This window comes from Pseudomonas sp. ArH3a, assembly GCF_022648765.1.
Lineage (GTDB): Bacteria > Pseudomonadota > Gammaproteobacteria > Pseudomonadales > Pseudomonadaceae > Aquipseudomonas.
Genome location: NZ_CP080330.1, coordinates 5,208,061 through 5,265,731, shown reverse-complemented (window position 1 = coordinate 5,265,731; position 57,671 = coordinate 5,208,061). Strand labels below are relative to the sequence as shown.

Sequence of the window (57,671 nt, the reverse complement as noted above, 5' to 3'; positions counted from 1 at the left end):
ACAGAAAGCCAGGCCAGTGTCGACAGTCCACCCTGTGAACCTACCGTGACCGAGTCCTGACGATGAACACTGAATTTCGCAAATCGCTCCCCGGCAGCCGCCTGGATTTCTTCGACGCCCGTGCGGCTGTCGATGCAATCACCCCTGGCGCCTACGCCACCTTGCCTTACACCTCACGCGTACTCGCGGAGAACCTGGTGCGCCGCTGCGACCCGGCCACGCTCAATGCGTCCCTGAGCCAACTGATCGACCGCAAGCGCGACCTCGACTTCCCATGGTTTCCGGCGCGCGTGGTGTGCCACGACATCCTCGGCCAGACCGCATTGGTCGACCTCGCCGGCCTGCGTGATGCCATCGCCCTGCAAGGCGGTGACCCGGCCCAGGTCAACCCGGTGGTGCCGACCCAACTGATCGTCGACCACTCCCTGGCCGTCGAAGCCGGTGGTTTTGACCCCGACGCGTTCGAGAAAAACCGCGCCATCGAAGACCGTCGCAACGAAGACCGTTTCCACTTTATCGAGTGGACCAAAAAGGCCTTCAAGAACGTCGACGTGATCCCACCGGGCAACGGCATCATGCACCAGATCAACCTGGAGAAAATGTCCCCAGTGATCCAGGTGCGCGATGGCGTGGCCTTCCCTGATACTTGCGTCGGCACCGACAGCCACACGCCGCACGTAGACGCCCTGGGCGTGATCGCCATCGGCGTCGGCGGCCTCGAAGCTGAGAGCGTGATGCTCGGCCGTGCCTCGTGGATGCGCCTGCCGGAAATCATCGGCGTGGAGCTCACCGGCAAGCTGTTGCCCGGCATCACCGCCACCGACATGGTGCTGGCGCTGACCGAGTTCCTGCGTAAACAAAAAGTGGTCGGCGCGTGGCTGGAGTTCTTCGGCGAAGGCGCCTCCAAACTGACCCTGGGCGACCGCGCGACCATCTCCAACATGGCCCCGGAATACGGCGCCACGGCGGCGATGTTCTACATCGACCCGCAGACTATCGCCTACCTGAAACTCACTGGCCGCGAAGACGAACAAGTCACCCTGGTGGAGCAATACGCGCGTCACACCGGCCTGTGGGCGGATGACCTCAAGGGCGCGCAGTACGAGCGTGGCCTGACCTTCGACCTGTCCAGCGTCGTGCGCAACATGGCGGGGCCGAGCAACCCGCACGCCCGCGTCGCCACCAGCGACCTGGCGGCCAAGGGCATCAGCGGCCAGTGGGACGAAGTGCCGGGGCAAATGCCCGACGGCGCGGTGATCATTGCCGCCATCACCAGCTGCACCAACACCAGTAACCCGCGCAACGTGATCGCTGCCGGCCTGCTGGCGCGTAACGCCAACAAGCTTGGGCTGACGCGCAAGCCGTGGGTCAAATCCTCGCTGGCACCGGGTTCGAAAACCGTGGCGATGTACCTCGACGAAGCGGGCTTGACCCACGAGTTGGAGCAGCTGGGTTTTGGTGTCGTGGCATTCGCCTGCACCACCTGCAACGGCATGTCCGGCGCACTCGACCCGGTGATCCAACAAGAAATCATCGACCGCGACCTGTACGCCACCGCCGTGTTGTCGGGTAACCGCAACTTCGACGGACGCATTCACCCGTACGCCAAGCAAGCGTTCCTCGCTTCGCCGCCATTGGTGGTGGCCTACGCGATTGCCGGCACCATCCGTTTCGACATCGAAAAAGACGTGCTTGGCCTCGACGCCAACGGCAAGGAAATCCGCCTGCAAGACATCTGGCCGAGCGACGAAGAGATCGACGCGGTGGTCAAGGCCTCGGTCAAACCGGAGCAGTTCCGCGCGGTCTACATCCCGATGTTCGCGATCCACGAAGACACCGGCCCCAAAGTCGCGCCACTGTACGACTGGCGCCCGCAAAGCACCTACATCCGCCGCCCGCCGTACTGGGAAGGCGCGTTAGCCGGTGCGCGCCCGCTCAAGGGCATGCGCCCGCTGGCGGTGCTGCCGGACAACATCACCACCGACCACCTGTCGCCGTCCAACGCGATCATGCCGGGCAGCGCTGCCGGTGAATACCTGGCGAAAATGGGCCTGCCGGAGGTCGACTTCAACTCCTATGCGACCCACCGTGGCGACCACTTGACCGCGCAGCGCGCGACCTTTGCCAACCCGAAACTGTTCAACGAAATGGTCCAGGAAAACGGCAAGGTCAAGCAGGGTTCCCTGGCGCGTATCGAGCCGGAAGGCCAGGTCACGCGCATGTGGGAAGCCATCGAAACCTACATGGAGCGCAAGCAGCCGCTGATCATCATTGCCGGCGCCGACTACGGCCAGGGTTCGTCCCGCGACTGGGCGGCCAAGGGCGTACGCCTGGCCGGTGTGGAAGCGATTGCCGCCGAAGGTTTTGAGCGTATTCACCGCACCAACCTGGTGGGCATGGGCGTGTTGCCGCTGGAGTTCCTGCCGGGTACCGACCGTCACACACTGAACATCGATGGCAGCGAAACCTATGACGTGGTCGGCCAACGCACCCCGCATGCGCAGCTGACCTTGGTGATCAACCGCAAGAATGGCGAACGTGTCGAGGTGCCGGTGACGTGCCGCCTGGACACCGCCGAAGAAGTGTCGATCTACGAGGCGGGCGGCGTGTTGCAACGTTTTGCCCAGGACTTCCTGGAATCGGCGGCGACCGCCTGAGAGGTTAACCATGGCACACGCAGCGCAAATTAAGATCCCCGCCACCTACATGCGTGGCGGCACCAGCAAGGGCGTGTTTTTCAGCCTCAAGGACCTGCCCGCCGCCGCGCAGGTGCCGGGTGCCGCACGCGATGCCTTGCTGTTGCGGGTGATCGGCAGCCCCGACCCCTACGACAAGCAAATCGACGGCATGGGCGGCGCCACTTCGAGTACCAGCAAAACCGTGATCCTGGCCAAGAGCACCCGCGCCGATCATGACGTGGACTACCTGTTTGGCCAGGTCTCGATCGACAAGCCTTTTGTCGACTGGAGCGGCAACTGCGGCAACCTGTCGGCAGCGGTGGGGTCGTTCGCCATCAGCGCCGGCCTGGTCGACCCGGCCCGAGTGCCCCGCAACGGCGTGGCCGTGGTGCGGGTCTGGCAGGCGAATATCGGCAAGACCATCATTGCTCACGTGCCGATCACCGACGGCACGGTGCAGGAAACCGGCGACTTCGAACTCGACGGCGTGACCTTTCCCGCCGCCGAAGTGCAGCTGGAGTTTATGGACCCGGCGGCGGAAGAAGAGGGCGGCGGTGGCTCGATGTTTCCCACTGGCAACCTGGTCGATGACCTTGAAGTGCCCGGTGTCGGCACCTTCAAGGCGACGCTGATCAACGCCGGCATTCCGACGATTTTCATCAACGCTGAAGACCTCGGCTACACCGGCACCGAGCTGCAAGGCGCAATCAACAGCGACCCCAAAGCCCTGGCGATGTTCGAGACCGTTCGGGCCTATGGCGCATTGCGCATGGGCCTGATCAAGCACCTCGACGAAGCTGCCCAGCGTCAGCACACGCCGAAGGTCGCGTTTGTGGCCAAACCTGCCGATTACGTGGCGTCCAGTGGCAAGGCGATCAAGGCCGGTGATGTGGATTTGCTGGTGCGCGCGCTGTCCATGGGCAAGTTGCACCACGCCATGATGGGCACGGCGGCGGTGGCGATTGGCACGGCGGCGGCGATATCCGGCACCTTGGTGAACCTCGCCGCCGGTGGTGTTGAGCGCAATGCGGTGCGCTTCGGGCATCCGTCGGGCACCTTGCGTGTCGGTGCTGAAGCGACTCAAGTGAACGGTGAATGGGTCGTTAAAAAAGCCATCATGAGCCGCAGCGCGCGAGTCCTTATGGAAGGCTTCGTCCGCGTCCCAGGCGACGCCTTCTAACAGCTTGCACCGACCCCATGTGGGAGCGGGCTTGCCCGCGAATGCGGTGGACCAGTCACCTTATGTGCGACTGACAGACCGCCATCGCGGGCAAGCCTGCTCCCACTCGCAATGGTGGTATCTGCACGACCAAGGCAGGCAATCAGACCTGCCACACCACGATCAACCCTGACCCTGAGGATGGAACAACCCCTAACTGTTTGGAGAACTGCCATGAGCGCCAACGTCGACCAGAACAACCGCCCCGACTACGACCAGGTCCTGCAGGACATCGCCGATTACGTCCTCAATTACCGCATCGAGTCCCGGGACGCCTTGGACACTGCCCGCAACTGCCTGATGGACACCCTCGGCTGTGGCCTGCTGGCCCTGCGTTTCCCGGAGTGCACCAAGCACCTGGGGCCGATCGTCGAGGGCACCGTCGTCCCGTTCGGCGCGCGCGTGCCCGGTACCTCGTTCCGCCTGGACCCGGTCAAAGCCGCGTGGGACATCGGCTGCATTGTGCGTTGGCTCGACTACAACGACACCTGGCTCGCCGCCGAATGGGGTCACCCTTCGGATAACCTCGGTGGCATCCTCGCCGTGGCTGATCATCTTTCGCAAAAGCGCGTGGCCAATGGCGACGCGCCGCTGACCGTGCGCGCGGTGCTGGAAGCGATGATCATGGCCCACGAAATCCAAGGTGTGATTGCCCTGGAAAACGCCTTCAATCGCGTCGGCCTTGACCATGTGCTGCTGGTGAAAGTCGCCTCCACGGCGGTCACGGCCAAGCTGATGGGCGCCAACCGCGAGCAGTTGCTGGCTGCGTTGTCCCACGCGTTCGTCGATGGCCAGGCACTGCGTACTTATCGGCATGCGCCGAACGCCGGCTCGCGCAAATCCTGGGCGGCAGGCGATGTATCCAGCCGTGGCGTGCGCCTCGCGGATATCGCCCTGCGCGGCGAGATGGGCATTCCTGGTGTGTTGAGCGCGCCGCAGTGGGGTTTCTACGACGTGCTGTTCAGCCACACCAACAAGGACCTGGCGCTCAAGCCTGAAGACAAACGCGCGTTCAGCCTGTCCCAGCCCTACGGCACCTACGTGATGGAAAACGTGCTGTTCAAGATCAGCTTTCCCGCCGAGTTCCATGCACAAACCGCCTGCGAAGCGGCGGTGACGTTGCACCCACAGGTCAAAGATCGCCTGGCTGACATCGATCGCATCGAGATCACCACCCACGAGTCGGCGATTCGCATCATTTCCAAGGTCGGGCCACTGGCCAACGCCGCCGACCGCGACCACTGCCTGCAATACATGACCGCCGTACCGCTGGCCTTTGGCAATCTGGTGGCCGAGCAGTACGAGGATGAATTCCACGCCGCGTATCCGATCATTGATGAGTTGCGCGACAAGATGGTCATCGTCGAAGACCCGCGCTACAGCCGCGAATATCTGGAGGCGGACAAGCGCTCTATCGCCAACGCGGTGCAGGTGTTTTTCAAGGATGGCACTCACACCGAGCAGGTCGCGGTGGAGTACCCGATTGGGCATCGTCGGCGTCGGGTGGACGGCATTCCGTTGCTGGAAGACAAGTTCAAGGCCAACCTGGCCACGCGGTTTACCGCGCAGCGCAGTGGGGAGATTTTTGCGTTGTGCAAGGATCAGGCGCGGCTTGAGGCCACGCCGGTTAACCGGTTTGTAGATCTGTTCGTTATTTAGAAGGCACTACAAAACTAATGTGGGAGCGGGCTTGCTCGCGAAAGCGGAGTGTCAGGCAATTCATCTGTCACTGACACACGGCATTCGCGAGCAAGCCCGCTCCCACACAAGCCTGTTCCCACCTTTGGATGGGTGGTGGCCTCAGGTAATTACATACTGCCTTCCACATCATCCAGGCTAAACGTCTCGGTGTGGTCGTCATACGAAAAAATCTCCGCATACCGCCCCCACGCCACCACGCTTTCCAGGGTTTTTTCCACAAAAGCTTCGGTCATCGAGTCTTCCAATTCCTGCTCGAAGCGCACCCGTGGCGCCCGATGCCCGCTGCGTTCCAGCAGCACGTGATGAATGCGCGCGGCCAACGGCACGTGCCGGATCAAGTGCTCGGCAAACAGGGTTTTGCGTTCCTGGGTGCCGTAGTCGGCGAACAGCTTGCCGGCGTCGGTGAGGGTGATGTCGGCGCCCTTGAGTTCGGCAAACCCCAAATGCTCAAGCATCTCCGCCACTGGGAACAGGTCGTCTACTTCCAGCAGGCGCCGTTCGGCAACCGTCGGCAAACCGGCGTGGCCGTTGTAAGGCTCGGCGGCCAGGGTTTCGATCAGGCCGGCCATCAGGTTGGTGGACACTTCCGGCAGCAGGCTGCCCATTTTCAACTCGGGTATGCCTTTGGCATCTGCGCTGCGCCGGTCGGTCATCAGCGCATAGATGTCATCGACCATTTGCCGGAAGGTCGGGTCCAGGCGGTTGCGCGGGTGCGCGAACGGCACTTTGATTTCGGCGACCACACGGCCGGGGTTGGACGACAACACCAGGATGCGGTCGCACATCAGCACCGCTTCTTCGATGTTGTGGGTCACGATCAGGATGGACTTGATCGGCAGCTGTTTGCCGCTCCACAAATCCAGCAAGTCGGTACGCAGGGTTTCGGCGGTGAGCACGTCCAGGGCGGAGAAGGGTTCGTCCATCAGCAGCAAGGTCGGGTTCACCACCAAGCCGCGGGCAAACCCCACGCGCTGGCGCATGCCGCCGGACAACTCACGCGGGTAGGCGTTTTCAAAGCCGTCCAGGCCGATCAGGTCGATGGCGGCCAGGGCGCGTCGGCGGCTTTCCTTGCGTTCGACCTGCAAGGCTTGCAGGCCGGCTTCGACGTTTTCCAGCACGGTCAGCCAGGGGAACAGCGCAAAGGTCTGGAACACCATGGCCACGCCTTCGGCCGGGCCGTGCAATGGCACGCCGTTATAGAGGACTTCGCCCGACGACGGCTGAATCAGCCCGGCGATGATGCGCAACAGCGTGGACTTGCCTGAGCCGGAGCGGCCGAGCATGCCGACGATCTCGCCTTCGTGCAGGCTCAAGTCCACGCCGCTGAGCACTTGCAGTTCGTCTTTGCCTTTGCCGAAGACGCGGTTGACGTTTTTCAGCGAGTAGATTTTCGGCGTATCAGCAGCGTGTTCGGTAGAGGTATTCATCACAGCGAATCCCATCAATTCAGACGAAGTTTGTTTTCAGCCAAGGCGTACATCGGCCGCCACACGGCGCGGTTGAAGGCCACCACGAAGATCGACATCACCACCACGCCCAAGGCGATCTTGGGGAAGTCGCCGGCGGCGGTGGTCTGTGCGATGTAGGCACCCAACCCGTGGGCGACCACGTTGTCCTGGCCCCAAGACACGTACTCGGAAACGATACTGGCGTTCCACGCGCCGCCCGAGGCGGTAATGGCACCGGTGACGTAGTAGGGGAAGATCCCCGGCAGCATCACCTTGCGCCACCACAGCCAGCCGCGAATGCGGAAGTTGGCGGCGGCTTCCTTGAAGTCATTCGGGAACGCGCTGGCCCCGGCGATCACGTTGAACAGGATGTACCACTGGGTGCCCAGCACGATCAGCGGGCTCAGCCAGATGTCGGGGTTGAGCTTGTAGTGCAGGATCACGATGACGAACACCGGGAACAGCAGGTTCGCCGGGAACGCGGCAAGGAACTGCGCCAGCGGCTGGATTTTTTCCGCAAGGCTTGGGCGCAAACCGATCATTACACCCAAAGGCACCCAGATCAGCGAAGCGATCAGGATCAACCCGGTGACCCGCAGCAGCGTGATCAAGCCCAGTACAAACACATGGCCGACCTCGGCGAAGGTCACCTCGGTGCCGACGTACAGCACGATGTGGTACAGCGCATAGGCGGCCATCAGCGCAATCAGTGTGCCCCACACCCAATCGATCACTTTCGAGGTTGCCGGTGTTTGCGCCGGCAGCGCCTTGAGTGCACCGCCCGCGAGGCTGAAGCGTTTGTTGCCGAGGCGGCTGATGGCGCGCGTGATCGGGCGCAGGATGCGCTGGACCACGCGCGTGCGTTGGATCAGGTTCAGCACCCAAGACTGCGGCGCGGCGCCCTGGGAGGCGGTGTTTTCCATGCGGAATTTGTCCGCCCAGGCCACCAAGGGGCGAAACAGGAACTGGTCGTACAGCAGGATCACCACCACCATCGCCAGAATCACATACCCCACGGCGTGCAGGTCTTTCTGGGCAATCGCCAGGGCCAGGTACGAACCCACGCCCGGCAAGGTGATGGTCTTGTCGCCGACGGTGATGGCTTCGGAGGCGACCACAAAAAACCAGCCGCCGGACATGCTCATCATCATGTTCCACACCAGCCCAGGCATGGCGAACGGCACGTCGAGCTTCCAGAACTTTTGCCAACCGGAGAGGCGCAGGTTGGTCGACACTTCCACCAGGTCATGGGGCAGCATGCGCAGCGACTGGTAGAAGCTGAACGTCATGTTCCAGGCCTGGCTGGTAAAAATCGCAAAGATCGCCGCGAACTCGGCGCCCAATACACGCCCGGGAAACAGCAGCAGGAAAAACGTCACAGTAAAGGAGATGTAACCCAGCACCGGCACTGATTGCAGGATGTCGAGCACCGGCACCAGCAGCTTCTCGGCGCGCCGGCTTTTGGCCGCCAGGGTGCCGTACAACAGCGTAAAGATCAGCGCCGCGACCATCGCCGCGAGCATGCGCAACGTGGTGCGCATCGCGTACTCCGGCAGGTTGGCCGGGTCGAGGGAAATGACTTCACTTTGCAAGGTGGCGATAGGCGCCCAGGTCTCGCGGGCGGTGATGGAAAAAAACAGTAGAAAGCCGATCACCAGGGGCAGGGCGACCAAGTCCCAGCGGTTGGGCAGCAAGCGCAGCGTGGACGCCGGTAAATAGTGACGGAACACTCTGTTCATAGGCAGTCAGTCCTGCAGCGTTCAGGTTCAGGGGCGTGGTGGGGAGTGAGCTTAGCTGCCGCACGAATGCCCCACCGAGAAGGATGGGCGCTGTTTTCGTGAGTCAGGGGCAACGCGGCGTTGCTGGCGGGATTGTACGTTTCTGAATGTTACAAGCACATAAATTTGCTGTCAGTTCCCTGTACGAACTGCGTCTAAGGCGTGGGTGCTTCAGCTGCGCGCCCGTTACGCAAGCCGCCAGACATAGCCGTTTTTTTGCCTATGAAACAAATAGCTACTCACACTTCCTACAGCCTCGGAACCCTCTTTCAGATATATGCCAATCAGGTAAGCAGATGGCTTGCAACTGCAGGCCTCTGGTAATCGGCAATTGCGAATTCAATACCTGAATCTGGGAAGGTAACTATGACTAGCGTAAACACTCGGCCAGCCCCCTACACCGTTGGCTATGAAGAACCGCAAAAAAACCCGGCGCCCATCCGCTACCAAGACAGCGCCAACGCATCTGGACAGTACGGCACCCCGGCCGATTCGGCACCTCCCCGTGCCCCAATGACGCCCGAACAGCGTGGTCCGTTTTCGAGTCGCAACAGAATCGTTCACTCGCAGCAGTCACAGGGCGCAGGTTCAGCAGGCCAGTTAGCAGCGCTGACTCAAAAAAATAACGAGCTTCGTGCCAAGCTTCAGGGGTTTTCCGCCGAGGTCAGGCCGCAGATCCAGAACCTTCAAAAGCAAGTCGTCGACCTGACTCAGCAACTCAATACGCCAGACAAAGCCACTCAGGGCACCTCAAATGAGCCTGGCGGCACGCTGCAGAACCGTTCCGCAGGTGAACAGGGCGTTGCGCCATCAAACGATTTGCCGTCCACGCAAGACGCATCAGGTACTGAGCCTGGCCAGGGTCAGAGCCTTGAAGAGTTGAACCGTGAGATCAAAGAGTTTCGCAAGGACATTTTAAGTTTGTTTGGGGAACTCAAGACGGCGATTCAACAACTGCAAGAGCAAATCCAGACGTTGACTCAACGCATCGATACGCTTGGCACTGCTCAAACCCCGCCACCTTCTGGGCCGCAGGATACCGTTGAGGCTGACTCTTCACCCCAACCACTGGCGGCCACGCCTGATGACGCACCGTCGCCCGCAACTGATGACGCACCGTCGCCCGCGACTGATGACGCACCGTCGCCCGCGACTGATGACGCATCGGCGCCCGCGACTGACGAAACGCAGGCCCCGAGCAATGAGCCAGAAGCGTCTGCTCCTCGCGGTATTGAAGAACTCATGCAGGAGAACGTACAGCTTCAGGCCGGGCTTGATCAGATGGACGTTCAGTTCAAAGCAGTGGTTTCGCAGCTCCAAGAGCAGATCAAGGCGTTGAGTAAGAAAATCAGCGAGCAGAAGTAGTAGGGCTTGGCATCGCATCAGCCAGCATGGGGCACCCTCCCCATGCTTGAGCGTGCTGGCATCAAGCTTTCACTCAAACCGCAGAATCACCCGGCGGTTGTGTTTGCTCTTCTTCTCGATCTTCTCGCAGAACACTCGGCCGATTTCCTCGGTATTGATCACATGGGTGCCGCCGCAGGGTTGGATATCAATCCCGGTAATGTCGATCACCCGTACCGAGCCTTGGATCACCGGCGGTGCAACTGCCTGGGTGCGCGTGATCTGCAACAGGGTTGAATACTCCGAGGCCGGCATCGACAGCGTTTTTACTGCGTGGGCCTGTTCGATCAATGCATTGAGGTCGCGGGTGATGCTGTCTTTGTCGAGGGTCATTTCCGGTAGGTCGAAATCCAGTCGACCCTTGTCCGCGCTGATGCTGCAGCCGGTGACGGGCGCATCAATGATCGAGCACAGCAAGTGCAGGCAGGTGTGCATCTTCATGTGCTGGTAGCGGCGCTCCCAGTCCAGGCTCGCATCCACCTGCACCCCGGCGGTCAACTGCTCAGGGCAATGTTCCACCTGATGCCAGATGATTGAGCGCAGCACCGGGTCGCGCACGGTGCCGACCACCTCGACACGCGTGCCATCGGCCAGGGTGAGGTAGCCGGTGTCTCCCGGCTGGCCGCCGCCGGTGGGGTAAAACAGCGTGTGCTCTAGGGCGATGCCGTGTTCGCTGATGGCAATCACCCGGGCGCTGAAGGCGTTCTGGTAGGGCGCGCTGTCGAACAGCGCCAGGGTTTCCATGGTGTGCACGGACATGTTCAACCTCCGACAATCAGTGGGCTGGCTTGCAGCAGGTGGCGCACCATCGCGCTCAAGCCAGGGGGGGAGAGCAGGGTGATTTCAAATTCCGGCCCGCAGACTTTCAGGTTCAGCGGCAGGCGTGGCAGCTGTTCGCCGATGTCGAGGCGACACAGGCGAAATTGCAGGTGGTGGCGCTCTTTCACCGTGGGTTCGAGCATCAGCCCCTTCAAAGGGTGAAAGTCGGCGTCCAGCACCGTGACCTTGTGGCTGGCGCTGACTTCGCCGACTACGTGCAAACGCTCATCCAGGGCGAAGGCGCCGAGGTAGTTGCTGTGGTCGGTTTCGGCGTTTTTCTGCAGCTGGACCTGGTTGACTACCTTGACCTTGGTGCCTGCCGGCACGTCCTGGGTGATGACACACGAGGGGCTGATAAAGACGTTGTCGCCGATCAGCACATACCCCAGCACCCGGGCGCCGGAGCCGACTTCGACATTGTTGCCCAAGCGAGGGTGGCGTTTGCCGTCCGGGTTGTTGGCAATGCCCCGGGCGCCGAGGGTGACGCCGCAGAGGATGTAGCAGTCGTTGCCGATCTCGCAGGTTTCGCCGATCACCGTGCCGTAGCCATGGTCCAGCACAAAGCGCCGGCCGATACGCGCTGCGGGGTGAATCTCGGCGCCGGAATGGATTTTGCCCTGGTTGCTGAGCTTGAGGGCGATGCGCGAAAACACGCCGTTGGTCTGGTCAGGAAAATTCCACACCAAGTGCGCGAGGCGGTAAAACAGCACCGCCTTGAACGAGGCGTAGGATTCCAGGATCAACTCGCCGCGCCCGCGTGATGCCGGGTCGCGATAGGCGTAGGCGATCAAGTCTTCAGCCACCGCCTGGGCGGCGTTCTGGATCAGCGGCGCCAAGTGCGGTTCCAACTGCTTCATCTGCGCCGGCGTCAGGGTCTTGATGAGGTGGGTGAGCAACTCATCGTGCAGCTGTTGCATGTCGATAAAGCCTCCCATGGAGGCACCCCCGCATTCTGGATGGTTGGGAAACCGGTTATTCGAAACTGGGCAGGTAGCTGTCAGCATTGTCATAGACCATGGTCAACACCACCGTTTCGGGCGGCAGTTCGGGGGCGAGTTGGGCGATGGCGACCATGTTGGCGGCCGAGGACAAGCCCAGGCTGATGGCGTCGGTACGCATGATGCGTTTCATCATGTCGATGCACGCCTGGCGCGAGACCTTGAGCATGCCGTCGATCACGTTCACGTTGAGAATGCTCGGGATCAAGCCAATCGACAGGCCCTGGATATGGTGCGGCGCGTGCTGGTCTTTCAGCAGGTCGCACTCCTCTGGCTCCACGCCCATGACGCGCATGGCCGGCCAGGCGGCCTTGAGGGTTTCGCCTATCCCGGTGATGTGGCCGCCGGTGCCGATGCCGCTGACGAAGTAGTCCACGCGCCGCTCACCGAAGGCGCTGAGGATCTCCGGTGCGGTGGTGTCGCGGTGGGTTTGCGGGTTGGCGCGGTTGCGTTGCTGGTTGAGCATCACGTAGCTGGGGTTTTCCAGCTGCAGTTCCATGCACTTTTCGCCGTGGGAGTTGTTCCCCAGGCGGCTGTCCGACAGCACCACCTTGGCGCCGTACAGGCGCAGCAGTTTCTGCTTTTCGGGGCTGTAGTTGTCGGGGATCACCAGTACCACTTTGTAGCCCAGTACGTTACCGGCCATCACTAGGCCGATACCGGTGTTGCCACCGCTGGGTTCGATGATGGTTTGCCCGGAATCACGCATCAACACGCCCCGGCGCTCGGCGTCGAGGATCATGCCCAGAGCGATGCGCGCCTTGTGGCTGCCTCCGGGGTTGAGGGATTCCAGCTTGGCGTAGACCTCGATGCCGAGGTCTTCGGAAAACTGCGCCAGACGCACAATCGGCGTATGGCCGATGACGTCGAGAATGGAGTTATGCAACATCGGTCAGCCCTCGGCTCAGTACAACGGCATGTCGGGTTCGACGTCGCGAACCCAATGTTTCATGCCACCCTGCAGGACCTTGGTGTTGGCAAAACCGGCGGCCAGTAAGGTACTTGCGGCTTGCTCGGCACGGGTGCCGGCGTAGCAGATCAGGTAGTGGGTGTTGTCGCGGCTGAGGCTGTCGAGTTGCCCATCCAGTTCGGCCAGGGGGATATGCACCACGCCCGGCAATTTGCACACTTCCAGTTCGCTGGCATCGCGCACATCCAGCAACACGTCGGCGCTGCGGTGGTGGTCGAGCACTTGCTTGAGCACGCGGGGCTTGATGTAGCGTTCTTCGGCCAGGGTAGGTTGGCTCGGGATGGCATCGGCGCAGACCGCTGGCGCCACGGTTTCGCTGTGGCGCAGCTCCGAGCAGCACGGGCAGTCGGCACGGCGCTTGAAGCGCACTTCGCTGAACTTCATCGCCAGTGCATCAAAGCGCATCAGCCGACCGGACAACGGCTCGCCAATACCGATCAGCAACTTGATGGCTTCGGTGGCCTGGATCATCCCGACCACGCCCGGCAATACGCCGATCACGCCACCGGCGCTGCAGTTGGGCGCCAGTTCGGCCGGCGGCGCTGATGGGAACAGGCAGCGGTAGCACGGCCCACCCTTATAGTTGAGCACGCTGATCTGCCCGTCGAAGCGGTAGATGGCGCCGTATACCAAGGGCTTGCCGAGTTGTACGCAGGCGTCGTTGACCCGATAACGGGTGTCGAAATTGTCGGTGCCGTCGATCACCAGATCGTAGGCGCCGACCAATTCCAGGGCGTTGTCGGCATTGAGCGCGGTGTTGTGCGCGTTGATCTGGATGTGCGGGTTGAGGTCTTGCAGGCGCTGCTTGGCGGACTCGACCTTGGGCATGCCCAGGGTGCTGTTGCCGTGGACGATCTGGCGTTGCAGGTTGCTGCTTTCCACCACATCAAAGTCCACCAGGCCCAGGGTGCCGATGCCGGCCGCCGCCAGGTACAGGCTGATGGGCGAGCCCAGGCCGCCGGTGCCGATGATCAATACCTTGGCTTTTTTCAGGTTCAACTGACCTTCGCGGCCGACACCTGGCAGGGTGATGTGGCGTACGTAGCGTTGTACCTCTTCGTTGCTAAGGGCGGCTTCGTTGCTAAGCGCCGTTTCATTGCTTAAGCCCTCGACGTCCATGCCGCCGGAGGTAGCGAGCAGCACTTCGATTTTGGCCTTTGCCGGCAAGGGCTCGTCGGCGCCGATCAGTTCTTCCTCGGCAGTGAACAGGAAGTGTTCCTTGAGCTGGTTGTTCTTCTCGTGAAACAGATGGGCACGTAACTGTGGGTGGCTGCTGCAGAGGTTTTCAATGACTTCGCGCAATGTCGATCCGGTGCTCTCAAGGGTCGATTCCGGCAGCTTGGCCACGCGAACCAGAATATCGGGGAAAGAGACAGCGTTCATGGACAACTCCGTGTGCAGGTCGTTGAAGGGTTGAGGAGCGAAATGCTTGCCATCCCAGGCAAACAGCTTTGAGCCCAGGGCGTGGCCCTGGCGAACGTCCACCACCAAATAGCTGACGGGGTAGATCGGCTCACCCAGGAACAGTGCCTTGTCCTGGTCTTCGTCACTGAAATAGGCGCCCACATCCGGGTGCGAGTGATAGATCACCACCACCGGGTTCTCACTGCGAAACGCCTTGTTCATCAGTAGGGTGTCAGCCACGGAAAAGGTGTAGCCGTTGGCCGCGCTGCGCGGGTACATCTCGGGGTTCTTGCGGTGCAGCTCGTTCTGAATATTGCTGCCCAGGTACACGCTGCCGTCGGCGAAGACAAAACCACAGCATTCCTCGGGGTAGCTGCGGCTGGCGTGGGCGTAGATCTGTTCCAGGGCTTCGGGGCGGAGGACGTCCATGTTTCTCTCGCGTTGCTGGGTGAGGGGTGAAAGGGTCAATTTTTCTTGGCCAGGAGTTTTTCAACCGGCAACTTGGTGATCGCAAAACCGGCCAGCAGGATGGCCGAGTACAGCATCAAGTCGCGGGAAATTTCCACGCCTTCGTACCAGGCGCCGATGATCACCGCGAACACCGGGAAGATGATGAATACGAACGACAGAATGATCGGGCTCAAGCGCTTGAGGAGCATGAAGTACACGATAAAGCCGCCCACCGATGCCACCAGCCCCAGGTAGAACAACGCGCTCCAGGACCGCAGGGTGATGTTTTCGAAGGTCGGCGTTTCAAACCACAGGCCGGCCACGAACAGCATCAACCCGGCAATGCCGATGGGCAGGGTGTTGTAGGTGATCACGCTGATGGCGCTGCCTTTTTGCTTGGTGATGACATAGCACAAGGCATGCATGATCGCGGCGGTCAGAATCGCCAGTACTCCGAAGAACTCGGCGTGGTCCAGGTGCAGGCCCTGGCTCTTGATGATCATGTAAAGGCTGCCGAAACCGATGCCGATGCCGACCACCTGGGAAAAGTAGATGCGCTCACGCAGGAACAGCGCGGAAAAGATCAGGATGAACACCGGCATGCAGCTGAACAGCAGCGCAGTCAGGCCGGACGAGACATGCATCTCGCCGTAGTTGAGCAGGTAATAAGGAACGCTGAAGTAGGAAAGGGTCACGAAGACGAAAAACCAGCGGCTTTCTCGCGGGAACAGAATCGGCTCGCGTCGCACCAGGGCAAAACACAGGAATAGCGGGAAGGCGATCAAGAAACGCAGGCCCGCCGATGTCAGCGGTGGCACGCTTTCGACGGCGATCTTGATCCCCAGCCACGTGGTACCCCAACTCAGGCACACGATAAGAAACATCATGCTGGTGACCAAGCCGGCCAACCACTGTTTCTGAGTTTTTGTTTTTGTTGTGTTTTCAAGAACGGCGGACATTGGCATCGTTTATTGCTTCCCTGAGCCGGAATTGAACTCTATATTGACTGTGTATTAAGTTGTTTCATTCGGTGATTGAACCCGTAAAAGCACACTATTAGGGCGAATGATGACTGTCAAAACAAATATTGACATGGTGTCAATTATGCGTGAGGGGTTGTCCAGCGGTCAGGGCGTGAAGTACAAGCGCCTGTCCGATGTGATGGAGCGGGGCATCCTCGAAGGCTTGATTGAACCCGGACGAAAACTGCCGCCCCACCGGGTGCTTTCCGACAATCTGGGTGTGACCATTGGCACCATCAGCCGCGCCTACGGTGAGTTGGAACGCCTGGGGTTGGTGGTGGCGCGGGTGGGTGACGGCACATTCGTGCGCAAGCGTGGGATGGAGCGCCAACGCGATGAAGGCTTTCGCAACGTCAGCGAGGAGCCACGCCATTACTTCGACATGAGCCGTAACATGCATATTCCTGGGCTGGAGACGGTGTTTCTGGCCCAGAGCTTCCAAACCTTGTCGACCAATACCAAGTTCCTCCAGGACATCAGCGCCTACACCCCGGATGCCGGGTTGCCGCGCTACCGTGAGGCTGGGGCGCAATGGCTGGTACAGCGTGATTTTCATCCGATTCCGGAGCAGGTTATCTGCGTCAATGGCGGCCAGCATGGCTTGCTCTGCGCGATGATGGCGTTGCTGCGGGCGGGCGATACGGTGGTGACCGAGCAGCTTACCTATCCTGGGCTGATCACGGCTGCGCGCATGCTCGGCGTGCGGCTGATCGGCCTGGAGATGGATGACGAAGGCGTGCTGCCGGGCGCGCTCGATGAAGTCTGTCGTAATCACCGGGTGTCGGCGTTGTACTGCACGCCTACCATCCAGAACCCGACCACGGCCGTATTGTCGGTCGCGCGCCGGGAAGCCCTGGTTAAAGTGTGCCGCGAGCACAACCTGCTGATTCTTGAGGATGAAGCCCACGGCGTATTGGTAGAAGACCGGCCGCCGCCCCTCAGCCATTTCGCGCCTGAGCGTACGATTTTGATCAGCAGCCTGAGCAAGGCAGTGTCCGCCGGCTTGCGGGTGGGCTATGTGCATGCGCCACCGGCGCTGGTCAGCCGCATTTCGGCGGCCTTGCGCTCGACCTGTTGGATGGCCACGCCGGTCACCCTGGAACTGGCGACCCAGTGGATCGAAAACGGCACGGCAGAGTACCTGCTACGCCAGCAGATCAGCGAAATCAGCCGCCGTAAAATCTTGGTGCAGGACCTGTTGGCGGGCCTGGAATACCGCACTCACCTTAATAGCCCGCACTTCTGGATTGAAGTACCGGAGCCTTGGCGCGCGTCGGAAATCGAGGCGGAGCTCAAGCAGAATAATTACCTGATCGCCACCGCCGAAGCGTTTGCCGTAGGACAGACGGCAGTGCCGCAATTTATTCGGGCGAGTATCTGTAATACGTCGGGGGATGATCAGTTGTTGCGGGCGGGGTTTGATGCGCTGGCGACGGCGTTGGGGCAGGGTGGGGACAGGTTTCACCTGTAGACGCCGGCTCTTTGTGACGAGCGGGCTTGTCGTGGCAAGCCCGCGGGCCACAAATAAGTTGCTCAGCCCGCTTGCCACAGGAAATTCATAGTCGTTGGCTTATTTGAAGCGCCGCTCCACACCTTTCTCCACCAAAATCTTCGCCGAAATCTCTTCCACCGAAAAATGCGTGGAATTGATGTGCGCAATATTCTCGCGACGGAACAGATTTTCCACCTCGCGTACTTCGAACTCGCACTGGGCGTAGCTCGAATAGCGGCTGTTGGGCTTGCGCTCGTTACGGATGGCGGTGAGGCGGTCCGGGTCGATGGTCAGGCCGAACAGCTTGTGCTGGTGCGCGCGCAGGGCGGCCGGCAGCGTCAGGTGTTCCATGTCGTCCTCGGTCAGCGGGTAGTTGGCCGCGCGAATGCCGAACTGCATGGCCATGTACAGGCACGTCGGCGTCTTGCCGCAGCGGGACACGCCCACCAGGATCAAATCGGCTTTGTCGTAGTAGTGAGTGCGGGCGCCGTCATCATTGTCGAGGGCGAAGTTCACCGCCTCGATACGCTCCATATAGTTGGAGTTGTGCCCTATGGAATGGGACTTTCCTACGGAATAGGAGGAGTGTTCACTCAGCTCCTGTTCCAGCGGCGCCAGGAACGTGGAGAAAATGTCGATCATGAAACCATTGGAGGTTGCAAGGATCTCACGGATGTCTTGATTGACGATGGTGTCGAAAATGATCGGCCGAAAGCCGTCTTTTTCAGCCGCCAGATTGATTTGTTGTACCATGGCCCGCGCTTTATCCACGTTGTCGATATAGGGCCGCGTGAATTTGGCGAAGGTAATGTTTTCGAACTGTGCGAGCAGGCTCTGACCCAATGTTTCGGCTGTGATGCCGGTGCCGTCGGAGATAAAGAAAGCAGATCGTTTCATTTGAGCCCTAGGCCTTAAGCTGATGGCGAATCTTGGATATGATAGGCGCGATTTTGCCGTCCCGCAGTGGGCCGCATTCTCACTTATTTTCCAGGTCCAGGCCACAAGCGCTGGCGTTTGCTCCTACTGAGCCGCCGGCGTCCTGAGCTTTTCCAACACAGAAAGTGGAGAGATCACCTTGGTAGAGTACGTAGTTTCCCTCGATAAGCTCGGCGTCCATGATGTAGAGCATGTGGGGGGCAAGAACGCATCCCTCGGCGAGATGATCAGTAATCTTGCAGGCGCTGGTGTCTCGGTGCCCGGTGGTTTCGCCACCACGGCTCAGGCTTACCGCGATTTCCTCGAACTGAGCGGCCTCAATGCTCAGATTCACGCCGCGCTGGACGCCCTGGACGTCGATGACGTCAATGCCCTGGCCAAGACCGGTGCCCAGATCCGTAAATGGATCATGGACGCCGAGTTCCCCGAGAAGCTCAACGAAGAAATCCGTACCGCCTTCGCCACGCTGTCGGCCGGTAACCCGGACATGGCCGTCGCCGTGCGCTCCTCGGCCACAGCCGAAGACTTGCCGGACGCCTCTTTTGCCGGCCAGCAAGAAACCTTCCTGAATATCCGTGGCGTCGAAAACGTAATCCGCGCCGCCAAGGAAGTGTTTGCCTCGCTGTTCAACGACCGCGCCATTTCCTACCGCGTACACCAAGGTTTCGACCACAAACTGGTGGCTTTGTCTGCCGGCGTGCAGCGCATGGTGCGTTCGGAAACCGGCACCGCCGGCGTGATGTTCACCCTGGACACCGAATCGGGCTTCCGTGACGTGGTATTCATCACCGGCGCCTACGGCCTGGGCGAAACCGTCGTACAAGGCGCGGTCAACCCGGACGAATTCTACGTCCATAAACACACCCTTGAGGCTGGCCGCCCGGCCATCCTGCGCCGCAACCTGGGCAGCAAAGCCATCAAGATGATCTACGGCGACGAGGCCAAGGCCGGTCGCTCGGTTAAAACCGTTGAAGTCGACAAGGCCGAGCGCGCGCGTTTCTGCCTGACTGACGCTGAAGTCAGCGAATTGGCCAAGCAAGCGATGATCATCGAAAAGCACTACAAGTGCCCGATGGACATCGAGTGGGCCAAGGACGGTGACGACGGCAAGCTGTACATCGTGCAGGCGCGGCCTGAAACCGTGAAAAGCCGCACCTCGGCCAATGTCATGGAACGTTACTTGTTGAAAGAAACCGGCACCGTGCTGGTGGAAGGCCGTGCTATCGGCCAGCGCATCGGCGCCGGCAAGGTGCGGATCATCAAGGACGTGTCCGAAATGGACAAAGTCCAGCCAGGCGACGTGCTGGTCTCCGACATGACCGACCCGGACTGGGAACCCGTGATGAAACGCGCCAGCGCCATCGTCACCAACCGTGGCGGGCGTACGTGCCACGCGGCGATCATCGCCCGTGAGCTGGGCATTCCGGCGGTCGTCGGTTGCGGCAATGCCACCCAGCTGTTGAAAGATGGCCAGGGCGTGACGGTATCCTGCGCTGAAGGCGACACCGGTTTCATCTTTGAGGGTGAACTGGGCTTCGACATCAAGCAAAACTCCATCGATGCCATGCCTGACCTGCCGTTCAAGATCATGATGAACGTCGGTAACCCGGACCGTGCCTTCGATTTCGCGCAGTTGCCGAACGCTGGTGTGGGCCTGGCCCGTCTGGAGTTCATCATCAACCGCATGATCGGCGTGCACCCCAAGGCCCTGCTGAACTACGACGGCCTGCCGCCGGACATCAAGGAAAGCGTCGACAAGCGCATCGCCGGTTACAACGACCCGGTGGGCTTCTACGTCGAGAAACTGGTGGAAGGCATCAGTACCCTGGCGGCGGCGTTCTACCCGAAAAAGGTCATCGTGCGCCTGTCGGACTTCAAGTCCAACGAATACGCTAACCTGATCGGCGGCAAGCTTTACGAGCCGGAAGAAGAAAACCCGATGCTGGGCTTCCGGGGCGCCTCGCGTTACATCAGCGAAGCCTTCCGCGATTGCTTCGAGCTTGAGTGCCGTGCCCTCAAACGCGTGCGCAACGAAATGGGTCTGACCAACGTCGAAATCATGGTGCCGTTCGTACGCACCCTGGGCGAAGCGAGCCAGGTGGTCGACCTGTTGGCGGAAAACGGCCTGAGCCGTGGCGAAAACGGCCTGCGCGTAATCATGATGTGCGAACTGCCGTCCAACGCCATCCTGGCTGAGGAGTTCCTGGAATTCTTCGACGGCTTCTCCATCGGCTCCAACGACCTGACCCAGTTGACCCTGGGCCTGGACCGTGACTCAGGGATCATCGCCCACCTGTTTGATGAGCGTAACCCTGCGGTCAAGAAGCTGCTGGCCAACGCCATTCAGGCCTGTAACAAGGCCGGCAAGTACATCGGTATCTGCGGCCAAGGCCCTTCCGACCACCCTGACCTGGCCAAATGGCTGATGGAGCAGGGCATCGAAAGCGTCTCGCTGAACCCCGACTCCGTACTGGAAACCTGGTTCTTCCTCGCAGAAGGCCAAGCGTCCGCCTAAGGTCGACGCGTCAAAAGTGCCGGTCACTCGCCAAGGGTGACCGGCATTCTTATCTGTACTGGGCGGAACTCCTTACGGACGCCGCCCTTTTTTGTGCAAGAGCATTATGCAAAGCAGCAGCAACCTGTTTCCCGTCGCCCTGATCAGTGCTGAACGTCGCGGCGACCTGAGTGAAGATGTGTACCGCCTCAAACCCAGTAACAGCCCAGACGGCACCGTCGAGTTGGCCGTGACCCGTTTGGGCCTGGCCGATGTCCCGGAAAACCGGGGCACGCCGGTCATTTTGTTGCATGGCAGTTTTTCCAATCGGCGTTTCTGGTACTCGCCCAAAGGCATCGGCCTGGGCGCTTACCTGGCGCGCCAGGGGTTTGATGTGTGGATCCCGGAAATGCGCGGGCATGGTCTTTCCAAGCGTAACCAGGACTACGCCAGAAATCGTGTCGCCGACTACGCGCGTTACGATTTACCGGCCATTGGTGCGTTTGTGCGTGAGCAAAGTGCGCAAATTCCGCATTGGATCGGGCATTCCCTGGGCGGCACCGCCTTGGCGGCGGCCCTCGGTGGTCAACACCTTGGCGCGCCGGCAGTGGCCTCGGTGGCGTTGTTTGGCTGCCAGGTCAGCCGTACCCATTGGCCGTTGAAAATTCCACCGGTGGAGTGGACCAGCCGTTTGCTCTTGAAACGCTTTGGCGAAGTGTCGGGCACGCGGCTTAAGCGCGGTCCCGAGGACGAGCCGGCGGGCGTGATGATTGAAACCATGCGCTGGAATGGCCTGTTCGGTCGCTTTGGCGATGGAAAGCAAGATTGGTGGAAAGGCCTGGCCGACGTCGACGTGCCGCTGTTGGCGGTGAGCGCGGCGGGCGACCGGCAGGATCCGGATTGGGCGTGCCGCAAGTTGTTTGAGCAGGTCGGTTCCGAGCATCGCCAATACCTGTGCCTGGGGCGCCAGCAGGGCTTTAGCGGTGATTTCGGGCATGTCGAGATGCTGGTCAGCAAAGCCGCCCAAGCTGAGGTGTGGCCGATGGTGGCGCGATGGTTGAAAGATCCGCTGACACCTTTAACCGGGGCACACGCTGAAGTACTTGCAGGGGTTTGAACAAGCGCTCTACCAAGGGCGTTTCACTCGGGAGTGGTTGCGGCTAAGATATGACGCGTTAAACGCTTCTGGTCATATTCAGTCGCGCAGTGCCTATTGCGTTGCGCCGAGGTGAGTCTGATCATGGCGGCCGCCAACGGGTGAACCCTTAAAGAATGCCTGTTGCGCCACGTTTTTCTGATGTACACCGTGGGATGTTCGACCTCTTTTTTGACGACAGGAGTTTCTCGATGAACCATTACGTGACGCCCGACTTGTGCGACGCCTACCCCGATCTGGTGCAGGTGCTTGAGCCGATGTTCAGTAATTTCGGCGGCCGAGACTCCTTTGGCGGCGAAATCGTCACCATCAAATGCTTCGAGGACAACTCCCTGGTCAAGGAGCAGGCCGACCAGCCGGGCGCCGGCAAGGTGCTGGTGGTCGATGGCGGTGGTTCTCTGCGTCGCGCGTTGCTGGGCGACATGATCGCCGAGAAAGCCGCCAAAAACGGTTGGGAAGGGCTGGTGATCTACGGTTGCATCCGTGATGTCGATGTCATTGCCCAGACCGACCTGGGTGTGCAAGCGCTGGCGACGCACCCGATGAAAACCGACAAGCGCGGTATTGGTGATTTGAACGTGGTAGTGACCTTCGCCGGCGTGACTTTCCGCCCGGGTGAGTACATCTACGCCGACAATAATGGCGTGATCGTCTCGCCAAGCCCGCTGAAAATGCCTGAATAAACCGCAGTAACCGATAGGGGTGAGGATGTTCGAGGAAGAAAACGCGCAATGGGGGCTGGTGCATGCCCTGGTGCTGGACGGTAAAGGCGGTGCGCGTTCGATTGCCCGGACTGAGCTCGACGACTTGCAACTGCAGCCCCAGGAAAGCCTGTGGCTGCATTGGGATCGCAGCCATCCTCAGACCCAGACCTGGCTGCGCAAATCCAGTGGCTTGAGTGAATTCGCTTGCGACTTGCTGCTGGAGGAAAACACCCGCCCGCGCCTGTTGCCGCTGCCGGATGCGCAATTGCTGCTGTTTTTGCGTGGGGTCAACCTCAACCCGGGCGCCGAGCCCGAAGACATGGTTTCGGTGCGTATCTTTGCTGCGGCCAGTCGCGTGATTTCTCTGCGCTTGCGCCCGCTGCGCGCCACTGATGAGCTGCTGGTGCAACTGGCAGACGGCAAGGGGCCAAAAACTGCGTCGGAACTCATCCTTTATATGGCGCAGTACCTGACCAACAAAGTGCAGGATCTGGTCACTGATTTATCCGAAATCGTCGATTTTGAGGAAGAAAAAATTGATACCGACGAACGGTATACTCCGGAGCATGGCAGCGTTTTGCAGATCCGTCGGCGAGCGGCGGGCCTCAAGCGTTTCCTGGCGCCACAGCGGGATATTTTTGCCCAGCTGACGCGGATCAAATTGCCGTGGTTCTGTGACGACGATGCCGACTATTGGAATGAATTACACAACAGCCTGACCCGCTACCTGGAAGAGCTCGAATTGGCTCGGGAGCGCGTGGGGCTTGTACTTGAGGCCGAAGACCGGCGCTTGAGCGTGCGCATGAATCGCACCATGTACCGCTTCGGGATCATCACTGGGATCTTCCTGCCGATGAGTTTTCTCACCGGTTTGCTGGGTATAAATGTGGGCGGTATTCCGTTCTCCGCCAGCCCGTATGGCTTCGTGATTGCGTGCCTGATGATGGTGGCCGTTGCGTTGGGGCAGTGGTGGTTATTTCGACGATTGCGCTGGGTTTGACCTGAATGTGAGCTGAACGTACCAAGGGGCCCATGTGACCCCAAGAATTTAACCCTCGTCTTTTAAATCACTTGCGAGAGGTCTTTATGCACGATCCGTTCGAACAGTCTTTGCGTGACATGCTGAATGCTTCGCCGTCCAACCGGGACGACGATGCCTGCCTGGGCCGCGTGTTGAAAACCGCCAACCGTCAGGTAGGGGCGGGAGACCTGTTCGGTCTGCTCGGTCGTTGGTTGCCGGCGTTGATGATGGCCCTGAACAATGGTTCGGCCCACGTTTCGCCGGTTTCCCGTCGTAAACCTCTTGCTCGCACTGCTGATAAGGCTGATTGAATATGGAACTTGATCTCTGGACCCAGAGCCTGGTCACTGCGATGACCGCATTGTGGACCAAGGTGGCGAATTTCATTCCAAACCTGTTTGGTGCTCTAGTCTTGGTATTGCTGGGCTTTGTCGTGGCCAAGTTGCTCGACACCCTGCTGTCCAAATTACTCGCCAAACTCGGTCTGGACCGCTTGATGGCAGGCACCGGCCTGACCAAGTTGTTGGGCCGTGCCGGGTTGCAAGTGCCGATCTCGACCCTGATCGGGAAGATCGTCTACTGGTTCGTTCTACTTATTTTTCTGGTTTCTGCGGCTCAGTCCCTTGGACTTGAGCGAGTTTCAGCTACGCTCGATATGCTGGCGCTGTATTTGCCGAAAGTGTTCGGCGGCGCGCTGGTGTTGCTGGTAGGCGTTTTACTGGCGCAATTAGCCAATGGGCTGGTGCGCGGGGCGGCTGAAGGCGTGGGTCTGGACTATGCTGCGGGCCTGGGGCGAATCGCCCAGGGGCTGGTGATCATCATCAGTATTTCCGTCGCGATCAGCCAGTTGGAGGTCAAAACTGACCTGCTCAACCACGTGATTGTGATTGTTTTGATTACCGTTGGTCTGGCCGTTGCGTTGGCCATGGGGTTGGGAAGCCGGGAAATTGCCGGTCAGATTCTTGCGGGAATCTATGTGCGTGAGCTGTATCAGGTTGGGCAACAGGTGCGTGTGGGCGAGGTCGAAGGGCAAATCGAAGAGATCGGTACCGTGAAGACAACGGTGCTGACCGATGACGGTGACCTGGTGTCACTGTCCAACCGGATTCTCCTCGAGCAGCAGGTCAGTAGCCGCTAACCCGGAAAATCCTGCTAATGTACGCCGCCGCAAACCCGGGTGACCGGGCTGTAGCGGACATTGACCTGACTGTCGGCACGACTTGTTTTGAATAAAGCCCAAACGCTGTCCACGCGCTATGACCCCCGTGAGCTCTCTGATGAGGAGTTGGTCGCGCGCGCGCACACGGAGCTGTTTCACGTAACACGCGCGTACGAAGAATTGATGCGCAGATATCAACGCACTCTGTTCAACGTTTGTTCAAGGTATTTAGGGAACGATAGAGATGCGGATGATGTCTGTCAGGAAGTGATGCTCAAGGTGCTGTACGGCCTGAAGAACTTCGAGGGCAAATCGAAGTTCAAAACATGGCTCTATAGCATCACGTACAACGAGTGCATCACGCAGTATCGTAAGGAACGGCGAAAGCGTCGCTTGATGGACGCTTTGAGTCTGGACCCCCTTGAGGAAGCGTCTGAAGAAAAGGCGCCGACACCCGAGGAAAAGGGCGGACTTGATCGCTGGTTGGTGCATGTGAATCCGATTGACCGTGAAATTCTAGTGCTACGATTCGTCGCAGAGCTGGAGTTTCAGGAAATTGCTGACATCATGCACATGGGTTTGAGTGCTACAAAAATGCGTTACAAACGTGCTCTTGATAAATTACGTGAGAAATTTGCGGGCGAGACTGAAACTTAGTGCGTGGCAAATATCTCTTACGTGTAGGCAAGTTCTGTTAGACTTGTCGCCGAGTTGTCCCCCGGTTTGTGGGACTGCTTTACAATCACCAGATGGGGATTTAACGGATGAAACTGAAAAACACCTTGGGCTTGGCCATTGGTACTCTTATTGCCGCTACTTCTTTCGGCGCACTGGCACAAGGCCAAGGCGCAGTTGAAGGCCAGCTGTTCTACAAAAAGCAGTTCAACGATAGCGTCAAGCACATCGAAGACGGCTACAACCCTGGCGCCAGCATCGGTTACTTCATTACCGACGACGTGTCGGTTAACCTGAACTACGACACCACCAACCACACCCGTTCGAACGACGGTACTGGTAACCAGAAGATCAAAGGTGACACTGGCAGCGTGACTGCTCAGTACCACTTCGGTCAGGCCGGTGTTGACTCCCTGCGTCCATACGTAGAAGGTGGTTTCGGTCACCAGAGCCGTACCAACGTTAAGGTCGACGGCCACAGCGGTCGCGATCAGTCGACCCTGGCTATCGCTGGCGCTGGTGTGAAGTACTACTTCACCAACAACCTGTTCGCACGTGCTGGCGTTGAGTCTGACTACAACCTGGACAACGGCAAGTGGGATTACTCCGCACTGGTCGGCCTGGGCGTAAACTTCGGCGGTAACGCTGGCGCAGTTGCTCCAGCTCCTACCCCAGCACCAGCTCCAGAGCCAGTTCCAGAGCCAGAAGCTCCGGTTGCTCAGGTTGTTCGTGTTGAGCTGGACGTTAAGTTCGACTTCGACAAGTCGGTTGTTAAGCCTAACAGCTACGGCGACGTGAAAAACCTGGCCGACTTCATGGCTCAGTACCCAACTACCAACGTAGAAGTTACTGGTCACACTGACTCCATCGGTCCAGACGCCTACAACCAGAAGCTGTCCCAGCGTCGTGCTGACGCTGTTAAGCAAGTCCTGGTTAAAGACGGCGTAGCTCCTAGCCGTGTTACTGCGGTAGGTTACGGCGAATCCCGCCCAGTTGCTGATAACGCAACTGAAGCTGGCCGCGCTGTTAACCGTCGCGTAGAAGCGTCGGTTGAAGCTCAAGCTCAGTAATTACTGAGTGGTAGAAAAAAGCCCGGCTTAGGCCGGGCTTTTTTTCGTCTGCAATTTGTCTCAAGCGCTGGCTGACACCGCAACCCGGGCCGCCTGATCAGTGGCGGCCACACGGCCGATCACCAGGATAGCCGGGCTCTTCAAGGCAAACGCCTGCGCATCCGTATGCATGTGTGCCAGTGTGCTGCGGCATTCGCGCTGCTGGGGCAGCGATGCATTTTCGATCATCGCCACCGGCATATCCGCTGCCATTGCGCCATCGAGCAGTTGCTGACGAATCTCCTCAAGCTTCGCCACGCCCATATACACCACCACCTTCGTTCCGCCCTCGGCCAGTGCACGCCAGTTCAGGCTGCTGTCGTCTTGGGTATGTGCCGTGACCAGCGTTACGCCTCGGCTGATACCGCGCAACGTCAGTGGAATGTCGCAATTTGTGGCCCCCGCCAGGCCCGCCGTAATCCCGTTGACCCACTCCACCGACACACCGCGTTCGCGCAGCCACATGGCCTCTTCGCCACCACCAGGCCGCGCTGCTGAGTGGTCAAGTGCAGGTCGGCGGCAATCTGCACCGCCAGTGGGCCCAACAGGTACCAGACCATGAAGCTCAGGTCGAAATACAGGAACGCGGCAAACAGGGTCGGGGTGTGCCCGGATTTCCAGAAGCTTGATTTCATCACGCACCTCAACGGTTGGGAGTCTTGTAAGAAGGCCGGGTGATGGAACAGCCGGTTCAGGCCGCCCCACCGGCCCCATGCGCTGGGGCCAAAACGAAAAAACGCCGCCACCGGGTTTGCGGGGGCAAACCGGATGGGCGACGTCTTTGTCGTAGAAGGGGCAACCGCCGTTGGTTACCTGTGGTGAATGCTTAGCAAGAGCTGCGCCAAAACGCACTGATCATTCCCACGCTCTACGTGGGAACGTATCCGGTGACGCTCTGCGTCACCTATGCAAAACGTACGGCGGATGGCGGGACGCTGAGCATCCCTGGTGGCATTCCCACGCGGGAGCGTGGGAATGATCCTTGGTGCTGCGCCAGATCAGCCTAGCAACTCACTCATGGCGATAATCTGCTCCGCCACCTGGATCAGTTTCTGTTGGCGGCTCATGGCCTGGCGGCGCATCAGCGTGTAGGTTTCTTCTTCATTGCAGTGCTTCATTTTCATCAGCATGCCTTTGGCCAGCTCGATGCGTTTGCGCTCGGCGAGTTGCTGATCACGGGCCTGGAACTGGGCGCGCAGAGCCTGATCGCTTTCAAAGCGGGGCATGGCCACGTCCAGGGTCGGCTGCAGACGCTGGGCCTGGATGCCTTCGAGGATGTAGGCACTGACCTGGACTTGATCGCCTGGCGCTTTACGTTCGGGTCGTGCTCGTCGGTAAACATCACGATCGGCCGTGGTTGATCGCGGCTGACCAGCACCACTTGCTCCATGACGTCGCGCCCGGGTGACTCGGTATCGATCAGGATCACGTCCGGACGCACCGTTTCGACGCGCGCGGGCAGGTCGATGGTCAGGTCGGATTCATCGATGACCTCGAACCCGGCCTCGGTCAGCGCGGCTTTGAGGCGCCCGACTTTGCGCGGGGTATCGTTGATCAACAGGATTCGCAACATATCATTCTTCCTGTCAGCGCAGCGCCTGGCGGCTGGCGTGGTCCGCCATGGCGTGCAGGCGGAAGCTGCGGGCGTAGGCGGCAGGGTTGGAGCCGTCCCAAATTTTGCCGTCGATCAACTGGCTGCTGCGCATGTCCTGGGCGTTTGCTGCAACCCCGACGGCGGCGGCGGCTTGGCGATACAGGTCCAGTTGCTGCACCTGACGCGCGACGCCCAGGTAGTCCGGGTCTTCGCGCAGCAAGCCCCAACGTCGAAACTGGGTCATGAACCACATGCCGTCGCAGAGGTAAGGCAGGTTCACCTCGCCATCACCGAAAAACCTCAGCGCGTGCGGGTCTTGCCACTGGTTGCCGAGGCCGTCGTCATAGGCGCCCAACAGGCGTGGCTCGATGCAGTCGAGCGGCGCGTCGAGGTAGTCGCGGGCGCTGAGTAATTGCGCGGTGGAGCGCCGGTTCTCCTGGCTTTCTTCGATAAAACGGCTGGCTTCGAGAATCGCCATTACCAACACGCGCGCGGTGTTTGGGTATTGATCGACGAAGGCCTGGGTGCAGCCTAGAACCTTTTCCGGATGGTTCGCCCAGATCGCCTGGATGGTCGCCAGCGTGAACCCTTGGTTTTGCTTGACCGCGCTGGCACACCAAGGCTCGCCGACACAAAACCCGTCGATGCGCCCGGCTTACAGGTGCGCGACCATCTGCGGTGGCGGCACCACCACGCTGTCGACGTCCTGTAAGGGGTGAATGCCTTGGCTCGCCAGCCAGTAATACAGCCACATGGCGTGGGTGCCTGTGGGAAATGTCTGGGCGAACGTCAGTTTTGTTCGGCTTTGGTGCACGTGGCGGTCCAATGCCTCAGGAGTGGTCACGCCTTGCTGTTGCAGGCCGTGGGACAGGTGATGCTCTGGCCGTTCTGGTTGAGCCCCATCAGCACGGCCATGTCGGTCGGCGCAACGCCGCCGATGCCCAGGTGCACGGCATAAACCAAGCCATACAGGCTGTGGGCGGCGTCCAGCTCACCGCTGACCAGTTTGTCGCGCAGGTTGGCCCAGGAGGATTGGCGCTTGAGGTTCAGTGTCAGCCCGTAGGGTTGCGCGAAGCCTTGGGTGGCGGCGACCACCAGTGAGGCGCAGTCGGTCAGCGCCATGAAACCCAGGTCGAGGCTGCTCTTTTCCGGGGCGTCACTGCCGTTTACCCAGGCCAGCGGATTATTCACCGGGCTGTTGCCGACCGAATCGTTCATCAACACCTACCGTTTCTCAAAAAAAAGCGTCGTTACCGTTGATGGGCTGCGCTGGGATAGCGATGCAGGCCATTGCAGGGTACGACGCCTTTGTCTGTAGGCCTGCTTCGAGGTTGGTGCAGGCTTTGATACTGAGTCCGTAGCAAAGCACATGCCACGGGCAGGCTGGCGCGGGCTGCCGTCAACTTTCCATCAAGATTGAAACTCGGCTGCCTCCCAGTATGGCCGCCTCTTTGCGCCAGACTGTCAGGAACACCCACGGTGTCTATCGATTCTACAGCCATGATCAGCTACCACGGGTTGCATCGCTGGTTGCTGTGTTTGGCACTGTTGTTGGCAATCACGCCCGCGTTGGGGGAGAACTACCAGGCGCGGGATGAGAGCTTGCACACCTTTTTCACTGCGCTGTCGGTGCCTTTGGGCGTACCCATCGTGGTCAGTCGCGAGGTGGCGCGTAGAACCCTCTCCGGGTCATTCGACCTGGGGGCGGCGCAGCAGACCCTGGAGGCGGTCGCCGAGCAGCAAGGCCTGATTTGGTACAGCGACGGGCAGGTGCTTTACCTCTATGGCGCCGGCGAGGCAAAAAGCACGGCGGTGGCGCTGCGGCATATCTCGGTCGACAGGTTGCGTGGGTTCATGCGCCGTTCGGGCCTTGATGAATCACGCTACCCGCTCAGGGAGAGCGGGGCGCGGACGTTCTATGTGTCCGGGCCACCGAACTATGTGGACCAAGTACTGCACCTGGCTCAACTGATGGACAAGCAGCGCGCGCAGATGCGCGTCGGCAAACAAACCTTCGGCGTGGTGCAGGTATTCAACACCCATGTGGCAGATCGTCAGTACGCCATGGGCGGAGACAAGGTCAATGTACCGGGCATGGCCTCGATGATCGAAACCGTGTTAGCCAGTGAGCAGAAAAATGACAAACAACGCCCGCCAAGCCTGCTGGCCGACAAAAGCTTGGTGGTGATGGCTTATCCAGACTCAAACAGCCTGTTGATCAAGGGAAAACCTGACCAGGTGAAGGTCATTGAGGAGCTGGTGGCGGAGCTCGACAAGCCGAAGCGCCCGATTGAGGTGTCGTTATGGCAGGTCGATGTTGACCGTAGCGAATTCGAGAAGATGGGCGCGGCCTGGGCTCAGGAAACCAACACCGGTGCTTCGGTAACGCGCGTTATGGAACCGTTGGACGATAACCGCTTGATGGCACAGCTCGGTGTGCTGGAGCGCCGGCGCAAAGCCAGGGTTACGGCGTTTCCCGTGACCCTGACCCAAGAGAATGTCCCGGCGGTTTTCCAGGATAACCATACGTTTTACCTGCCTGGGCCTGGAGAAAAAAGCGCTGAATGGCAGCCTTTACGTTATGGCACCGAAGCCAGTGTGCTACCGCGTTTTGCCGAAGCGAATCAGATCGAAATGCAGCTGACCATCAAGGATGACCGTCAGTTGGACCGCAAGCTCAAGCCCGGCTCAGCAGGGGCGGTGGGGCGAGTGGGAATCAGCACGGTGGTTCGTGTGCCTCCGGGCAGGCGTCTTTGGCTGGGTGGTTTTCGACGAGGGGACGAGGTGGCCAGCGGCAGTCGACGCGCTGAGGTGCGGCTGTTTGTGATCCAGGCACGGGCGATTGGGAGCGAATTGAAGATGCTCGCCGGCGCCGTCGGGCCGCCGCCATTGACGCAGAGCCAGTACGAGCGTGTGCAACGTGCGTTTGTGCGTGAAAACCGTGAGGGGCCTGAGTGAACTAGCCCTTTTTGAGCTCGCTTCTGAACGATTTCCTGAGCCCTTGTTGTTTCTGGTGATGAAAAATCCTACGCGGTGCGTGCCGAAAGCCTCGATTACATCGGCCTTTTCCTACCGCCGTTTGCGGCTCTGGTTTTTATAGTCGTGAGGTTGCCGTATCGGCCGTTTCTGGAAACAGGGAATTCAATGTCAGTAGTCGGATGCAGAGGTGTGTATGACCCTCGTGAATGATGGGCCGACGGCCTCGCGGGTTTTTGCCGGATGGACCTTGTATGGCGATGGCCGGTTGACCGGTGAAGGCGTGGATACTCAGTTGCCGCCCAAGGAGTGGCATGTGTTGCGGCTGCTGTTGGCGTCCGATGGCGTACTGATGACCAAGGATCGTTTGCTTGAGTTGGGCTGGCCTCGTGGGGATGTCGCAGAGGAGTCACTCACTCGCTGCATCTATGCGCTGCGTAAGCACCTTAGGAAGGACAAGGACTTTATCAAGACGATCTATGGCAGAGGCTATCGCTTTACGTGTGCCGTGAAAGTCGAGCAGCACGAACCGCACCAGTCTGAACGGGCGCGCGCGCAGTACATCTGTTCGGCGTGTGGCCAGGTGGCCCATGATTAAGCGATTGGGCAAAGGGTTACTGTTGAGTGTGCTGGTGGGCAGCCATCAAGCCTGGGCCAGTTGCTGGGATGAGGTGGCCAGCCGCTACGACATCGAGCCGGAGCTGTTACAAGCCATCGCTGTCGTGGAGTCGGGCGCTCGTGCGCAGGCGATCAACCATGGCAACAGCGATGGCTCCCGAGATATCGGCCTGATGCAGATCAACAGCATGCACCTGCCCCGTCTGGCCAAACAGGGCATTACCGAGGAGCGGCTGCTGAGTGAGCCGTGTTTATCGGTCGAAGTGGGCGCCTCGATCCTTGCCGAGTTTATCCAGCGCTTCGGTTACAACTGGACAGCCGTAGGCTCCTACAACGCGGGGCCGGCACCTGAGCGTGAGGCGCTGCGCCTGCGTTATGCAGAAAAAATCTGGGCGCAGTATGAGGCGTTGGTTGCACAACGGCATTGACGATTGGACGGCGCACCTCGCACCTGGCGCGCCACCCCGGCTATAATCGGCGCCACCTTTCGCCGCCTCCGAGTCTAGCCCGCCCATGTATACCCTGGCCCGCCAGCTGTTGTTCAAACTCTCCCCGGAAACCTCTCACGATCTGTCCCTGGACTTGATCGGTGCCGGTGGCCGCTTGGGGCTCAATGGGCTGGTATGCAAGGCCCCGGCGAAGATGCCGGTGTCGGTGATGGGGCTCGATTTTCCTAACCCCGTCGGGCTGGCTGCCGGCCTGGACAAGAACGGCGCGGCCATCGACGGCTTTGCGCAATTGGGTTTCGGTTTTGTTGAAATTGGCACCGTGACGCCACGGCCGCAGCCCGGCAACCCTAAACCTCGGATCTTCCGCTTGCCGGAAGCCGAGGCGATCATCAACCGCATGGGCTTCAACAACCTGGGCGTCGATCACCTGCTGTCGCGGGTTCACGCCGCGAAATACAAAGGCATTCTGGGCATCAATATCGGCAAGAACTTCGATACACCGGTAGAGCGTGCCGTTGATGACTACCTGATTTGCCTGGACAAGGTCTACGCCCACGCCAGCTACGTTACCGTCAATGTCAGCTCGCCGAACACCCCGGGCCTGCGCAGCCTGCAGTTTGGCGACTCCCTCAAGCAGTTGCTCGAAGCGTTGCGCCAGCGCCAGGAAGACCTGGCCGTGCGCCATGGCAAGCGTGTGCCGCTGGCTATCAAGATCGCCCCGGACATGAGCGACGAAGAAACCGTGCTGGTCGCCCAGGCCCTGGTGGATTCGGGCATGGACGCGGTGATCGCCACCAATACGACCTTGAGCCGAGTCGGCGTTGAAGGGCTCGCCCATGGTGATGAAGCCGGCGGGCTGTCGGGCGCCCCGGTGCGCGACAAGAGCACCCACACCGTCAAGGTGTTGGCGGCTGAGTTGGCGGGGCGCTTGCCGATCATCGCCGTGGGCGGCATCACCGAAGGCAAGCACGCGGCTGAGAAGATCGCTGCCGGCGCCAGCCTGGTGCAGTTGTACACAGGCTTTATTTACAAAGGCCCGGCGTTGATTCGCGAATCGGTGGACGCGATTGCAGCCTTGCGCTGATTGATCAGCCAATAAAAAGGGCTCCCTAAAGGAGCCCTTGGGCCGAAGCCCGCCGCCCTGATGGGGCGTGCGTGGTTAAGTCGTTACATAATCTTCAAGGTGGTGTGTCGGATTAAGTGCCCTGTATTAGCCGACGGCGTGAAGTTCGTTGAGTCTGTGGATCCCCGCAGTGCCGGTCATACCGTCCCAATTGTCGCCGCGTCCTTCTCGCCAGCCGTTGATCCAGGCTTGGCGTACGGACGGTAGAGTAAATGGGCAAAGCTCACGGGACTTTCCATGAACGCCATACTGATATCCGCGTAAAAATGCTCTTTCCAACGGATCACGCTTAAGTCTTCTCATAGGGTGTTTCCCTCACTTGTTGACTGTGTAGATATCCTTCGGCCTCGTCCGAGGCCGGGCAGAGTTTTTCTGCCGTTGGTGGGCTCGCTGCCGGCGTGGCGAGCCTATGTGTCGGCGCCGTTACGGCGCCAACCTGTGTTGAGTTCTAACCAATAGGTCACATGGATTCAATGATCGTTTTGTCATAAGCACGTAACGATAACGATGCTATAGCCATAAGCTGGGATGGCTTTTCGCCCCTTTTATTGGGCAAACCCAGCTATGATGTGCCCTGCAAAGCGGATGGGTTTAATCCTTTAGTGAGAATGCCCGCTCGTTGCAGTCGGTTATTATTCGACGAAGGGTCGGAATATTTCTTTTTGTTGCAACCAATTATTTATCTGCCCCGGAAATTTTGGCCCAAGGGCCCGGCAGCCGGGGTGGAACGGCACATTCGTGCCACGCGAGCACTCTTCAAGAAAAGTGCTTGATTGAAAACCGAGCCGGCGATGCGTCGCCCGTTCATTTATTGCTGAAAAGCCTGGAATGCCCCATGTCGGACCGTTTTGAACTCTTCCTCACCTGCCCCAAGGGCCTCGAAGGCCTGCTGATCGAGGAAGCCGTCGGGCTTGGCCTTGAGGACGCCCGCGAGCACACCTCGGCCGTGCGCGGCATGGCCGACATGGAAACCGCCTACCGCCTGTGCCTCTGGTCGCGCCTGGCCAACCGCGTGTTGCTGGTGCTCAAGCGCTTCCCGATGAAGGACGCCGAAGACCTCTACTACGGCGTGCTGGACATCGAATGGGCCGACCACATGGTCTCGGACGGCAGCCTGGCGGTGGAATTCAGTGGCCATGGCTCGGGCATCGACAACACCCACTTCGGCGCGCTGAAGGTCAAGGATGCGATCGTCGACAAGCTGCGCACCCCGACCGGCGAACGTCCGTCCATCGACAAGATCAACCCGGACCTGCGCATCCACCTGCGCCTGGACCGAGGCGAAGCGATTCTGTCCCTCGACCTGTCCGGCCACAGCCTGCACCAGCGCGGTTACCGCCTGCAGCAGGGTGCGGCACCGTTGAAGGAAAACCTGGCAGCGGCAATCCTGATCCGCGCCGGCTGGCCGCGCATTGCGGCCGAAGGCGGCGCGCTGACTGACCCGATGTGCGGCGTCGGCACCTTCCTGGTCGAAGGCGCGATGATTGCCGCCGACATGGCGCCTAACCTCAACCGCGAACTGTGGGGCTTCACCACCTGGCTCGGCCACGTCCCGGCGCTGTGGAAGAAGCTGCACACAGAGGCCAGCGAGCGTGCCGCCATCGGCATGAACAAGCCGCCATTGTGGGTCCGTGGCTACGAAGCCGACCCGCGGTTGATCCAGCCCGCCCGTAACAACATCGAACGCGCAGGCCTGAGTCACTGGATCAAGGTGTACCAAGGCGAAGTCGGCACCTTCGAGCCGCGCCCGGACCAGAACCAGAAAGGCCTGGTGATCTGCAACCCACCTTACGGCGAGCGCCTGGGTGACGAAGCCAGCCTGTTGTACCTCTACCAGAACCTCGGCGAGCGTTTGCGCCAGGCGTGCATGGGTTGGGAAGCCGCCGTGTTCACCGGCGCACCGGACCTGGGCAAGCGGATGGGCATCCGCAGCCACAAACAGTATTCGTTCTGGAACGGCGCCTTGCCGTGCAAACTACTGCTGATCAAGGTCAACCCGGACCAGTTCGTCACTGGCGAGCGTCGCACCCCGGAACAGCGCCAGGCCGAACGTGAGCAAGCCGCTTACGACCAAGCCCCGGTTGAGCCGCAAGAGCGTCAGTACAACAAGAACGGTAACCCGATCAAGCCAGCCCCGGCCCCGGTAGTCGAACAGGCACGCTTGAGCGAAGGCGGGCAGATGTTCGCCAACCGCCTGCAGAAGAACCTCAAGCTGCTGGGCAAGTGGGCCAAGCGTGAAGGCGTGGATTGCTACCGTGTGTACGATGCCGACATGCCGGAGTACTCCATGGCCATCGACCTCTACCACGACTGGGTGCACGTGCAGGAATACGCCGCGCCGAAGTCCATCGACCCGGAAAAAGCCTCCGCACGCATGTTCGATGCCCTGGCCGCGATTCCCCAGGCGCTGAACATCGACAAGAGCCGCGTGGTGGTCAAGCGTCGCGAACGCCAGAGCGGCACCAAGCAATACGAGCGCCAGAGCGCCCAGGGCAAGTTTACTGAAGTGAGCGAAGGCGGCGTGCAGTTGCTGGTCAACCTCACCGACTACTTGGACACCGGCCTGTTCCTCGACCACCGCCCGATGCGCATGCGCATCCAGAAAGAAGCGGCCGGCAAGCGTTTCCTCAATCTGTATTGCTACACCGCCACCGCCAGTGTGCACGCAGCCAAAGGCGGCGCGCGCAGCACCACCAGCGTCGATTTGTCCAAGACCTACCTGGACTGGGCGCGTCGTAACTTCTCGCTCAATGGTTTCTCTGACAAGAACCGTCTGGAGCAGGGTGACGTGATGGCGTGGCTGGAAGCCAGCCGCGATGAGTTCGACCTGATCTTCATCGACCCGCCGACTTTCTCCAACTCCAAGCGCATGGAAGGTATCTTCGACGTGCAGCGCGACCACGTGCAGTTGCTCGACCTGGCCATGGCCCGCCTGGCACCGGGCGGCGTGTTGTACTTCTCGAACAACTTCCGCAAGTTCGTGCTTGAGGACAACCTCAGCGAACGCTATGCGGTCGAGGAAATCAGCGACAAGACCCTGGACCCGGATTTCGCGCGTAACGCGAAGATCCACCGGGCCTGGAAAATCACCGCACGCTGATCGCTGCACCAAGTTGAAACAAAAAAGCCGCAGGCCTGGTGTATTCCAGTCTTGCGGCTTTTTTACGCTGGTCAAACCGTGGCCTCATGGCTATAACTTAACGCCTAGCCAAAGTGACAGCCCCGCACGCTGGCGTTGTGAGTGTTGCCTATGCCGATGCATGCCGTACGCCCGAAAATCCTTGGCTTTATCAGTGAACAGGCGTCAGCTTGGCTGGTGGCATTGGTGGTGTTACTGGCAGGTGGCGCGCTGACGCTCATCGTCGCCTGGGCCACTGCTAACCTCCACCAGCAACAGGTTCGCCAGCGCTTCCAGTTGCTGGTCAACGAGCGCTACACCCGTCTTCAGGAACGCTTTGAAGACCAGGAACAACGCCTGGCGAGCCTGCAGCGTTTCTTCGTCAACTCCAGTGACGTGTCCCGTGCAGAGTTTGATGGGTTTGCCCAACCCTTGCTGCTGCGCGCCCGCGCCTATGCCTGGGCGCCGCGGATATCGCGCGATCAACGTAGTGCGTTTGAACAAGAGATCTCGCGCCAGCGCGGCGCCCCTTTCGCCATCCGTGAATTGAACGCGTCAGGCGAATTGGCGCCGGCCCCCGAGCGCGATGAATACGTGCCTGTGCTGTACAGCCAGACCCAAAGCCTGCTGGGCTCGCCGCTGGGCTTTGACCTGCTGGCTCAGCCGCTTCGGCGCTCGGCCCTTGAGCGCGCGCAAAAAAGTGGCAAGCCTGCGGTGTCCCAGCCCATGCAACTGGTGGGCGTGGAGCCGGCGTATGCTGCCGGCGTTTTGCTGGTGGCGCCTGTCAGTAAGCTACCCACGGCTGAACCCGGCGGCTTTGTGATGGCGGTGATCAGCATGCGCCAACTGATGGCCGATGGTTTGCCCAACCCCAACCGCGACAACTTGGTGATGCAGATCGTCGATACCTCAGACACCCAGCAGCGCGTGCTGTATGCGTCGAGCAATGCGGTCGGCGCCAGCGATCTCACTGCTGCGCGCCGTCTCACCCTCGGCGACCACGTGTATGCCCTGACTGTGCAAGCCAGCCGGGTCTTCGACCAGGCCAACCACTCCTCGATGAGTACTATCCTGACCATGGGCGGGTTGCTCAGCCTGCTGCTCAGCGCGTTGCTGTATGTGTTGGTCAGCCAACGCCAGCGCGCACTGAAACTGGTGGAGCAGCGCACCGAGCAGTTGCGCCTGCGTGAGCAGGAGCTGCGCGGGGCCCATGGGCAATTGCGCAGCGTGCTGAATGCGGCCACCCAGGTCGCGATCATTGCCACCGATTTGCGCGGTGTGATCAATACGTTCAATGCCGGCGCCGAGCTGATGCTGGGCTACAAGGCCGAGCAGGTACTGGGTTGCATGACCCTGGAGAGCCTGCACTTGGGCGCTGAACTCGAAGCGCGCTCCGCCACTTTAAGTGTGACCATGGGCAAGCGCATCCCGCCGAGCCAGGCGATGCTGGTGGAGAGCCCAGACAACCTGCACGAGGCCCGAGAGTGGACGCTGTTGCGCGAAGATGGCAGCCGGTTGACGGTGAACATGCTCGGCACCGTGTTGCTCGATGACCATGGTTTGTGGGTCGGGCACTTGGCGATTTACCTGGATGTCACCGAGCAGAAACGTGCCTACGAGGCCCTGGCGGCGCGGGATCGTCTGCTGAAAAAACTCAGCGCCCACGTGCCCGGCGGGATCTTCCAGTTCACCCTCGAACCCAAGGGCAACGGGCGCTTCATCTATGCCAGCGATGGCATGCGCGATATCTATGAAATTGAAACCGGCCTGTTGCAGCAGGACGCAAGCAAGGTCTTCGAGCGCATCCATCCGCAGGATGTGGAGCGGGTTCGCTTGTCCATTCGCTTGTCGGCGTTGCAGTTGAGCCACTGGCGCGAAGAGTACCGCGTGTTGTTGCCGCAACGCGGCCTGCGCTGGATTCGCGGCGAAGCCACGCCGGAAGAATTACCTGGGGGCGGTACGCTGTGGTATGGCTACGTATCGGATATTTCTGATCTCAAACGGGTGGAGGAAGAGCTGCGCGCGCTGTCGATCACCGACTCGCTGACGAGCATCCATAACCGGCGTTATTTCCAGGATCGCCTCAAGGCCGAGATACTCAGGCTCAACCGCACTTCTGGGACGCTGTCGTTGATCATGTTCGATATCGACCACTTCAAGCGCATCAACGACCAGTACGGGCACGCGGTGGGCGATGGGGTGTTGCAGGAGGTGTGCAATCGCATCAGCCAGCGTTTGCGGCGCACCGATGTGTTTTGTCGCCTGGGTGGCGAAGAGTTCGTGGTGCTATGCCCGCACACCGATGGTGACCAGGCATACAGCCTGGCGGTGGAGTTGTGGCAATCGCTGCGCAGTGCACCGATGGACGCGGTCGGCACCGTGACCGCCAGCTTCGGTGTGGCCAGTTGGAGGGTCGATGAAGGCATTGATGGGCTGCTGTTGCGCGCGGACTCGGCGGTGTATGTGGCCAAGCAGGCGGGCAGGGATCGGGTGGAAGCGGAGCGACTTAGGGCTTGATTGACAGCGTTTTTCAGACGGTGCGCATTCATGTGGGAGCTGGCTTGCCTGCGATTGCAGCGTGTCAGTCAACGCATCTGATACTGATACACCGCTATCGCAGGCAAGCCAGCTCCCACCTTTGATCTGTGTTGCCTTTTAAAGCACCGGTGCCGCCGCCGTCAGCTTCGGCTGGCGATACACGTCCAGCAGCACCTGATCCAGCACCGACGACGCACCCCACGGTTTCGAATCGTTGAGGATCGCCACCACCACCCAGGTATTGCCGTTGTTGTCGCGGCTGAACCCGGCGATGGCGCGCACGGTGTTCAGGGTGCCGGTTTTGACGTGGGCTTCGCCGCGCATGGCGGTGGTCTTCAGGCGTTTACGCATGGTGCCGTCGGTGCCGGCAATCGGCAGCGAGCTGATGTATTCGGCGGCGTACGGGCCTTTCCAGGCGGCTTGCAGCATGGCCGCCATCTCGCGGGCACTGACCCGTTCGGCGCGCGACAGGCCGGAGCCATTCTCCATCACCAGGTGCGGCGCGGTGATGCCTTTCTTCGCCAGCCACTGACGTACCACGCGTTGCGCCGCCTTGGCATCGTCGCCATCGGCATCGTTACGGAACTGCGCGCCCAGGCTCAGGAACAGCTGCTGGGCCATGGTGTTGTTACTGTATTTGTTGATGTCGCGGATGATTTCCGCCAGGTCCGGGGAAAACGCCCGAGCCAGCACTTTGGCGTCCTTGGGCACTGGCGCCTGGATATCACGGCCTTGGATAGTGCCGCCCAATTCCTTCCAGATCGCACGCACGGCGCCAGCGGTGTAGGTGGCGTGATCGAGCAGTGACAGGTACGTCTGCGAACTGCAGCCATCGCCCAACTGGCCGCTGACTGTCACGGTGACGCTGCCATCGGCGGCGGTAACCGGGCTGTAGCGCACGTCGCCGGTGCACTGCTTGGCGTTGGAGACTTTGACTTGGTTGTCGATGCGGATGCTCGCAATCGGCGGTTCGACCGACACAATCACCCGGCCAGAGTCATTGCGGGTCACGAAGCGCAGCGCCTTGAGGTTGACCAGCAGGGCGTCGGGCTTGACCAGGAACGGTTTGTTCTCGTCGTTGCCGTCGTCATTGAATTCGGGCAATTGCGGCTGGTTGAAGAAGCTGCGGTCCAGCACCAGGTCGCCGGTGACTTGCTGCACGCCATTGGCGCGCAGGTCGCGCATCAGCAGCCAGAGTTTTTCCATGTTCAGCTTGGGGTCGCCGCCGCCCTTGAGGTACAGGTTGCCTCGCAACACGCCACCGTTGAGGGTGCCGTCGGTGTAGAACTCGGTTTTCCACTGGTGGTTGGGGCCGAGCATTTCCAGGGCCGCGTAGGTGGTGACCAGCTTCATCGTGGAGGCCGGGTTCACCGACACGTCGGCGTTGAACACGGTTGGCGTGCCGGGGCCGGTGAGGGGCAGCATCACCAGAGACAGTGCGGTGTTTTGCAGCTTGGCTTTCTGAAGAGCCTGCGCAACGTTGGGTGGCAAGGTGTTGTTGATCGGGGCGGCAGAGACGGAAAGGGCCAGTGGTAGAAAAAAGCCGGCCAGTAGTGCTGAGCGAAAAGATTTGATCATAAAGAATAAAACCCTACTGCTGAGGAGGGTGAAAAAGGCGAGGGGTATGGAAGAAAATCCCTCATTGGTCACGAAAGTGTCGGCATTATGCCCCAAGGTGGTTCCAGTTGTAGCTGAACGATAGCGGGTATTACGCGTTTTTTTGCAGACAGATAGCCGCCTGTCCCAGAGAGTCGGGCAAACCTTGCCTTAAACTGCTAAAGTGCCGCCCGTTATTACTTATGAGGATTGTTCCAATGGCGACTAACCGTTCCCAGCGTCTGCGCAAAAAACTGTGCGTTGATGAATTTCAAGAGCTGGGTTTCGAACTGAACCTGGACTTCAACGAAGGCCTGAGTGAAGAAGCTATCGACGCTTTCCTCGAAGCATTCATCAAAAAAGCCATGGAAGCCAACGGTCTGGGCTATGTCGGCGGCGATGACTTCGGTCTGGTTTGCCTGCAGAAGCGTGGCTCGGTTTCCGAAGAGCAGCGTGCTGCTGTCGAAGCTTGGCTGAAAACCCGTTCCGAGCTGACCAAGGCTGAAGTCAGCCCGTTGCTGGACGTGTGGTATCCGGAAAAGCCGATCAACGCGGCTAAGTGATACTGAAAAAAACGGCGACCTGAGGGTCGCCGTTTTTTTATGCCTTGCGCCAGTTCAGAATCAACAGCGTCAACACCCCCGCCACAATCCCCCAGAACGCCGAACCGATGGAAAACAGCGTCAAGCCTGACGCGGTGACCATAAAGGTGATCAGCGCCGCTTCCCGTTCCTTCGGCTCATTCATGGCGATGCTCAAGCCATTGATGATCGAGCCAAACAACGCCAAGGCCGCAATCGACAGCACCAGCTCCTTTGGCAGTGCTGCGAACAACGCCGCCAACGTCGCGCCAAATACGCCCGCAATCCCGTAGAACACCCCGCACCATACAGCCGCCGTATAGCGTTTGTTGCGGTCTTCGTGGGCATGCGGCCCGGTGCAGATGGCGGCGCTGATCGCTGCCAGGTTGATGCCGTGGGAGCCGAACGGCGCGAGCACCAGCGAGGCCAGGCCGGTGGCGGTGATCAGCGGCGAGGCGGGCACGTTGTAGCCGTCGGCGCGCAACACGGCGACGCCGGGCATGTTCTGTGAGGTCATCGCGACCACGAACAACGGGATGCCGATACTGATGGTCGCCGCCAGCGAGAAGTGCGGGGTGGTCCACACCGGCGTTGCTACTTCGAGGTGAAAGCCGCTGAAATCCAGCAGCCCCATCAGGCCCGATAGCAGCGTGCCGATCACCAGCGCGGCCAGTACCGCATAACGCGGCGACAGGCGCTTGATGATCAGGTAGGTGAAAAACATCCCCAGGACCAGTCCGGTGCGATGTTGCGCGGCGACGAATATCTCACTGCCGATCTTGAACAGAATCCCCGCCAGCAACGCTGCCGCCAGCGACGACGGAATGCGCTTGACCATTTTTTCGAAGCTGCCGGTCAGCCCGCAGAGTGTCACCAGCACCGCGCAGGTGATGTAGGCGCCAATCGCCTCGCCGTAACTCACGCCGCCCAGGCTGGTGATCAGCAGCGCCGCGCCAGGCGTAGACCAGGCGACGGTGATCGGCGTGCGATAGCGCAGGGACAGGCCGATGCTGCACACCGCCATGCCGATGGAGAGGGCCCAGATCCACGAAGAAATTTGCGCAGTGGTCAAGCCGGCGGCTTGCCCGGCCTGGAACATCAGGACCAGGGAGCTGGTGTAGCCGGTCATCATGGCGATGAAGCCGGCGACGACGGCCGACGGGGAGGTATCGGCCAGCGGGCGCAAAGGCGCTTGGGTGGCGTCGGTCATGAGGCGCTGTTCCTTTTACCTGGGTGTTTGCCGGTGAAGGCGCAGATTCAAGCCTAAACTCAAACGTAACTACTCATTGCAATACAGCCGACGCCGCAAACAGCCGTACAGTGTGTTGGCGCACTGGGTTGTGTACAATGTGCCGTGTTTTTAGGTGATACTTGCCAGCGACACGCGCTTGCCGTATTACCGTTAATTCGCCGCCGTTCTCCAAACCCGAGTGCCCATGAACGAACAGTTGCAACCTCTCAAGAAACAACCGCGAGCCGGCAAGGCCGGTCGCACCGGAACCCAGGACGATATCGTCTACGCGCATATCTTCGAGGCCATCCTTGAACAACGCCTGGCGCCCGGAACCAAATTGAGTGAAGAGGCACTGGGCGAAATCTTCGGCGTCAGCCGCACCATCATTCGCCGCGCGCTGTCGCGCCTGGCCCATGAAGGCGTGGTATTGCTGCGGCCCAATCGTGGTGCGGTGGTGGCGAGCCCAAGTGTCGAAGAAGCACGCCAAGTGTTCCTGGCTCGGCGCCTGGTTGAGCGGGCGATCACTGAATTAGCGGTGCAGCACGCCACGGCTGAACAACTGGCCGAATTGCGCCAGATGGTCAACGACGAGCGCGACAGCTTCTCGCGCGGCGACCGTGGTGCGGGTATCCGCCTCTCCGGTGAGTTCCACCTCAAGCTGGCCGAAGCGGCGAAGAACGCGCCACTGATCAGCTTCCAGCGCAGTTTGGTGTCCCAGACCTCGTTGATCATCGCCCAGTACGAAAGCGGCAACCGCTCGCACTGCTCCTACGATGAACACACCCAACTGATCGACGCGATCGAAGCACGCGACGCGGTGCTGGCGGTGAATTTGATGATGCACCACATGGATCACATTGACAGCAAGCTCAACCTCGATGAGGAAAGCGCGTCGGATGATTTGCATGCGGTGTTCTCGCATCTGTTGCAGACCAAGAAGCCGGGGCGCTCTTCGGTAAAACTGTAACCCCGATCAAAAATGTGGGAGCTGGCTTGTGTGGGAGCTGGCTTGCCTGCGATGGCATCACCGCGGTGTACCTGATACACCGCGGTGCCTGCATCGCGGGCAAGCCCGGCTCCCACACAAGCCAGCTCCCACAATTGTTTTGTGTTGTGGCTGAAATTAGCGTTGATGCACGAGATTGCCGGCTGCGTAGGTCTGCAGAATCGCCCGATCATCCCCCAACGTCATCAACACAAACAACGTCTCGGCAATGTTATTGGCCTGCTTCAAGCGATAGCTGAGCAGCGGCGTGGCGTTGTAATCCAACACCAAAAAGTCCGCATCGGTGCCCGGCTGCAACGTGCCGATCTTATCTTCCAATCGCAGTGCCCGCGCGCCGCCCAAGGTGGCCAGGTACAGCGACTTGAACGGGCTCAACCGCGCGCCCTGCAACTGCATGACCTTGTAGGCTTCGTTCAGGGTTTGCAGCAGCGAGAAGCTGGTGCCGCCGCCCACGTCGGTGCCCAGGCCCACATTCAGCTTGTGCTTCTCGGCCATCGGCAGGTTGAACAAGCCACTGCCGAGGAAGAAGTTCGAGGTCGGGCAGAACGCCACCGCCGAACCGGTCTGCGCCAATCGCGCGCATTCGTCGTCGCACAGGTGCACGCCGTGGGCAAACACCGAGCGTTCGCCCAGCAGTTTGTAGTGGTCGTACACGTCCAGATAGCCTTTGCGCTCCGGGAACAGCTCTTTCACCCACTCGACTTCCTGCAGGTTTTCACTGATGTGAGTCTGCATGTACAGGTCCGGGTATTCGCCCAGCAGTTGCCCGGCCAGGGTCAGTTGTTCCGGCGTGCTGGTCGGTGCGAAACGTGGCGTCACCGCATAGTGCAAACGGCCTTTGCCATGCCAGCGTTCGATCAGCGCTTTGCTTTCCTGGTAGCCGGATTCGGCGGTGTCGGTCAGGTAGTCTGGCGCGTTGCGGTCCATCATCACCTTGCCGGCGATCATGCGCAGGTCGAGTTTCTCGGCCGCTTCAAAAAACGAATTGACTGACTGCGGGTGCACGCTGCCGAACACCAGCGCGGTGGTGGTGCCGTTGCGCAGCAGTTCCTTGATGAAGATATCCGCGACTTCTTCGGCGTGGGCCTTGTCGGCGAACTGGCTTTCGCACGGGAACGTGTAAGTGTTGAGCCAATCCAGCAATTGCTCGCCATACGCACCGACCATGCCGGTTTGCGGCAGGTGGATATGGGTGTCGATCAGGCCTGGGGTGATCAACGCATCCTGGTAATGGGTGACCTCGATGTCGGCGGGCAGCGTCGGCAGCAAATCGCTGGCGTGGCCCAAGGCGCTGATCTGACCGTTATCGATCACCAGCAGGCCGTCTTCGAAGTATTCATAGGACGCTTCGATCCCCACTTCAGCAGGGTCGGCGATGCTGTGCAGGATGGCAGCACGGTAGGCTTTGCGAGTCAAAGGCATGGTGATCTCAATGTTTAGATAGCTTGGCTGCGGCGCGAGGCCGGCAGCAGTTTGGCAATGGGTTCGGCGCTCGCGGTGTGCTGGCCGAAGTTCGCGTTATAGGTGGCGATGATTTCGCCGGCGATGGAGATGGCGATCTCCACCGGTAATTTGCCCTTCACCTCGGTGAGTCCCATCGGGCAGCGCATGCGTTGCAGTTGTGCGGCGTCGAAGCCGCGATCACGCAAGCGGTGTTCGAACTTGACCCGTTTGGTCTTGGAACCGATCAAGCCGAAGTAGGCAAAGTCATTGCGTTTGAGCAGGGCGGCGGTGAGGTCCAGGTCCAGCGCATGATTGTGGGTCATGACGATGCAGTAACTGCCCACGGGCAAGTCGGCAATTTCATCGACCGGCTCTTCGCTGACGATTTTACGCACGCCCTGGGGGATATGTTGCGGAAACTCGAGGTCTCGGGAATCGATCCAGCGTACCCGGCACGGCAGGCTCGCCAACAGCGGTACCAGCGCACGGCCGACATGGCCGGCGCCGAACACCGCAATCTGCGCCTGCACCTGGCCCATGGGTTCGAACAGCAGCACGGTCACACCGCCACAGCACTGGCCCAGGCTTGCGCCGAGGCTGAAGCGCTCCAGGTGGGTGTTCTGCTGGCCGCGCACGAGCATGTCGCGGGCAATCTGCATCGCCTTGTATTCCAGGTGCCCGCCACCGATGGTGTCGAAGGTCTGCGCGGCGCTGATCACCATCTTCGAGCCGGCATTGCGCGGGGTGGAGCCGAGCTCTTCGATGATGGTCACCAGCACGCAGGGTTCACCCCTGTTCTGCAGGTCGGCGAGGGCGCTGATCCAGTTGTTCATAGTCACCTCCAGTCAGATCGTTCCCGCGCTCCGCGTGGGAATGCATACCGTGACGCTCTGCGTCACAAGAGCGGACGCAGAGCGTCCATGGCGGCATTCCCACGCAGAGCGTGGGAACGATCGACCGCCTTCGCAGCGGTCAACTGCCGCATCTGCTCACACCCCCACAACACCCTTTCCGGTGTCGCCGGCGCATCAATCTTGGGCTGATGGCGATACTCACCCAAACTCGCCACGGCATCCTTGATCGCGCACCACGAGGCAATCCCGAGCATAAACGGCGGCTCGCCCACGGCCTTGGAGTGGAACACCGTGTCTTCCGGGTTCTTGCGGTTTTCCACCAGCTTCACGCGCAAATCCAGCGGCATGTCAGCCACGGCCGGGATCTTGTAACTGGCCGGGCCGTTGGTCATCAGCTTGCCTTTGTTGTTCCACACCAGCTCCTCCATGGTCAGCCAGCCCATGCCCTGGATAAAGCCGCCTTCGACCTGGCCGATGTCGATGGCCGGGTTCAGCGAGGCGCCTACGTCATGGAGGATGTCGGTGCGCAGCATCTTGTATTCACCGGTGAGGGTGTCGACGATCACTTCGCAACAGGCCGCGCCGAACGCGAAGTAGTAGAACGGCCGCCCGCGCGCCTGACTGCGGTCGTAGAAGATTTTCGGGGTCTTGTAGAAGCCGGTGCTCGACAATGAGACCTGGGCGAAATACGCCTGCTGGATCAAGCTTTCAAAGGTCAGAATCTGATCGCGCACGCGCACATGGCCGTTGTGGAATTCCACGTCCGCTTCGCTCACGTCGTATTTGCGCGCGGCAAATTCCACCAAGCGGTGCTTGATGGTTTCGGCGGCGTTCTGCGCAGCCTTGCCGTTCAGGTCGGCACCGCTGGAAGCCGCCGTCGGCGAGGTGTTGGGCACCTTGTCGGTGTTGGTGGCGGTGATCTGTACGCGGTCGATTTCGACTTGGAACACTTCGGCCACCACCTGCGCAACCTTGGTGTTCAAGCCCTGGCCCATCTCGGTGCCGCCGTGGTTCAGGTGGATGCTGCCGTCGGTGTAGATGTGGATCAGCGCGCCGGCCTGGTTCAGGAAGCTGGCGGTAAACGAAATACCGAACTTCACCGGCGTCAGCGCCAGGCCTTTTTTCAGGATCGGGCTATGGGCGTTGTACAGGCGGATCGCTTCGCGGCGCTCGGCGTATTGGCTGCTGGCCTCAAGCTCGGCGGTCATTTCCTCGAGCATGTTGTGCTCGACGGTTTGGTGGTAGTGGGTGACGTTGCGCTCGGTCTTGCCGTAGTAGTTGGCCTTGCGCACCGCCAACGGGTCCAGCGCCAGGTGGCGGGCGATGGCGTCCATGACTTCTTCGATGGCGACCATGCCTTGCGGGCCGCCGAAGCCGCGATAGGCGGTGTTGGACGCGGTGTTGGTCTTGCAGCGATGGCCGTTGACCGTGGCGTCACCGAGGTAATAAGCGTTGTCGGCGTGGAACATCGCGCGGTCGACAATCGAGTTCGACAGGTCGGGCGAGCAGCCGCAGTTACCCGCCAGTTCCAAGTTAATGCCGTGCAGGCGGCCGCTGTCGTCGAAGCCCACGTCGTATTCGATATAGAAGGGGTGACGCTTACCGGTCATCAGCATGTCTTCGACGCGCGGCAGGCGCATTTTGGTCGGCTGGCCGGTGAGGCGCGCGACCACCGCGCACAGGCACGCGGGGCTTGCGGCCTGGGTTTCCTTGCCGCCGAAACCACCGCCCATGCGGCGCATGTCGACCACGATTTTGTTCATCGACACGTCGAGCACTTCGGCCACCAGCTTCTGCACTTCGGTGGGGTTTTGCGTGGAGCAGTAGACGATCATGCCGCCGTCTTCAGTGGGCATCACCGACGAGATCTGGGTTTCCAGGTAGAAGTGTTCCTGGCCGCCGATGTGCAGCGTGCCCTGGATACGGTTTTTTGCCGTCGCCAGCGCGCCCACCGAATCACCGCGTTGGTGGGTGTGGCTGTCGAGCACAAAGTGCTTGTTACGCAAGGCCTCGACCACGTCCAGCACCGGCTCCAGGTCTTCGTATTCGATCACCGCAGCCATGGCGGCTTTGCGCGCGGTTTCGAGGTCGCGGGCGGCCACGGCCAGCACCACTTGGCCGACAAACTGCACGGTGTCGATAGCCAACAACGGGTCGCCTGGCATCAACGGGCCGATGTCTTTCAGGCCCGGCAGGTCTTCATGGGTGATAGCGACGCGCACGCCATCAAAGGCGTAGCAGGGCGCGGTGTCGATGCTGATGATCCGGGCGTGGGCACGGTCGGACATGCGCGCATACAGGTGCAACTGATTGGGGAATTCCAGGCGGTCATCGATGTACTGCGCCTCACCGCTGACGTGCTTGGCGGCGCTGTCATGCTTGACGCTGCGCCCGACTCCGGAGGTCAGGTCCTGGGCAAACAGCTCGGCCAGTTCGGCCTGGGTTTTAACGACGGCGTGATGGTTAGACATAAGCGGTCACCCGAGTCTCGATGTGCGGCGTTTGCAGTTCGATGAAGTATTTGCGCAGCAGGTTCTGTGCGCTGAGCAGGCGGTATTCCTTGCTGGCGCGGAAGTCTGACAGCGGGGTGAAATCCTCGGCGAGGGCGGCGCAGGCTTTTTCCACGGTGGCGGCGTTCCAGGTGGCGCCGACCAATACTGCTTCGCAGCTTTTCGCGCGTTTGGGCGTGGCGGCCATGCCCCCGAAGGCGACGCGTGCCTCGTTGATCACGCCGTTCTCGATCTTCAGGTTGAAGGCCGCGCACACGGCGGAAATGTCATCGTCCAGGCGCTTGGAAACCTTGTAGGCGCGGAACAGCGAATGGCCCTTGGGCACGATGATTTTCTCGATGAACTCGCTGTCCTGGCGTGCCGTGACGCGGTAATCGATGAAGTAGTCTTCCAGCGCCAAGGTACGGCGCACATTGCCCTTGCACAGCACGATCTGTGCGCCGAGCGCGATCAACAGTGGCGGCGAATCACCAATCGGCGAGGCGTTGCCGATGTTGCCACCCAAGGTGCCCTGATTGCGGATTTGCAGGGAGGCGAAGCGGTGCAGCAAGTCGCCGAAGTCCGGGTATTCGTGGTGCAGCGCGCTGTAGCAGTCGGACAGCACAGTGGCGGCGCCGATTTCCAGGCGGTCGTCGAAGTTTTCGATGCGCTTCATCTCGTCGATATTGCCGACGTAGATCATCACCGGCAGCGTGCGGTGGAACTGCGTGACTTCCAGCGCCAGGTCGGTGCCGCCGGCCAGCAGCCGGGCTTGCGGGTAGGCGTCGTAGAGGTCGGCCAGGTCGGCGACGGTCAGTGGCACCAGGCAGCGCTTGTCGCCGCTATTGAGTTCGCCGGTTTGCGTCGGCGCGATGGCTTTGAGGCGCGCGATGGTGTCGGCCTGGCGGCTGTCGAACTGGTCCACCGGTTTGTTGCAGCAAGCCTGTTCGGCGGCGGCGAGGATCGGGCGGTAGCCGGTGCAGCGGCACAGGTTGCCGGCGAGGGCTTCGTGGGCTTTTTGGCTGTCGGGCGCGTCGCTGTTCTTTTGCAGGGCGAACAGCGACATCACGAAACCTGGGGTGCAAAAACCGCATTGCGAGCCGTGGCACTCGACCATGGCCTGTTGCACGCTGTGCAGTTGGCCTTGATGCTTGAGGTCTTCGACGCTGATCAATTGTTTGCCGTGCAACGACGACACAAACGTCAGGCACGAGTTGAGGCTGCGGTAACGAATCTGCTCCGCGCCTTGCGCGTCAGTGTGCAACTCACCGACCACCACGGTGCACGCGCCGCAGTCGCCGCTGGCGCAGCCTTCCTTGGTACCGGATTTGCCCAGGTGCTCACGCAAATAGTTGAGCACGGTCAGGTTGGGGTCCAGGGCGTGCTCACTACGGAGTTCCTGGTTAAGTAAAAACTGGATCACGGAAGGCCTCGCAGACTCATTATTGTTGTTAACCGCTTTGCGCCGAATCTAGTCATGTCTGACTTTTCGGTCAATGATTTTCTGACCGGAAGGTCAAGAAATTGCGATCACAACACTTTCAATTATGGTTCAGTCTTCTGGAACCGGCGTTTTTGGCGGTGTGTGGGTTTTCAGCGTTGCTTATTTCATGCCAAATTCGCCCTGGTGGGCGTAGCGCCATCAGCCAGCCAATGCGCTACACTGCCGCGCTTGTATAGATAGAAGATTCTGAAGGGAAAACATGACGTTCAAGGCGCCGGACAGTCTCGCCGAGCAAATTGCTCACCACCTCGCCGAACGTATCATTCGCGGCGATCTCAAGCCTGGGGAACGGATCCAGGAACAGAAAGTCACGCTGGCATTGAATGTCAGCCGTGGTTCCGTGCGTGAAGCCTTATTGATCCTCGAACGCCGCCACCTGATCGCGATTCTGCCGCGCCGTGGCGCCCATGTGACCGAGCTGACCGCGCACAAGGTGCAGAGCCTGTGCACGTTGATGGGCGAGTTGTACATCCTGCTCGGTAACGCCGTTGCCGACGGCTGGCAGACCCAGGCCGACATGGCGCCGTTCCTGCAGATCCAGCAGCGCTTGATCGCCAGTTTCGAACGCCAGGACATCCGCGCCTTCGTCGAAGAAAGCTTCAACGTGATGCGCGCCGCTTACCCTTTCGCGAATAACCCGTATTTGCAGGAAACCGTCGAGAACCTGCAGCCGGCGATGAACCGTGCCTATTACCTGGCGCTGGATCAACGCAAGGCCGAGATGAGCGAGTACCTGGCGCTATTCGCGCAGCTGCTCGCCGCCGTGCTGGCGCGTGACTTGGTGCAGATTCGCCAGGTACTGTCGGCCTATGGCCAGCGCAGTTGCTCGCTGGTGATTGCTGCGTTGGCGGACGCCTAAGCGTGCGGCTCAAGTGCATCAAACTGGCGGGGTTCAAATCCTTCGTCGACCCCACCACGGTGAACTTCCCCAGTAACATGGCGGCAGTGGTGGGGCCCAATGGCTGCGGCAAGTCGAACATCATCGACGCCGTACGCTGGGTGATGGGCGAGAGCTCGGCAAAAAACCTGCGCGGCGAGTCGATGACCGACGTCATCTTCAACGGCTCCACCAGCCGCAAGCCCGTGAGCCAGGCCAGTATCGAGCTGGTGTTCGACAACTCCGACGGCACGCTGGTCGGCGAGTACGCGGCCTACGCGGAAATTTCCATTCGCCGCAAAGTGACGCGTGACAGCCAAAACAGTTATTTCCTCAATGGCACCAAGTGCCGCCGTCGCGACATCACCGATATCTTCCTTGGCACAGGGTTAGGCCCGCGCAGCTACTCGATCATCGAGCAGGGCATGATCTCCAAGCTGATCGAAGCCAAGCCCGAAGACCTGCGTAACTTTATCGAAGAAGCCGCCGGCATCTCCAAGTACAAGGAGCGCCGCCGCGAGACCGAAAACCGTATCCGCCGCACCCACGAAAACCTTGCCCGCCTGACCGACCTGCGCGAAGAGCTGGAGCGTCAACTTGAACGCCTGCACCGCCAGGCCCAGGCCGCCGAGAAGTATCAGGAATACAAAGGCGAAGAACGCCAGCTCAAGGCGCAACTCTCGGCCCTGCGTTGGCAGGCGCTGAATGATCAGGTCGGCCAGCGCGAAGCGATCATCGGCACCCAGGAAATCAGCTTTGAAGCGCTGGTGGCCGAACAGCGCAATGCCGACGCCAGCATTGAGCGCCTGCGTGACGGCCATCATGACTTGTCCGAGCGCTTCAACTTGGTGCAGGGGCGCTTCTATTCGGTGGGCGGCGATATTGCCCGGGTCGAGCAGAGCATCCAGCACGGCCAGCAGCGCCTGCGCCAGTTGCAGGATGATTTGAAGGAGGCCGAACGCGCGCGCCTGGAGACCGAGTCGCACCTGGGCCACGACCGCACCTTGCTGCTGACCCTCGGCGAAGAGCTGGATATGCTCACCCCCGAGCAGGAAGTCACCAACGCCGCCGCCGAAGAAGCCGCCGCCGCCCTGGAAGAATCCGAAACCACCATGCACGGCTGGCAGGAGCAGTGGGACGCTTTCAACCTGCAATCCGCCGAGCCACGCCGTCAGGCTGAGGTGCAGCAGTCGCGCATCCAGCAGTTGGAAACCAGCATGGAACGCCTGGCTGAACGTCAGCGCCGTTTGCAGGAAGAGCGCGTATTGCTCGCCGCCGACCCGGAAGACGCAGCGATCATGCAGCTGATCGAGCAACTGGCTGAAAGCGAAATGACCCTGGAAGAGCTCGAAGCCAGTGAAGAACAGCAAGTGGAGCGCCTGGAGCAATTGCGTCAGCAACTGCAACAGGCGAGCCAGGGGCAGCAGCAGGCCCAGGGCGATTTGCAGCGGTTGAACGGGCGCTTGGCGTCCCTTGAAGCCTTGCAGCAAGCCGCGTTGGACCCGGGCACCGGCACGGCTGAGTGGCTGCGCGACCAACATCTGGCCGAGCGCCCACGCCTGGCCGAAGGCTTGAAGGTTGAGGCCGGTTGGGAGCTGGCGGTGGAAACCGTGTTAGGCGCCGACCTGCAAGCCGTGCTGGTCGATGATTTTGGCGGCTTTGACCTGGCCGGCTTTACTCAGGGCGATCTGCGTTTGCTCAGCCCGGCGGCCGATGGCACTCGGGTGCCGGGCAGTTTGCTCGATAAAGTTGACGCGGCGATTGATCTGTCGCCGTGGTTGGGCCACGTCAAACCGGTGGATTCCCTGGAGCAGGCCCTGGCTCAACGCGGTCAGCTGGCGGCCGGCGAAAGCCTGATCAGCCGAGATGGCTACTGGGTTGGCCGGCACTTTTTGCGCGTGCGCCGTGCCAGCGAAGCGGAAAGCGGCGTATTGGCGCGTGGCCAGGAAATCGTCAGCCTGATTGCCGAGCGTGAAGAACGCGAAGCGACCCTGGAAAGCCTGGAAACCGAACTGCAAACCCTGCGTGCCACCCAGCGCCAGCAAGAGACCGGCCGCGAACACCTGCGCCGTCTGTTGCAGGACGAAGCGCGCCAGCAAGGCGAACTCAAAGCCCAGCTGTCGGCGAGCAAGGCCAAGGTCGAGCAACTGTCCCTGCGCCGCACCCGCCTCGACGAAGAAGTGGCGGAGATGGGCGAGCAGCGCGCTCTGGAACACGAACAAATCGGCGAAGCGCGCCTGCAATTGCAGGAAGCGCTCGACAGCATGGCGCTCGACACCGAGCAGCGCGAACTGCTGCTGGCCCAGCGCGACAGCCTGCGCGAACGCCTCGACCGCGTGCGCCAGGAAGCCCGCCAGCACAAGGACCATGCCCACCAACTGGCAGTGCGCCTCGGCTCGCTGCAAGCTCAGCACACGTCCACGCGCCAAGCCCTTGAGCGCTTGGAGATGCAGTCCGAGCGCCTCACCGAAAAGCGCGAGCAACTGAGCCTCAACCTGGAGGAGGGCGAAGCGCCGCTGGAAGAGTTGCGGCTCAAGCTCGAAGAGTTGCTCGACAAGCGCATGACCGTCGACGAAGAACTTAAGACCGCGCAGATCGCCCTGGAAGATGCCGACCGTGAACTGCGTGATGCAGAAAAACGCCGGACCCAGGCCGAACAACAATCCCAGTTGATTCGCGGCCAGCTCGAACAACAGCGCATGGAATGGCAAGCCCTGACCGTGCGCCGCAAGACCCTGCAAGACCAGTTGCTGGAAGACGGCTATGACCTGCACGGCGTGCTCAATACGCTGACCGCCCAGGCCAACGAGAAAGACGCCGAAGAAGAACTTGAGCGCATTGCTGCACGTATCCAACGGCTCGGCGCGATCAACCTCGCCGCCATCGATGAGTACCAGCAGCAGTCCGAGCGTAAACGTTATCTGGATGCCCAGAACGCCGACTTGGTGGAAGCCCTGGACACCCTGGAAAACGTGATCCGCAAGATCGACAAGGAAACCCGTAATCGATTCAAAGATACCTTTGATCAGATTAATGGCGGTTTACAGGCGTTATTCCCGAAAGTTTTTGGTGGTGGCAGCGCTTACTTGGAACTGACAGGCGAAGATCTACTCGATACAGGGGTAACGATCATGGCGCGGCCTCCAGGTAAGAAGAACAGCACCATCCATTTGCTGTCCGGCGGCGAGAAGGCACTGACGGCATTGGCCCTGGTATTTGCGATCTTCAAGTTGAACCCCGCACCGTTTTGCATGCTTGACGAAGTTGACGCCCCGCTGGATGACGCTAACGTTGGACGCTACGCTCGGTTGGTTAAAGAGATGTCCCAGAAGGTGCAGTTCATCTATATCACCCACAACAAGATCGCCATGGAAATGGCTGATCAGCTGATGGGTGTCACGATGCACGAACCGGGTTGTTCGCGTTTGGTGGCGGTGGATGTCGAAGAAGCGATGGCGATGGTAGACGCCTAGCAGCAGGTTGTGAGCGCAAAGCTGCAAGTGAGTTGGCTTTGAGCTTGAGGCTTGTAGCTTAGGGCTCGTAGCTCACAGTTGGCACCTGCTGTAGGAGATTGCCTATGTTGTCGAAAAGATGGCAGATCCACACATTTCGCGCCAACTGTGTAAAGTTATCTTAGGTCGTGCTAGTTTATTGTCAATTCCTCGTATACGTGGGCAAAACGTCAGTCAGAACATAGAGTTGGCGCCACGTTTTAAAGCGGTTTGCACGGTGCTAAACCCCTTATTTTTCAGCATTTTTTTATAGAGGCACGGGATTACATGGAAATCGGTCTGCGCGAGTGGCTGATCGTCATCGGCATTATTGTCATTGCCGGTATTCTTTTTGATGGCTGGCGCCGCATGCGCGGTGGCAAGGGCAAGCTCAAATTCCGTCTGGACCGCAACCTGTCCAACCTGCCCGACGATGACGGCAGCGCCGAGTTGCTGGGGCCGCCTCGTGTGCTGGATACCCATAAAGAGCCGCAACTGGACGAACACGACTTGCCGTCGATGAGCGCGCCGGTGCGTGAAGCCCGTGAACCCTCGTCCAAACGTGGCAAGCGCGGTAGCGCTGCGGTGGCCGAGCCGCATCAAGGCGACCTGAACCTGGGCGTCGATGACGGCCCGAGCTTCAGCAGCCGTGATGACGACTTTCCCGATGAAACCCCGACTAAGAGCGCGCCGCGCCAATCGGTCAACGATCAGCCGGCCGCCGAAGAAGTCTTGGTGATCAGTGTGATCTGCCGCGACGCCGCCGGTTTCAAAGGCCCGGCTCTGTTGCAGAACATCCTGGAAAGCGGCCTGCGGTTTGGCGAGATGGATATTTTCCACCGCCACGAAAGCATGGCCGGTAACGGTGAAGTGCTGTTCTCCATGGCCAACGCGGTCAAGCCGGGCACCTTCGATCTGGACGATATCGACCTGTTCAGCACCCCGGCCGTGAGCTTCTTCCTCGGCCTGCCAGGCCCGCGTCACCCGAAACAAGCGTTCGACGTGATGGTGGCCGCGGCCCGCAAGCTGTCGCAGGAATTGAACGGCGAGCTCAAGGACGACCAACGCAGCGTCCTGACTGCCCAGACCATCGAACACTACCGTCAGCGCATCGTTGAGTTCGAACGTCGCGCCCTGACACAAAAACGCTGAGGCTTGGTCTTCAGCGTTGTCAGTAGAATAAGCGCATTAACATATTGAGCAGCTTCGGCTGCTCTTTTGCTTTCTGAGAGAACACCCATGACCGCCGCCCATACCCGCATCCTCCAATTGCGCGCTGAACTGGATCAGCACAACTACCGTTACCACGTCCTCGACGAGCCGAGCATTCCGGACGCCGAGTACGACAGGCTGTTCCATGAGCTCAAAGCCCTCGAAGCCGAGCACCCGGAGTTGGTAACGCGTGATTCACCGACGCAGCGGGTTGGCAGTGCGGCGCTGTCGGCGTTCACTCAGGTGAAGCACGAAATTCCGATGCTCAGCCTGGGCAACGCGTTTGATGAAACCACCCTGCTCGAATTTGATCGCCGGGTGACCGAAGGGCTCGACCTGCCGGTGGGCGATCTGTTTGGCGGTGGCGCGGTGGTGGAGTACAGCTGCGAGCCCAAGCTGGATGGCCTGGCGGTCAGCCTGTTGTATCAAGACGGCGAACTGGTGCGTGGCGCCACGCGTGGCGACGGCACCACCGGTGAGGACATCAGCGTCAACGTGCGCACGGTGCGCAATATCCCGCTGAAGCTGCACGGCACGGGCTGGCCTGCGACCCTGGAAGTGCGCGGCGAAGTGTTCATGTCCAAGGCCGGTTTCGAGCGGCTGAACGCCTCGCAGCTGGAAGTCGGCGGCAAGACCTTTGCCAACCCACGTAACGCCGCCGCCGGCAGCTTGCGCCAGTTGGATTCGAAGATTACCGCCAGCCGCCCGCTGGAATTCTGCTGCTATGGCATTGGCCAGGTAACGGCGGATATCAGCGATACCCATATCGGCAACTTGAAGCAGTTGCAGCAGTGGGGCATGCCGATCAGCCACGAGTTGAAGCTGGCCAAGGGCATTCAGGAATGCCTGGACTACTACCGCGATATCGGCGAACGGCGTAATAGCCTGGGTTATGAAATCGACGGCGTGGTATTCAAGGTCAACAGCATTGCCTCCCAGCGTGAACTGGGCTTTCGCGCCCGCGAACCGCGCTGGGCCATTGCGCATAAATTCCCGGCCATGGAAGAGCTGACCGAACTGCTCGACGTGGAATTCCAGGTCGGCCGTACCGGCGCCGTAACGCCGGTGGCGCGCCTCAAACCGGTCAAGGTCGCCGGTGTGACGGTGTCTAACGCCACCTTGCACAACATGGACGAAGTCGCGCGCCTGGGCCTGATGATCGGCGACACGGTGATCATCCGCCGCGCCGGTGATGTGATCCCGCAGGTGGTGTCGGTGGTCACCGAGCGCCGCCCAGAAGACGCTCGCGCGGTGCAGATCCCCGAGCGCTGCCCGGTGTGCGGTTCCCATGTGGAGCGCACGCAACTGGTCAAGCGCAGCAAAGGCAAGGAAACCGTCAGCGAAGGCGCGGTGTACCGCTGCGTCGGGCGTCTGGCTTGTGGTGCGCAACTCAAGCAGGCGATTATTCACTTCGTCTCGCGCCGTGCCATGGACATCGACGGCTTGGGCGACAAGACCATTGAGCAGTTGGTGGATGAAAAACTCATCGGCTCGCCGGCGGATCTCTACACGCTCAAGTACGAGCAGATCATCGACCTGGAAGGCTTCGCCGACATTTCCAGCAAGAAGCTGATCACCGCCATCGAAAACAGCAAGACCCCGACCCTGGCGCGCTTTATCTACGCCCTGGGCATTCCGGACGTGGGCGAGGAGACCGCCAAGGTGCTGGCACGCTCCCTGGCGTCCCTGGACCGCGTGCAGAAGGCCTTGCCTGAAGTGCTGACGTACTTGCCGGACGTGGGTTTGGAAGTGGCACACGAGATTCACAGCTTCTTCGAAGACAGCCATAACCAAGAGGTGATTGGCGCGCTGTTGTCGCCGGATGAATGCGCGCTGCAATTGCAGGATCAGGGCGACCTGAGCGCCGAGTTCGCTGCCAGCACCACCTTGGGCGGCCTGCTCGACAAGCTGCACGTGCCCAGCGTCGGGCCGGGTGCCGCGCAGAAACTCGCGGACAAGTTCGGTTCCTTGGAAGGCGTGATCAAGGCCGACTGGCTGGACATGCGCCAGGCGCTGCCTGAGAAGCAGGCCAAGGCGGTGCGCGATTTCTTCGATAACCCCGACAACGCCAACCACGCCCTGGCCATCGAGCAGCAGCTTAAGGACTTCGGCATGCACTGGCAGAGCGAGAAGAGGGTCGTCGAAGGCTTGCCGGAAGCCGGGCATACCTGGGTGCTGACCGGCTCCCTGGAACTGATGAGCCGCGATGTGGCCAAGGACAAGCTCGAAAGCCTGGGCGCCAAGGTGGCGGGTTCGGTGTCGGCGAAAACCCATTGCGTGGTGGCCGGGCCGGGCGCGGGTTCTAAACTGGCGAAGGCCACCGAGTTGGGG

General features: G+C 60.4%; 40 protein-coding genes and 3 pseudogenes (1 of these 43 running past the window's edge). 25 read left to right on the top strand and 18 right to left on the bottom strand.

Annotated features, from left to right (window positions below; translation table 11 throughout):
• Positions 1–62 precede the first annotated feature (62 nt).
• The 3 genes from acnD (at position 63) to prpD (ending at position 5,556) form a co-directional block, all read left to right on the top strand.
• Positions 63–2,657 (top strand): Fe/S-dependent 2-methylisocitrate dehydratase AcnD, encoded by a 2,595-nt coding sequence (gene acnD, locus K0P33_RS24020; protein WP_094950304.1) that lies wholly within the window; start codon positions 63–65, stop codon positions 2,655–2,657.
• 10 nt (positions 2,658–2,667) lie between these two features.
• The gene (gene prpF, locus K0P33_RS24015; RefSeq protein WP_094950303.1) at positions 2,668–3,858 is read left to right on the top strand and encodes a 2-methylaconitate cis-trans isomerase PrpF; all 1,191 of its coding nucleotides are present in this window, start codon (positions 2,668–2,670) and stop codon (positions 3,856–3,858) included.
• A 213-nt stretch (positions 3,859–4,071) separates the two neighbouring features.
• Positions 4,072–5,556, top strand: a complete 1,485-nt coding sequence (gene prpD / locus K0P33_RS24010; RefSeq protein WP_242151883.1) for a 2-methylcitrate dehydratase — start codon at positions 4,072–4,074, stop codon at positions 5,554–5,556.
• Positions 5,557–5,705: 149 nt separating this feature from the next.
• On the opposite strand, the gene K0P33_RS24005 is transcribed toward prpD, so the two are convergent.
• Positions 5,706–7,025, bottom strand: a complete 1,320-nt coding sequence (locus K0P33_RS24005; RefSeq protein WP_094949553.1) for a nitrate/sulfonate/bicarbonate ABC transporter ATP-binding protein — start codon at positions 7,023–7,025, stop codon at positions 5,706–5,708.
• Between the two features lie 14 nt (positions 7,026–7,039).
• The gene (locus K0P33_RS24000; protein ID WP_094949554.1) at positions 7,040–8,785 is read right to left on the bottom strand and encodes an ABC transporter permease subunit; all 1,746 of its coding nucleotides are present in this window, start codon (positions 8,783–8,785) and stop codon (positions 7,040–7,042) included.
• 405 nt (positions 8,786–9,190) lie between these two features.
• On the opposite strand from K0P33_RS24000, the gene K0P33_RS23995 reads away from it, so the two are divergent.
• Positions 9,191–10,189, top strand: coding sequence for a hypothetical protein (locus K0P33_RS23995; protein ID WP_242151881.1), 999 nt, complete (start codon positions 9,191–9,193; stop codon positions 10,187–10,189).
• A 69-nt stretch (positions 10,190–10,258) separates the two neighbouring features.
• Here K0P33_RS23995 and K0P33_RS23990 read toward each other — a convergent pair whose 3' ends face one another.
• The 5 genes from K0P33_RS23990 to K0P33_RS23970 are packed head-to-tail and all read right to left on the bottom strand — an operon-like array spanning position 10,259 to position 15,777.
• Positions 10,259–10,987, bottom strand: coding sequence for an alanyl-tRNA editing protein (locus K0P33_RS23990; protein ID WP_094949556.1), 729 nt, complete (start codon positions 10,985–10,987; stop codon positions 10,259–10,261).
• Between the two features lie 2 nt (positions 10,988–10,989).
• Positions 10,990–11,982, bottom strand: coding sequence for a serine O-acetyltransferase (locus tag K0P33_RS23985; protein WP_094949557.1), 993 nt, complete (start codon positions 11,980–11,982; stop codon positions 10,990–10,992).
• 37 nt (positions 11,983–12,019) lie between these two features.
• Positions 12,020–12,934, bottom strand: coding sequence for a cysteine synthase family protein (locus K0P33_RS23980; protein ID WP_094949558.1), 915 nt, complete (start codon positions 12,932–12,934; stop codon positions 12,020–12,022).
• A gap of 15 nt (positions 12,935–12,949) precedes the next feature.
• The gene (gene moeB, locus K0P33_RS23975) at positions 12,950–14,848 is read right to left on the bottom strand and encodes a molybdopterin-synthase adenylyltransferase MoeB (protein ID WP_242151878.1); all 1,899 of its coding nucleotides are present in this window, start codon (positions 14,846–14,848) and stop codon (positions 12,950–12,952) included.
• A 35-nt stretch (positions 14,849–14,883) separates the two neighbouring features.
• Positions 14,884–15,777 carry an EamA family transporter gene (locus tag K0P33_RS23970; RefSeq protein WP_176462902.1) on the bottom strand — a complete coding sequence of 298 codons (894 nt, stop codon included), beginning with the start codon at positions 15,775–15,777 and terminating at the stop codon, positions 14,884–14,886.
• A gap of 160 nt (positions 15,778–15,937) precedes the next feature.
• Between K0P33_RS23970 and K0P33_RS23965 the strand changes: the two genes are divergently transcribed.
• Positions 15,938–17,362 carry a PLP-dependent aminotransferase family protein gene (locus K0P33_RS23965; protein WP_094949634.1) on the top strand — a complete coding sequence of 475 codons (1,425 nt, stop codon included), beginning with the start codon at positions 15,938–15,940 and terminating at the stop codon, positions 17,360–17,362.
• A gap of 99 nt (positions 17,363–17,461) precedes the next feature.
• Here the strand turns inward: K0P33_RS23965 and K0P33_RS23960 are convergent, their stop codons facing one another.
• Positions 17,462–18,280, bottom strand: coding sequence for a pyruvate, water dikinase regulatory protein (locus K0P33_RS23960; RefSeq protein ID WP_094949561.1), 819 nt, complete (start codon positions 18,278–18,280; stop codon positions 17,462–17,464).
• A 178-nt stretch (positions 18,281–18,458) separates the two neighbouring features.
• Between K0P33_RS23960 and ppsA the strand changes: the two genes are divergently transcribed.
• From ppsA to K0P33_RS23920, 8 genes are all read left to right on the top strand, one after another.
• Positions 18,459–20,834 (top strand): phosphoenolpyruvate synthase, encoded by a 2,376-nt coding sequence (ppsA, locus tag K0P33_RS23955; RefSeq protein ID WP_094949562.1) that lies wholly within the window; start codon positions 18,459–18,461, stop codon positions 20,832–20,834.
• Between the two features lie 106 nt (positions 20,835–20,940).
• Positions 20,941–21,930, top strand: a complete 990-nt coding sequence (locus K0P33_RS23950; RefSeq protein WP_242151876.1) for an alpha/beta fold hydrolase — start codon at positions 20,941–20,943, stop codon at positions 21,928–21,930.
• Between the two features lie 230 nt (positions 21,931–22,160).
• A complete protein-coding gene (gene rraA / locus K0P33_RS23945) occupies positions 22,161–22,652 on the top strand; it encodes a ribonuclease E activity regulator RraA (protein WP_094949564.1) in 492 nt (163 codons plus the stop codon).
• A 25-nt stretch (positions 22,653–22,677) separates the two neighbouring features.
• Positions 22,678–23,673 (top strand): zinc transporter ZntB, encoded by a 996-nt coding sequence (locus K0P33_RS23940; protein WP_094949565.1) that lies wholly within the window; start codon positions 22,678–22,680, stop codon positions 23,671–23,673.
• Between the two features lie 86 nt (positions 23,674–23,759).
• A complete protein-coding gene (locus tag K0P33_RS23935) occupies positions 23,760–24,005 on the top strand; it encodes a hypothetical protein (protein WP_005790375.1) in 246 nt (81 codons plus the stop codon).
• A gap of 2 nt (positions 24,006–24,007) precedes the next feature.
• Entirely contained in the window at positions 24,008–24,832 is an 825-nt protein-coding gene (locus K0P33_RS23930) for a mechanosensitive ion channel domain-containing protein (protein WP_003175519.1), read from the top strand.
• An 87-nt stretch (positions 24,833–24,919) separates the two neighbouring features.
• Positions 24,920–25,510 (top strand): RNA polymerase sigma factor SigX, encoded by a 591-nt coding sequence (gene sigX, locus K0P33_RS23925; protein ID WP_083357325.1) that lies wholly within the window; start codon positions 24,920–24,922, stop codon positions 25,508–25,510.
• Between the two features lie 107 nt (positions 25,511–25,617).
• Positions 25,618–26,598: an OmpA family protein gene (locus tag K0P33_RS23920; RefSeq protein ID WP_242151873.1), complete on the top strand. Its 981-nt coding sequence runs from the start codon at positions 25,618–25,620 to the stop codon at positions 26,596–26,598.
• A gap of 60 nt (positions 26,599–26,658) precedes the next feature.
• Here K0P33_RS23920 and K0P33_RS23915 read toward each other — a convergent pair.
• The 3 pseudogenes from K0P33_RS23915 to K0P33_RS23900 form a co-directional block, all read right to left on the bottom strand.
• Positions 26,659–27,272 (bottom strand): annotated as a pseudogene (locus K0P33_RS23915) (SAM-dependent methyltransferase).
• Positions 27,273–27,635: 363 nt separating this feature from the next.
• A pseudogene (locus tag K0P33_RS23905) lies at positions 27,636–28,210 on the bottom strand (ANTAR domain-containing protein).
• A gap of 13 nt (positions 28,211–28,223) precedes the next feature.
• Positions 28,224–29,449: pseudogene (locus tag K0P33_RS23900) on the bottom strand (CmpA/NrtA family ABC transporter substrate-binding protein).
• Between the two features lie 261 nt (positions 29,450–29,710).
• Here K0P33_RS23900 and sctC point away from each other — a divergent pair.
• The 4 genes from sctC (at position 29,711) to K0P33_RS23880 (ending at position 33,358) form a co-directional block, all read left to right on the top strand.
• Entirely contained in the window at positions 29,711–31,189 is a 1,479-nt protein-coding gene (sctC, locus tag K0P33_RS23895) for a type III secretion system outer membrane ring subunit SctC (RefSeq protein ID WP_242151872.1), read from the top strand.
• 214 nt (positions 31,190–31,403) lie between these two features.
• Positions 31,404–31,805, top strand: a complete 402-nt coding sequence (locus tag K0P33_RS23890) for a winged helix-turn-helix domain-containing protein (protein WP_094949569.1) — start codon at positions 31,404–31,406, stop codon at positions 31,803–31,805.
• Positions 31,798–32,253, top strand: coding sequence for a transglycosylase SLT domain-containing protein (locus tag K0P33_RS23885; RefSeq protein ID WP_094949570.1), 456 nt, complete (start codon positions 31,798–31,800; stop codon positions 32,251–32,253). Before K0P33_RS23890 ends, K0P33_RS23885 begins: the two co-directional genes overlap by 8 nt.
• An 85-nt stretch (positions 32,254–32,338) precedes the next feature.
• Positions 32,339–33,358: a quinone-dependent dihydroorotate dehydrogenase gene (locus tag K0P33_RS23880; RefSeq protein ID WP_094949571.1), complete on the top strand. Its 1,020-nt coding sequence runs from the start codon at positions 32,339–32,341 to the stop codon at positions 33,356–33,358.
• A gap of 126 nt (positions 33,359–33,484) precedes the next feature.
• Here the strand turns inward: K0P33_RS23880 and K0P33_RS23875 are convergent, their stop codons facing one another.
• A complete protein-coding gene (locus K0P33_RS23875; RefSeq protein ID WP_002553055.1) occupies positions 33,485–33,700 on the bottom strand; it encodes a ribosome modulation factor in 216 nt (71 codons plus the stop codon).
• A 532-nt stretch (positions 33,701–34,232) separates the two neighbouring features.
• Between K0P33_RS23875 and rlmKL the strand changes: the two genes are divergently transcribed.
• Both rlmKL and K0P33_RS23865 read left to right on the top strand, forming a co-directional pair.
• A complete protein-coding gene (rlmKL, locus tag K0P33_RS23870) occupies positions 34,233–36,497 on the top strand; it encodes a bifunctional 23S rRNA (guanine(2069)-N(7))-methyltransferase RlmK/23S rRNA (guanine(2445)-N(2))-methyltransferase RlmL (protein WP_242151869.1) in 2,265 nt (754 codons plus the stop codon).
• Positions 36,498–36,647: 150 nt separating this feature from the next.
• On the top strand, positions 36,648–39,032 hold the full coding sequence (locus K0P33_RS23865; RefSeq protein ID WP_242151867.1) for a diguanylate cyclase: 2,385 nt from the start codon (positions 36,648–36,650) through the stop codon (positions 39,030–39,032).
• 138 nt (positions 39,033–39,170) lie between these two features.
• On the opposite strand, the gene dacB is transcribed toward K0P33_RS23865, so the two are convergent.
• Positions 39,171–40,631 carry a D-alanyl-D-alanine carboxypeptidase/D-alanyl-D-alanine-endopeptidase gene (gene dacB, locus K0P33_RS23860; RefSeq protein WP_094949574.1) on the bottom strand — a complete coding sequence of 487 codons (1,461 nt, stop codon included), beginning with the start codon at positions 40,629–40,631 and terminating at the stop codon, positions 39,171–39,173.
• A gap of 236 nt (positions 40,632–40,867) precedes the next feature.
• Between dacB and K0P33_RS23855 the strand changes: the two genes are divergently transcribed.
• Entirely contained in the window at positions 40,868–41,212 is a 345-nt protein-coding gene (locus K0P33_RS23855; protein ID WP_094949575.1) for a YggL family protein, read from the top strand.
• A 37-nt stretch (positions 41,213–41,249) separates the two neighbouring features.
• Here the strand turns inward: K0P33_RS23855 and K0P33_RS23850 are convergent, their stop codons facing one another.
• Positions 41,250–42,440 (bottom strand): benzoate/H(+) symporter BenE family transporter, encoded by a 1,191-nt coding sequence (locus tag K0P33_RS23850; RefSeq protein WP_242151864.1) that lies wholly within the window; start codon positions 42,438–42,440, stop codon positions 41,250–41,252.
• 226 nt (positions 42,441–42,666) lie between these two features.
• Between K0P33_RS23850 and K0P33_RS23845 the strand changes: the two genes are divergently transcribed.
• Complete coding sequence (locus K0P33_RS23845; RefSeq protein ID WP_242151861.1) at positions 42,667–43,431, top strand: GntR family transcriptional regulator; 765 nt, start codon at positions 42,667–42,669, stop codon at positions 43,429–43,431.
• Between the two features lie 156 nt (positions 43,432–43,587).
• Here the strand turns inward: K0P33_RS23845 and guaD are convergent, their stop codons facing one another.
• From guaD to xdhA, 4 genes are all read right to left on the bottom strand, one after another.
• On the bottom strand, positions 43,588–44,892 hold the full coding sequence (gene guaD / locus K0P33_RS23840; protein ID WP_094949578.1) for a guanine deaminase: 1,305 nt from the start codon (positions 44,890–44,892) through the stop codon (positions 43,588–43,590).
• 14 nt (positions 44,893–44,906) lie between these two features.
• Entirely contained in the window at positions 44,907–45,746 is an 840-nt protein-coding gene (gene xdhC, locus K0P33_RS23835; RefSeq protein ID WP_242151858.1) for a xanthine dehydrogenase accessory protein XdhC, read from the bottom strand.
• Positions 45,747–45,808: 62 nt separating this feature from the next.
• The gene (gene xdhB, locus K0P33_RS23830) at positions 45,809–48,238 is read right to left on the bottom strand and encodes a xanthine dehydrogenase molybdopterin binding subunit (RefSeq protein ID WP_242151856.1); all 2,430 of its coding nucleotides are present in this window, start codon (positions 48,236–48,238) and stop codon (positions 45,809–45,811) included.
• On the bottom strand, positions 48,231–49,679 hold the full coding sequence (xdhA, locus tag K0P33_RS23825; RefSeq protein WP_094949581.1) for a xanthine dehydrogenase small subunit: 1,449 nt from the start codon (positions 49,677–49,679) through the stop codon (positions 48,231–48,233). Before xdhA ends, xdhB begins: the two co-directional genes overlap by 8 nt.
• 280 nt (positions 49,680–49,959) lie before the next feature.
• Here xdhA and K0P33_RS23820 point away from each other — a divergent pair, with 280 nt between their 5' ends.
• From K0P33_RS23820 to ligA, 4 genes are all read left to right on the top strand, one after another.
• Positions 49,960–50,619 carry a GntR family transcriptional regulator gene (locus tag K0P33_RS23820; protein WP_094949582.1) on the top strand — a complete coding sequence of 220 codons (660 nt, stop codon included), beginning with the start codon at positions 49,960–49,962 and terminating at the stop codon, positions 50,617–50,619.
• A 2-nt stretch (positions 50,620–50,621) separates the two neighbouring features.
• On the top strand, positions 50,622–54,110 hold the full coding sequence (smc, locus tag K0P33_RS23815; protein ID WP_242151850.1) for a chromosome segregation protein SMC: 3,489 nt from the start codon (positions 50,622–50,624) through the stop codon (positions 54,108–54,110).
• Positions 54,111–54,416: 306 nt separating this feature from the next.
• Positions 54,417–55,280 (top strand): cell division protein ZipA, encoded by an 864-nt coding sequence (gene zipA, locus K0P33_RS23810; protein ID WP_242151847.1) that lies wholly within the window; start codon positions 54,417–54,419, stop codon positions 55,278–55,280.
• Positions 55,281–55,367: 87 nt separating this feature from the next.
• A protein-coding gene (gene ligA, locus K0P33_RS23805) for an NAD-dependent DNA ligase LigA (RefSeq protein ID WP_242151844.1) crosses the window boundary here: on the top strand, positions 55,368–57,671 show its 5' portion. Its footprint extends 63 nt past the window's final position; only the first 2,304 of its 2,367 coding nucleotides appear in the window; it begins with the start codon at positions 55,368–55,370; the stop codon falls past the right edge of the window.

What these genes read in the sequence shown, in the direction of transcription:
- acnD (WP_094950304.1), top strand. Translation starts at nt 63, where the DNA reads ATGAACACTGAATTTCGCAAATCGCTCCCCGGCAGCCGCCTGGATTTC.
- prpF (WP_094950303.1), top strand. Translation starts at nt 2,668, where the DNA reads ATGGCACACGCAGCGCAAATTAAGATCCCCGCCACCTACATGCGTGGC.
- prpD (WP_242151883.1), top strand. Translation starts at nt 4,072, where the DNA reads ATGAGCGCCAACGTCGACCAGAACAACCGCCCCGACTACGACCAGGTC.
- K0P33_RS24005 (WP_094949553.1), bottom strand. Translation starts at nt 7,025, where the DNA reads ATGAATACCTCTACCGAACACGCTGCTGATACGCCGAAAATCTACTCG.
- K0P33_RS24000 (WP_094949554.1), bottom strand. Translation starts at nt 8,785, where the DNA reads ATGAACAGAGTGTTCCGTCACTATTTACCGGCGTCCACGCTGCGCTTG.
- K0P33_RS23995 (WP_242151881.1), top strand. Translation starts at nt 9,191, where the DNA reads ATGACTAGCGTAAACACTCGGCCAGCCCCCTACACCGTTGGCTATGAA.
- K0P33_RS23990 (WP_094949556.1), bottom strand. Translation starts at nt 10,987, where the DNA reads ATGTCCGTGCACACCATGGAAACCCTGGCGCTGTTCGACAGCGCGCCC.
- K0P33_RS23985 (WP_094949557.1), bottom strand. Translation starts at nt 11,982, where the DNA reads ATGGGAGGCTTTATCGACATGCAACAGCTGCACGATGAGTTGCTCACC.
- K0P33_RS23980 (WP_094949558.1), bottom strand. Translation starts at nt 12,934, where the DNA reads ATGTTGCATAACTCCATTCTCGACGTCATCGGCCATACGCCGATTGTG.
- moeB (WP_242151878.1), bottom strand. Translation starts at nt 14,848, where the DNA reads ATGGACGTCCTCCGCCCCGAAGCCCTGGAACAGATCTACGCCCACGCC.
- K0P33_RS23965 (WP_094949634.1), top strand. Translation starts at nt 15,938, where the DNA reads ATGACTGTCAAAACAAATATTGACATGGTGTCAATTATGCGTGAGGGG.
- K0P33_RS23960 (WP_094949561.1), bottom strand. Translation starts at nt 18,280, where the DNA reads ATGAAACGATCTGCTTTCTTTATCTCCGACGGCACCGGCATCACAGCC.
- K0P33_RS23950 (WP_242151876.1), top strand. Translation starts at nt 20,941, where the DNA reads ATGCAAAGCAGCAGCAACCTGTTTCCCGTCGCCCTGATCAGTGCTGAA.
- rraA (WP_094949564.1), top strand. Translation starts at nt 22,161, where the DNA reads ATGAACCATTACGTGACGCCCGACTTGTGCGACGCCTACCCCGATCTG.
- K0P33_RS23940 (WP_094949565.1), top strand. Translation starts at nt 22,678, where the DNA reads ATGTTCGAGGAAGAAAACGCGCAATGGGGGCTGGTGCATGCCCTGGTG.
- K0P33_RS23935 (WP_005790375.1), top strand. Translation starts at nt 23,760, where the DNA reads ATGCACGATCCGTTCGAACAGTCTTTGCGTGACATGCTGAATGCTTCG.
- K0P33_RS23930 (WP_003175519.1), top strand. Translation starts at nt 24,008, where the DNA reads ATGGAACTTGATCTCTGGACCCAGAGCCTGGTCACTGCGATGACCGCA.
- K0P33_RS23920 (WP_242151873.1), top strand. Translation starts at nt 25,618, where the DNA reads ATGAAACTGAAAAACACCTTGGGCTTGGCCATTGGTACTCTTATTGCC.
- K0P33_RS23890 (WP_094949569.1), top strand. Translation starts at nt 31,404, where the DNA reads ATGACCCTCGTGAATGATGGGCCGACGGCCTCGCGGGTTTTTGCCGGA.
- K0P33_RS23885 (WP_094949570.1), top strand. Translation starts at nt 31,798, where the DNA reads ATGATTAAGCGATTGGGCAAAGGGTTACTGTTGAGTGTGCTGGTGGGC.
- K0P33_RS23880 (WP_094949571.1), top strand. Translation starts at nt 32,339, where the DNA reads ATGTATACCCTGGCCCGCCAGCTGTTGTTCAAACTCTCCCCGGAAACC.
- K0P33_RS23875 (WP_002553055.1), bottom strand. Translation starts at nt 33,700, where the DNA reads ATGAGAAGACTTAAGCGTGATCCGTTGGAAAGAGCATTTTTACGCGGA.
- rlmKL (WP_242151869.1), top strand. Translation starts at nt 34,233, where the DNA reads ATGTCGGACCGTTTTGAACTCTTCCTCACCTGCCCCAAGGGCCTCGAA.
- K0P33_RS23865 (WP_242151867.1), top strand. Translation starts at nt 36,648, where the DNA reads ATGCCGATGCATGCCGTACGCCCGAAAATCCTTGGCTTTATCAGTGAA.
- dacB (WP_094949574.1), bottom strand. Translation starts at nt 40,631, where the DNA reads ATGATCAAATCTTTTCGCTCAGCACTACTGGCCGGCTTTTTTCTACCA.
- K0P33_RS23855 (WP_094949575.1), top strand. Translation starts at nt 40,868, where the DNA reads ATGGCGACTAACCGTTCCCAGCGTCTGCGCAAAAAACTGTGCGTTGAT.
- K0P33_RS23850 (WP_242151864.1), bottom strand. Translation starts at nt 42,440, where the DNA reads ATGACCGACGCCACCCAAGCGCCTTTGCGCCCGCTGGCCGATACCTCC.
- K0P33_RS23845 (WP_242151861.1), top strand. Translation starts at nt 42,667, where the DNA reads ATGAACGAACAGTTGCAACCTCTCAAGAAACAACCGCGAGCCGGCAAG.
- guaD (WP_094949578.1), bottom strand. Translation starts at nt 44,892, where the DNA reads ATGCCTTTGACTCGCAAAGCCTACCGTGCTGCCATCCTGCACAGCATC.
- xdhC (WP_242151858.1), bottom strand. Translation starts at nt 45,746, where the DNA reads ATGAACAACTGGATCAGCGCCCTCGCCGACCTGCAGAACAGGGGTGAA.
- xdhB (WP_242151856.1), bottom strand. Translation starts at nt 48,238, where the DNA reads ATGTCTAACCATCACGCCGTCGTTAAAACCCAGGCCGAACTGGCCGAG.
- K0P33_RS23820 (WP_094949582.1), top strand. Translation starts at nt 49,960, where the DNA reads ATGACGTTCAAGGCGCCGGACAGTCTCGCCGAGCAAATTGCTCACCAC.
- zipA (WP_242151847.1), top strand. Translation starts at nt 54,417, where the DNA reads ATGGAAATCGGTCTGCGCGAGTGGCTGATCGTCATCGGCATTATTGTC.